The organism is Sphingobacterium sp. LRF_L2 (genome assembly GCF_965644235.1).
In the GTDB taxonomy this organism is placed as follows: Bacteria; Bacteroidota; Bacteroidia; order Sphingobacteriales; family Sphingobacteriaceae; genus Sphingobacterium.
In genome coordinates this window covers 402,746-460,416 of record NZ_CBFFRI010000003.1, presented here as the reverse complement: position 1 = coordinate 460,416, position 57,671 = coordinate 402,746, and the positions used below count along the sequence as shown (strand labels likewise).

Below are 57,671 nucleotides of genomic sequence, written 5' to 3'. Positions count from 1 at the left end.
GTAGGTGGGGCAGTTGTCGAATTGTCTTCGGTGGTTGCGGCAAAGTTTTCTACGCGTATCAACTTGTAGAAATTACCGTAGTCTACGGTTTCTTCTTCCTCCTCCACGATCTCCTCTTCGGTTTCTGTAATCGGATCATCTTTGCTACAAGATGCCATAATCCCGAAGATAAAGATGAGCATCATCAAGAGGTATTTTTGCAAAGTAAGACCTGTGTCTGTTCGTGTCATCGTTTTATTTTATTATTTATCTGTTTTCTCTTTTTACACTTAGTTTGTTTGTAGGTTTCGACTGCCATCTTGCTGTACATAATAGCGGAACGTAAAATAAGGTGCTGGCCAATACAGGTTAGTGACTGTTGGTGGATTTCCTTGGTAGGCATTGACCAACTCCAGTTTAGCGTATTTGCTACTCGCCAGACGAATCACCCATGTGCGGTTTTGGATCGGTACCATGATATGGGTATCCAGGCTGTAAAAGAACCATCCATAGGCGTCGTTGCTTTGCGCCCAACCGATTTTGATGATGTCACTGTTGTCAAACTCCTCATCTGTGGGGGCCCAGGTGACAGCGCTATAGGCGGAGTCGATCATCAGCACGGCGCCCTTTGTCGCCGCACCGCCATAGCCAGGATTGTAAGGGTCATTCGCGTTGTTCACGAAAACTTCGCTGTTATAAGGCCCAGTAAATGCCAAATCCCATTGATCCGTCTGCAACCATTCTGCCGAATCTGCCGCGTCGTACAGCCAGATTTGTTTCTGATCGCTGAAACGGAAAAGAAACGTGTAAAAGCCGACTTTAGTTCTTCCTTCCACAGTACCACTCACAGAGCCATTGGTATCGCCCGCTAAATCCCTTATAACAGTGCTATATCCATCGTCTAGTCCATCAGAAAGGTCATCGTCTTTTTTGCAGGATACGAAGGACAACGTTAGCATGAACAGGAGGATCAAAAACCTGTTGATATCCTGTTTTTTTCTTCTAGTATTACGTTTTATATTCATTTGCTTTTTTATCTATAAAACCGATAACTTAACCCCAAGAGCAACACTCGTCCGGGCTGCCCGAGGATCAGCCTGTCGGTGTAGTCCATTATATTGTCAGCGGTAAGTTGTATGCTCAAACGCTGTTTTATTAATTTCTTCTCTAGAACCGCATTTACAAGGAAATATCCGTGGACAAAGGTGTCATATGGGTCTATAAATTGATTATTATTGGCGTCACCAAAAGCATATTTGCCGCGGTAGTTGACGCGGATATTAGCAGAAATATCCCATGGTGAATAGCGGTAGAAGACCCGGAAATTTGCCATGTGACGGGAGCGGTTTTCCAATCCGAAATAATCGGAAAGGGCAGATGCGCGGTCTTCACCTGTCGCATTGTTGCGTACGAATGCATAGTTTCCCGTACCGTTGCGGATACTATCCATGATGCCCTTGTCCTTGCTCACGAGGTATTGGTACCCGGCACTGATCTCCAGATCTTTGACGGGGCTATAGGCAATGGAGGCATCGATCCCGGTGTTGTAAGATCGGGGCAGATTCTGGTACGTGTAGATGTCGCGTACGTTTGTTCCTATCGCCACACGTATGTTGTTGATCTGATTGTGGATATCGTGGTAGAATGCGTTGGCCTCCACTTTGAGGTTGCTGCTTGCTCTCCAGATAAATCCGCCATTGAAGGATAGCGAGCGCTCGGCCTGCAGATTCTTATCCAGTTGGTTGACAAGATATTCGCGCATCTCACTGATTTCGCCGTCTTCTTTCATCTGTTCGAGGGTCTCGTGGAGGCGTTCGGTGCCGATCACCAAGTAGTTTTGTGTCGGGTTGCGAAATATCTGGAAGCGCTGCCTATAGTCGGGCGTTTTGAATCCGCTGCCCAATGCGGCCTTGAGGGTCAGTGTAGGCAGGATGTGGTACTGCAGCCCGAGGCTTGGATTGGCACGCGCTCCAAAACTGTTGTGATGGTCGTAGCGCAGCCCACCCACGGCTTCCAGCCTGTTGCTGATCTTCCAGTCGGTCTGCAGGTAGGCAAATCCGCTCCATAGCATGCCAGGAACCTCATAGTTGTTGTTGTCCATGGCTTCGGCACTGCCGCCCAGCCCGCCTGTAAGTTTGAGATGGCGGTAAGGCGCATAGGCAAACTGTTGCTCAAAACGGTGCAAGGTCTGTTCGAATTTCTCGAGGCTAAGCAGTACGCCGGTTTCTTTAATGGCTACCTGCATATCCGACAGATAACGGGTGAGGTAGTAGCGGCTCATGCTGCGCAGGCCGTTTGTGAAACTCTTATCGTAGGTGAGGGAAGCATTGATGTCCGTCAGGTCCTGGTTGTCAAGGAGGGTATTCAGGCTACCGCCGGAAGCAAACCCCTGTTGCTGTTCGGATCTGCGCAGTGAATACCGAGCCGAAGCGCCAAGCGTGCCCGTTTCGGTGAGTCGATACCGCGCCCTTCCCTGTAGTGCGTATTCGTCAAAAGGAGGTACAGTAGTCCCACTAGCCATATATGGGTCTACATTGAAGCCATCACTACGGTAATAGTTTGCAGAGAGGTTTGCCGAACCGCGCTGATGGTGAAAAGGGGTTTCTCCTTCCAATGTCGCATCGACGATATTTAATGATCCGTAGCGCAGGGAAGCCAATGCCTGAGGTTGTAATGCACCGTGACGTGTCACGATATTAATGGCTCCGCCCAGTGCCTCACTACCGAATAAGCAGGAGGAAGCACCTTTGATAATTTCGATACGCTCGATATTGCTTACACTGATGCGTGAAAGGTCGAAGTTGCCGTTATTGCGGCCTACCATGGGCTGTCCGTCTATCAGAATCATAACATATTCGCTACTAAATCCTTGCATCTGTATACCTATGGCACGCGAACCCGAGCCAATGTCATTGACCATCGTGATGCCTGTTTGTTCCTTGAGCACCTCGTCGAGCCGACGGCTACCCATTTGTGCAATCATCTCCTTTCCAATGACCGTAACCGGCATTGCCGAACGTTGGATATCAAGAAGATTATCGACAGCTGTTACCTTACCCTGCACCTCAACCTGATCGATCGTATTTTCTTTTTTCTTTAAATGTATGTCGAGTGTGGCTGTTTTATCCGCCTCGATAATGATTATTGTAGTGTCGCTTTGGTAGCTGATCTTGGAGATGTAAGCTGTATATCGGCCAGCAATTATGTTCTTAAGTTGAAAAGAACCAGAGGCATTCGTATTTATACTGTGTAAGTCTGGCTCTAATAAAATGTTTGCACCATTGAGAGGGTGACCGTTATCGTCTAGCACTCTACCGGTCAGATTTCCCCTGAATCCTGTCTGACTTTGGGCTGTACCGGTACTGATTAGTGAGATGGCCATGCTGATAACGAAAGTTAAATATGTAAAATTCAATGTAATATAAGGCTTGTTATTTTTAATCGTTCTAAATAAAGATTGTGTTACAAATATGGACATTACCCTGTTTAAGTGATTTGTTCAATCCGTTTTTTCTTTTGTTCAATCCGTTTTATTTTTTGTTCAATCCGTTTTTTTAAGACCTATATAAAAATCTTTTGATGTTTTTTTTTAGTACTTTATTAGTGTATAATTTGCTTTTTATCAATTGTTTGTGTTGTTTTTTGTTTGTGGGGCAAACTCATTTTGATTTGTTCAATCCGTTTTTTTTAGAAAAACGAACAACTTGTATTTAGATTGATTAAATGCTTTTTTTGTGTCGGTTTAGTTGAAACAAAGTGCGACAACGGCAGCGTTGTTTAAGAAAAATATAGAGATGCTGATCAAAAGAATTTTTATTACCACATTCATTTTTTGTTTACTGTTTAGTATTCGTGTTTATGCAATCCCCAAGCGTATCATCAGCTTGGGGGGAGCGATTTCTGAGACAGTAACAGCCTTGGGATTTGGATCAAATTTGGTAGCTGTTGATGTTACGAGCACGTATCCAGAAGCCGTAAAGCGCTTGCCAAAAGTGAGTAAAAATAGATCTGTTTCTACCGAAGGATTAATCAGCTATCGACCGGATTTGGTAATAGCTCCTCATGGTGATGTTCCGGAAGGGATTGTACAAGCATTGCGCGGTGCAGGAATTCGTTTTGTGACAGTGAAGCAGGAGTATTCTGTGAAGGGGGCGCTCATTTTTATCCGCGAGATTGCAAATATCCTTGGCGTTAAAGCGAAGGGAGAAACTCTCGCTTTAGAGACTGAAAAACGGATCCAACGAGCACAGCAGACGGTGAAAGCCAATATTAAATCTAAACCGAAGGTACTTTTTATCTATGCTCGAGGTACGGGTACGATGACGGTCGCGGGTAAAGGGAGCAATATGGATGCAATTATAACATTGGCGGGTGGTAAGAACGCAATACAGGAGTTTAATCGTTATAAAACCTATAGTACAGAAGCTTTGGTGAATGCGAATCCCGATGTGTTGCTTTTTTTTGATTTCGGAATACAAAGTTTAGGAGGCAACGCAGGGGTGTTAGAGATGCCTGGTGTGGCGTTTACCAATGCAGGAAAGAAGAAACAGGTGGTCTCTGTGGACGGAGGATTAATGGTGAATTTTAGTGTGCGGCTTGATCAGGCAATTCTAGCCTTGCATAAGGAATTGATGGCATCGAAGTAGTAATAAGTGCTGTGGAGAAAAAATGACAAAGAAAAGAATCATATATGTAGGGCTTTCCATAGGCTTGCTCCTTGTTATCGTACTCTCATTGGGAATGGGAGCAATGAAAATTTCGTTGTGGGATGTGATCATTATCCTTGGAAAGCCTTTGGGATTTTTTGATAGGTATGTTGTCAATGAGTTGCACGAGAATGTTTTGTTTTTTGTACGACTTCCTCGTGTTATTTTGGGAGTGCTCGTTGGAGCAGCTCTTGGAATCTCCGGTGCATCTATTCAAGGTATTTTTAGAAATCCTCTTGCTGAACCTGGTTTGATTGGTATTTCTGCTGGTGCATCTTTGTTTGCAGTGTTGCTTATAGGAATGGAAACACTATTAGTTGTTTCTCTAGCGCCTATTTTTGGGCTCTATCTTCTCGCTTTTGGCGCTTTTACCGGGGCGGCACTTGCTGCGGTTTTGGTATATCAGTTTTCGAAAACCGAAGGAAAGCCAAACGTAGCCACCATGCTGTTGGCTGGAATAGCAATAAATGCACTCGCGGGAGCATTGACGGGACTGTTTACTTATCTTGCTGATGAGCAACAGCTGCGGACTATTACTTTTTGGATGTTGGGTAGTTTGGGAGGAGCGAATTGGCCAACGGTGATCGGGGTTTTACCTTTTATCGTAATTCCCTTAGTTGTGCTTCCATTCTACGGGCGGGGACTGAACCTATTCGCAATTGGCGAGAGTCAAGCCGAGCAGATTGGGATGAATCCCAACAGAATTAAGTTGGCTGTTGTCCTCCTGTCAACGCTCGCAGTAGGTGCTTGTGTTGCGGTGACTGGTATTATTGGTTTCGTTGGCTTACTTGTACCGCATATCATTCGACTGCTAGGGGGAGTGGATCATCGCCTTGTGCTTCCCGCTTCAGCTCTCTTGGGAGCACTTGTGCTAACGGTTTCCGACCTATTGGCTCGTATTCTGGTTGCGCCAGTGGAATTGCCTATCGGGGTGATTACTGCGTTACTGGGTACGCCTGTTTTTTTGTATATTTTATATAAAGACAAAAAGAAAATATTGAATTAGTTTTCCTCATTGTGGAAATCTGATAACCTGTTAGCGAATTAATTTATGATAAGAGTTGAGTCGATAAGCTTTGAAATTAACAAAAGGCATTTGCTGAAAGATATTACTTTCAGTATTCGTAAGGGTGAAATGCTAGCGATTCTTGGCGCCAATGGGGCCGGAAAATCGACATTGATGAAGATTTTATGTCGTGAGAAACAGCCATCAGAAGGTCGGATTATGTATAACGGCCGTGATATGCAAGCTTATTCGTTGAAAGAATTGGCCGGTATGCGTGCAACGTTGTATCAACAGAATGGTATCAGCTTGGCTTTTAGCGTGGAGGAGGTCGTATTGATGGGAAGATACGGTAAGTCAGAAAAGCAGAAACAACTTCCTGATGAAACGGTTCTTGCGGAGACGATGAGCATTTGTGGTATAACACATCTGGCAGAACGATCGATGTTAACGTTGTCAGGTGGAGAGCAGCAACGTGTTCATTTTGCGCGGGTTCTCGCGCAAATTTGGGATAGCAAAGATGCGCTATTATTATTAGATGAACCGATTTCTAATTTGGATATGCTCTATCAGCATCAGACATTGGCCATTGCCAATGCACTAACAAAGAAGGGCTTTATGGTAATATGTGTATTGCATGAGATTAATTTAGCCGCGCAATACGCTGATCGTGTGATTATGCTTAAAGGTGGGCGAAAATGGTGGGATGGTACACCAGAGGAGGTGTTCACTTCAAAAAATATATTCTCTGCTTTTGGGGTTGATGCTTCGGTTCGGATGGATCCCCAGACCTTGACAACACAAGTCCTGCCCGTAGCTATTCGTTTGGAAGCAACGGATTTCAACTCAAATATTGCCGCATCTTACCACCGTCTTTCTTTGGAAGATCGATATCGGGCTTATCGGATTCAATATCCAGATCAACCATTGTGGAAATGTGCCAGTGCACTAGGCGTTAAGGAGGCTGAACTCTTGTTGTTGAGGTTGAAGAGCAGCGTGGTGCTGCTACGTCCAGAGATGGAAATGATTTTACAGGCGGTCGAAAATCTCGGCTGGGTGAAAGCAATTACCTATAACCTGAATTGTGAGAACCATCGTGAGGGAGTTTACCGGAATTTTACGCAGGAAGAACATGTTACCTTATTTTTAGGAGAGGATATAGATCTACGCATTTTTACACACCGTTGGGCTATTGCTGTCGCTGTACAGACTTCAGGAGAGGAAAGTCTGCAGTTTTTTGACAGACAGGGCAATGCGGTTCATAAAATTATGCTCACAGAGGGAAGTTATCAAGAGGCATTTTTACAGTTGATTAAGCGTTTTGAATCGGAACAGCAGGTTGGACCGAGCTTTGAAAGGGCAATTCGCAAAGAGAGGCCTGAACGTCGGGATGCCGAAATTGATGTGCAGGACTTTCAACATTCTTGGGATAGTATGCAGGATACGCATGAGTTTTTTGGGTTGTTAAAGCGCTATGGAATGAGTCGTATGCAGGCTTTGCGATTAGCGTCTGGGCGACGGGCGATGCAGGTAACCTTAGAATCTTTCCGTCGAACGCTTGCGCAATGCTCGGTTGAAAAAGTTCCAGTCATGGTATTTACGGCGAATGAGGGCTGTGTGCAAATTAATACCGGTAAGTTGGAACGCATTGATCAACAGGGGGCATGGCTAACCTTGAGAAGTAATGCGCAAGGCCATATCAGCTTAAATGAAGATGCTGTCAATTCTGTTTGGCATGTGGTAAAGCCTACGCAAGACGGAGATGTCAATTCCTTGGAACTATATGATGCGGATGGTGAAATGATTGTACAGTTTTTTGGCGAACGTAAACCAGGCGTTGCAGAATTAGAAAGTTGGCGTGAAGCAATCGGGTTTGGTGTTGTTTAAAGTGGTTGGGTGAATGGAACAAAATTTTAGAATAAAGAGATCGTTTGAAACGATTTTTTATATAACCGATCTATCAGTCTTTTGAAAAAAAATAAACAGATGAAGAAAAATCAGTTAAATTATTTCGAGAAAGCCAATCATTTGGATTGGTTAATACACCAATTGCAGACGTATTGCCTATCTCGGCGGATGAAATATTCGGAGCGCCGTTTAATCATCGCATTTAAACTTGCAGAGATTAACCGAAAAGTAGAGGCAGAAGAGCTTTGGATTTTACTTAAGAAAGATGGGTATACCATTAGTATTGCATCGGTATATCTTAATCTGAGTGTGCTTGTTGATGCAGGAGTTTGCATTTCGGAAAGGCTGACGCAACGTCAAGCATTATATGCTCTTCGAGCTACAGCTTAACCTCACTAGGTGGCATACCGTAGTATCGCTTGAATGCATTGGTGAAACTAGCTTGATGCTTGAAGCCAACCAAATTCCCGATTTCATACATGTTGCCTTTTTTTTCCTCGACAATCAACCGTCTTGCTTCAACCATACGCTTACGGGTGATGTAGTCATAAATTGTGGTGCCAAAGTACCTCTTAAAGCCTGTCCTTAACTTTGATTCATTCAATAAGGCTCTTTTTGCTAACTCTTTTTGCGTCGGTGGATTGACGTAATTTTGCTCTAGTAGCTCCCGAACACGATCCAGTTTTTCAATATCTTCATCCTGCAGTATTTCTTTGTCATCTTGCAAGTATTGGCTGAACTGCTCCAGCTGGTACATTATAAGCTCTAGGATACGTGCATCAGTAAACATACGCTTTAAGTGTCCATCTTGTTTACATTCCTTTATCCCTTCAATCGAACTTCGCATTTCAGGTGTTACATACAGGTCTTCATCAGTAAATGAACTCGATATCCCCTTGGCCATTTCGCGGATAAAATCTTCATGTAATGGAGAGGTGGTATCGACTAAATTTAGATAATAATCTTTGGATAGCACAACCAGAAAATAGATGTACTCCATTTCAGAACGAACTTCATAAGATTCTTTCTGTGTAGGCAGATAGCGTATATTGTGTCTACTTCTTCCGTATCGCGCTTTGCTTTTGTTTCCTGATTTTTTTTCCTTGCTAAAGATGAATTGACTGGCAATGGCGTCTCCCTCTATTTCGGTCTCTATACGTACATTTTCACTAAAGTTCATTTCGGCATAGAGTAGAAAAAGTCCATTTGTAGACAATTGGTAGTTTTTCATGTCAACAGGTGTTTGACGAATGTTTACCTGCCTTTCAGAAAGACGGTGGTCAGAAACGAATTTTTCAGGAAGTTCTTCCATAAAAAGATATTCGTTATGGTTCTCAATCTTCGCTTTGATTAACATGGTAAGTAGATATATAGTAAGTTTAGCATTAGCTATTACAAATATATCATATTATTTATAAAGAATCTAAATAGTGTTAAATTTATTTCAATAGTTTTGGGATTTCCTTTGTGTGTGTAGTTGAAGAGAGAGGAGGAGCGTACTTTTTTCAAAATAGGTTACGGCTTCCAATAGATTGTCAAATGTAGCGTCCTGTAACTGTCGTTGCATATCACGCAAGTAGTCTTTTAAGATAGATATGCTCCAATTGTCGGAGTCTTTTGGTAGTTCAATACGTGGAATATACCGGCCTTTGGTCAATAGCGCTTTTTGAAAAGCTGATCGGATATTTTTAGCCAGTTGTTCCGTTAAGTTTTCTGTTTTCGCTGTTGAAGTAGATTCAGTATTGATTTTGTTACTGTGACTAATACTTAATAGTGTATTTTTTGCTATTTCTAGAAAGGCACTTCTAATGAGGTCGGTGTCTTGTGTTTCCCAAGTAAATATCTCTACGAATTCGTCCACCTTCTGACGTGCTTCTTGTAATTGTATATCTATTGTTTCTGGTAAATGAAGTTTTTTTGTCCGTTGTCTAAGAACATTTGCTTCTTGGGATTTGGCCACAAGTTCCTCACTGGCTCGGAAGTAGTCAGATACATTATTGTCCATTATACGATTTGAATGCAATCAAACATAGCAGGAATTAACATCGACGAATATAGTATTTTTCGTCTTTATTTTTTGTCGTTTTTGGTAATAATGAAATTTCAGGTATATTTTTGGAGCAAGGCCGGCGGCAGAGATGATTGCATAAGGTTAATAATCTCCTGTGTATTTGGAATGAACACAGGAGATCAATTTTTTTAGTTGATCTTGCCTTCTAATAATGCTACGGCACACCATAAGTAAGGCGATTGACCATGATAGTCACCGATATGCCGTGGTCTATCATAGTAATATTGCTTGTCATTCTTTTTATTCGTACCAACACAAACCTCCCTAACGTCTCCATTTTCGTTAATATAAGGAACAAGTGCCATCCATGCCTTCCTTGCAGCAGGGGCATATTCTTTTGCATCAAGCCAGCCGTTCTTTACACCTTTGATAAATGCAAAAGTAAACATTGCAGATCCGGATGTCTCCGCCCAGCAATCTGGATCGTCGATTAGTTGGTTCCACATACCGCTAGGCATTTGATATTCTTTTAAGCTCTTCATCATCTTTTGGAAGCCTGAAATAATACGAGGACGATCCGCATGATCTTTTGGAAGCTCCTGTAGCAATATGGCCATACCAGCCGCCATCCATCCGTTCCCACGACCCCAATAGAATGGTACATCTGGCGCGTGGTAGAACAGTCCATTTTCGCGCTGCAGTGTGTCTAAATACAATACCATCTCCCGAGCTGCACGATCAATATATTTGTGATCTCCAGTTACACGGTACGCTTGGCTTTGCACAACAGTAATCATATACATATCATCAATCCATAAACGTGTTTGCCACGAGTAGTCTTGGTCTGCCCATGCCTTTTCTTTAAGGTTTGCTTGTTGAGGAACCTGCCATTGGGTGTCTGCATAAGGCATTCCCAATTCAAGATAACGCCTTTCCTTTGTAATTTGGTACATGACTAGTGGTAGACTGCCAAACATGTTTAGATCTACATGGTTCATGATTGGTAACAGCTTTGCTTCGCTAGAAAAAAGTGGTTCGAATTTGTGCTGTAATTTTTTGATAAGTTCCTCATTTTTTGTGAGTGCAGCAAATTGAAAGGCTCCAGTCCAGTTAAATGTTTCGGGATAACTAATCCATTTTCCGGCATGAAGCATATGTTTTGCTTGTAAAAAACGATTGGCCAAACGATTGCCGATTTCTTGTGGATTGTATCCTGAAGGAAAGTCGTTCAGCATGTTTTGTTGTGCATAGCAGGTGCAATAGGAGAAAAGTAGGGTTAGAAAAACAATTTTTTTAAACATAAGTAATCTGTTTTTAATGGTTAGTTCTTAATGATTTGATGCTAGTTTTGGCACATTTGTAAAAGAATCTTTGTCTTTTATTGTTTATATAGGTTATGTTTTGTCCCAAATAGTTTAAGATAACTACATTGCGATATGATAACGACTCAAAATTAACAAATAGATGAAGGACGATTTTATACAAACGTCTCAAAAAGTTGCAAAATTGTCTCAATGATAATTGAGATGTTCAAAGGATTTTAAGGGTAATTTTAGGTTGCTCATTTTGTTAATCCATTTGCGATTTACCGGAGATGGAAGTTTGTTCGCTCGAGGGCGCAAAAAATAAAAGCATAGTAAAAAATGTTTTCTTATCCGTTATCTTTGATTGAACACTGTAAAAATGAAAAACGCTAAGGTTTAGTAAGATATCTTCAAGCAACAAAAGAAAAATGAAAAAAAAATTAAACAAAGAGCAGCAAAATGAACTTTTACATATTTTGGAAGAACGATTTGAAAAGTATGGAAGTCGACATGCTGATTTAACCTGGGATGAGGTTGAAAGAAGATTGCTATCTCAAGTGGATAAATTGTGGGCACTAGAGGCTATGGAGGCCACAGGCGGAGAGCCAGATGTGATTGCAAAAGACCCGGTAACGGGGGAATATATTTTTTATGACTGTGCTATAGAAAGTCCAAAAGGACGCCGCAGTATCTGTTACGATCGGCAGGCTTTAGAGGCTAGAAAAGCAAATAAGCCAGAAAATTCAGCGGTGAATATGGCGGAAGAAATGGGGATACAAATTTTAACAGAAGAAGAATATAGACGCTTGCAACAGTTAGGGGAGTTCGATCTTAAAACATCCAGCTGGGTTGCTACACCTGCAGGGATAAGAAAAAGAGGTGGTGCAATATTTTGTGACAGACGTTATGATCAAGTTTTTACCTACCACAATGGTGCGGACTCTTATTATGCTGCTCGTGGGTTTCGCGGATTACTGCGGATATAAAGTAAGGCTATTTTGTTGTTTTTTATTGATTTGGCATAATACTTGAATGCTTTCTAAAAGCAAATAGCGCTACTTGAGGCTTTGATCACAGTAGGCAGTTGGTTTGTTACCGAAAAAGATAAAGTAATACAGCTTAAATAAATGAGAGTGGTGCACGTATGTGCACCTTTTTTTGTTTTTAAACATTGCCTCTGCTCGTATTTTCTTTGCTTTTCGTCGTGACGGATAATTTGTATTTTAGGCCAATGCAAACGATTCTTTTTATTGGATTGGTCTGGCCAGAGCCTCAATCGTCGGCGGCAGGAACCCGAATTTTACAGCTTGTAAACCTTTTTGTGCATCGAGGATACGAGGTCGTGTTTGCTAGTGCTGCCGGTAAGACGCCTTACAGTTTTTCTCTGGAAAAACAGGGTGTTCAGGAGCAGGCAATTAAGCTAAACGATAGTAGCTTCGATGATTTTATTAAACAATTGAAGCCTGATATCGTGGTGTTTGACCGTTTCATGATTGAAGAACAATACGGATGGCGTATTAGGCAAATTGCTCCAGATGCGCTAACAATTCTAGATACTGAAGATTTACATTTTTTGCGCGCGGCACGTCAGGATGCTTTCAAAAAGCAACAATCTGTGGATGTATACAACGACATAACAAAACGAGAATTGGCGGCTATTCTACGTTGTGACTTATCGTTAATAATAGCCGAACGTGAACAAAACATCTTGATCGAGAAATTTAAAATCTCTCCGTCTTTACTGTATTATTTACCTTTTTTAGAGAAAGAGATTACATCAGGTATCGCGCAAGAATGGGCATCTTTCTCGATGCGTAAAAACTTCTTGTTTATTGGTAACTTCCTGCATGAACCCAATTGGCGAACTGTACAGATTCTGAAGACAGATATATGGCCGTTGTTGAGAAAAAAGTTGCCTCTTGCTGAACTCCATATTTACGGGGCATATGTAAGTGAGAAGGTTTCTCAGTTGCATAAACCTAAAGAGGGCTTTTTTATCAAAGATAGGGCGGAAGATGCTCGACAGACAATGGAAAATTATCGTGTGCTCCTTGCGCCAATTCCTTTCGGTGCGGGAGTAAAAGGAAAGTTTATTGATGCCATGCACTCGGGTACACCATGCGTAACAACATCGATAGGCGCTGATTCCATGACTGCCGATTTCAACCAGTGGAACGGTTTTGTGGAGGACAATCAGGACGCCTTTGTAGAGAAAGCAATGGAGCTTTATGAAAGACAACATATCTGGGAAAAGGCGCAGGAAGCGGGTGTTCTTCTACTAAATGAACGCTATAGTGAGGATAAGTTTAGCACCCCTTTTGTTTCGCATCTAATACAATTAAAGGGGAGCCTCAGGGAGCATAGACAACAAAATTTTATAGGACAGATTTTACATACGCAGCAACTTAATAGCACTAAATATATGTCCTTATGGATAGAGGCTAAGAATAGGGGGACTTTCAGGTAAAATAAGGGATTTTTAAAGTGATTCTTGGGGACGGTATCAAAAAAGATACGGTATGCCATGCTTATGAGCTCAATTCTTTTTTCTATATTTAGCTAGCTAAATGGTATTAGTAACGAATACCGACATTTGAACCTTTTTCGTTTAAAATCATAGAGAGAGATGATGACCGATTATCAAATTAAAGAAAATGCAGAAGTTTATGATGCTGTTGTAGTAGGATCTGGTGCGGGAGGAGGCATGGCGGGCTATATCTTGGCGCAGGCAGGTCTCAAAGTGTTAATGTTAGAAGCCGGGCCTTTTTTTGATCCTGCTAAAGATGCTTTACAGCTTCGTTGGCCATGGGAGTCGCCGCGTAGAGGGGCGTCGACAACACGACCATTTGGAGATTTCGACGCCGCATTTGGAGGCTGGCAGTTGGATGGCGAACCTTACACGACGGTGGGAGGAACGGAATTTGAGTGGTTCCGGGCTCGTATGTTAGGGGGAAGGACAAACCATTGGGGGCGCATATCCTTGCGAATGGGACCTGACGATTTTCAACCGACAGACGGGATCACAGATCCGTGGCCTATTACTTATGATGAAGTCAAACCATTTTACGATCGTGTCGATCGAATGATCGGAATTTACGGCACAGTGGAAGGAATTCGCAATGAGCCAGATGGAATTTTTATGAAACCACCTAAACCGAGGCTTAATGAGCTTTATATTGCGAAAGGAGCAAAAAAAGCCGGGGTTCCTGTTATTCCTGGAAGAGGTTCCGTGTTGACGGAAGCCTCTCCTGAAATAAAAGGCCGAGGGACTTGCTTCTATTGTGGGCAATGTGGAAGATCATGTAGAGTATACGGAGATTTTTCATCATCTTCTTGTTTAGTTATGCCTGCCATGAAAACAGGAAATTTAAAAGTGATCGATAATGCGATGGTTCGAGAGGTATTAACCAATGACGAAGGTGTTGCTGTCGCTGTTTCTTATGTAGACACACGGGATCTACAGGAATATGTTGTTAAGGGAAAAACTGTCATCTTAGGAGCGAGTGCTTGTGAAAGCGCGCGAATTATGTTGAATTCTAAATCATCGGCACATCCAGCTGGGGTTGGAAATAGCACGGGCTTGGTGGGGCGTTATTTACATGATTCTACAGGCGCAAGTTTGTCGGGATTTCTTCCACAGCTTATGGATCGCAAACGTTACAACGAAGATGGTGTAGGGAGCGTACATATTTATTCGCCATGGTGGGAAGATAATAGTAAGCTCAGCTTTCCTAGAGGTTATCACATTGAGTATGGAGGAGGTCTTCGTATGCCCTCTTATGGATTTCTAAATTGGGTGCCTAGCGTCAATGGGACCACAAAGGGAAAAGAGGGGGCGGTTAAAAAAACAGGAGGCTACGGCACTTCGCTGAAACAAGATTACCGCAAGTATTATGGTGCTAACGTAGGTATGGCGGGAAGGGGAACGGCGTTGGCAAGGAAGGAAAATTATTGTGAGATTGATCCGAATACGGTGGATAAATTTGGTATTCCTGTATTGCGCTTTCATTACAAATGGGCGAACGAGGAAGTCGCTCAGGCGAAGCATATGCAGGAGACCTTTCAGTCGATTATGCATGAGATGGGTGCTGTTATTACATCAAATATTCCTGGGGCAGATACCCTTTATGGTTTGGAAGCTCCAGGGAAAATCATACACGAGGGCGGAACAACGCGTATGGGAAATGACCCCAAGACTTCGGTTCTGAATAAATGGGGACAAGCGCACGATTGTAAAAATTTATATGTGGTAGATGCGGGGCCTTTTGTACAACAAGGCGATAAAAATCTGACTTGGACAATCTTGGCTCTTTCGATGCGTACAGCAGAGTATATTTTGGAACAAAAGAAAAAATTAAATAGCTAGTATTGTTATGAATAGAAGAGATTCCCTAAAAGCTTTAGGATTGATAGCTGCCGGGTCTGGGGTGATCGCGACGGCATGTAAACAAGACGTAAAGAAAGACTTATCTACAACACCGACAGATCGATTGCCGGGGGTGCAAGATTTCGAACACGAGAGAACACAACAACTATATGTAGAGACATTTTTTACAGCGCATGAAATGGCAACCATTACCGTGTTATGTGATATTATTCTTCCCAAGGATGATATATCGGGGAGCGCCTCTGAGGCTGGAGTGCCTGATTTTATAGAATTTATGGTAAAAGACTTGCCTGTACATAAAATACCTATGCGTGGTGGATTAAAGTGGATGGATGTGCAGTCGCAGAAACGGTTTGGAAACGTTTTTATCAAATGTAATAAAAAGGAACAGCTGGCTTTGGTCGACGATATTGCTTACCCTGAAGATGCAAAACCCGAAATGCAGCAAGGGGTTGCTTTCTTCTCATTAATGCGGAATTTAACATCAACTGGATTTTTTACAAGTGAGTTGGGTGTAAAAGATATTGGTTACGCAGGAAATAGACCTGGTGTTTGGAATGGCGTTCCTGCTGACGTACTAAAGGAACATGGTTTCGATACCGAATCTTTTTTCGGTTAGACATGTACAGTTAACTAAACGCTCGAAGAAAAAGGGCTAATTGAATTTTTGTATCTTTGGAAAAACGATACGCAAAATATATGTTAGGTTTAAAACTGTTGACAGATCCGCGTTGGGCAAATATTGCGGAGTCTAATTTAGACGAGATTTTAACGGATCATGCTTGGTGTGAGCAAAAAGCTGCTTCCAACGCGATAACATTGATCACGCAAAACCCTGAATATGAAGATTTAGTTCATGAACTCACCGCGATAGCGATTGAGGAAATGCAGCACTTCCAAATGGTAATTGATATTATCAAACAGCGAGGTTATACGTTGGGACGGGAGAGAAAAGATGATTATGTGGGTAGACTGTTGAAATTCGCGAAGAAGGATGGCTCTAGAAACCAGGCTTTTATTGATCGTTTGTTGTTTGCTGCAATGATTGAAGCTCGAAGCTGCGAGCGTTTTCGGGTACTTTCCAAAAATATAGAAGATAAGAATCTTGCGCAGTTTTATTATGATCTTATGGTGTCGGAGGCAAATCATTACACCACTTTTTTAAATTTCGCTCGTAAATATAGCGTAGATGTAGATGTAGATAAGCGTTGGGAAGAGTGGTTGGCTTTTGAGGGGGAGCTTATTCAAAGTTATGGAACGAAAGAGTATATTCATGGTTGATATTTCTTGATTTAGATCAATGTACATTCTGATAGAGGGTTTTACTTTTGTAAGAGAAAGGAAAAGCAAAAAATGATCGAATTAGGAATAGGAATGTTTGGGGATGTTCAGGTAGACTCCGCAACAGGAAAAATACAGCCTGCAGCTGAACGTATGCAGCAAATCATCGAAGAAATCAAATTAATGGACCAAGTGGGACTAGATTTCTTCGGAATGGGAGAGCATCATCGGGCAGATTACGCGGTATCTTCTCCAGAAATCATTTTGGCTGCTGCAGCCACAGTTACAAAAAACATTAAGTTAGGAAGTGCTGTTTCTGTGTTAAGTTCGGCAGATCCCGTAAAATTGTTTCAAGATTTTGCATCTGTTGATATTATCTCAAACGGTCGTGCAGAGATTATGGCAGGTAGGGGCTCTTTTATCGAATCTTTCCCCCTATTTGGTTATGATCTAAAGGATTATTCCGAATTGTTTGATGAAAAGTTGGAATTGTTGCTTCGTTTGAACAAGCAGGATACAATTACTTGGTCAGGGAAATTTAGAAAACCGTTGATAAACCAGGAAATATTCCCACGACCTGTAAACAACTCGCTTCCTATATGGGTCGCAGTAGGTGGGACAACCTCCTCCGTCATACGAGCAGGGAGATTAGGATTGCCTGTAATGTTTGCTATTATCGGTGGTGCTCCCGAGAATTTTAAGCCGTTGTTTGAAGTATATCAACAAGCTTGGGTGGATAATGGACATGATCTAAAAAATCTTCAAGTTGGGGTTCATATGCACTCGTTTTTTGGAGACGACAGTAAAGCTATTGCAGATAAATATTACCCAATATATGCAGGACAGATGAATCGAATTGGCGCATCTCGTGGATGGCCTCCATATCAGCGGTCGCAGTATGATTTTGGGCGTTCTATACATGGACATCTGCTGGTTGGAGATGTCAATGAATCGGTTGAAAAGATTCTTCATACCATTGAGATGTTTGGTTTAACCAGATTCTCTGCTCATATGGATGTAGGTAGTCCTGATCACAAAGACATGATGCGATCCATAGAATTATTCGGTTCAGAAATCGCACCAAAGGTTAAAGCTGCCTTGAAGAAAGCGGAATAGACCAAATTTTTTCCATACTGTATGGAATAGAGAGAAATGTAGCATCTTACTAACTAAAGAACAAGTTATGAAAAGACTATATTTTTCTCTATTTCTTTTTATGTCCTTGCTTAGCTGTGGGCGAAAAGAGGAGCAGGTAATCCAACAGGAACCTCAAACGACGGAAATTATGCTGGAAGATGTGTCGAATGGAGCCAGTTCATCAGCACTTGCAGCGACAGCTACACCCTCAGGAGCCTCAATGTCTGCATCTGTAAATAAGAAAATTGTTCGATCAGGTCATATTGCTATTGAATCAAAAGATGTGATAGCAAGTAAGAGATTTGTTGACGGGTGTTTGAAAAAATATCAAGGGTATTATGAACAAGAATCATCTTCGCGCAATCTAGACTATATTAATTATACATTGGTTGCCCGTATTCCAGCGGCAGAATTTGAAAGATTTATTCAATCGGTAGAAAATGGGAAGCATCGGCTTACGGAAAAGTCGATTAAAGCTGATGACATTTCTTTACAATATTTCGATACGGAATCTCGCCTGAAAAGCAAACGCAGCTATTTGGAAAAGTATCAACAAATGGTGACTCGAACGAATACGGTGAAGGAACTTTTAGAGATTCAAGAGCAAATAAGACTTTTACAAGAAGAAATAGATAGTCAGGAGGTATTGATGCGTTCGTTGAAGGATCAGGTTGCCTTTAGCACCTTAACCATTCAGTTATTCGAATACCAAGCAAACCTTCCCATGGGTACAAAGTCTTTTTGGTCTGAAATGCAGACGGCTCTTGCCTCTGGCTGGAAACTGATGGCTTCATTTTTTCTTGCTGTTTTGAATGTTTGGCCGTTCATTGCCTTATTTATCTTGTGTCTTTTAGGTTGGCGGAGATTTCGTCGTTCCAGACGGAGGAAATGCACTTAAACTCTAAAGGATTGTATTGCTGATATTATTACACAAGGACTACGGAAGAGAATTAGGAGCATATGTAATTTTGCGTATCTTTGTATCGTCATGCAGCAAAGTAAATTAATAGATATCAGGAGTTTAAGTTTGTCGGAGTTAAAGGATAAGCTTACAGCAATGGGAGAACAGGGATTTCGGGCTAAGCAAATCTATGAATGGCTTTGGGTAAAGTCTTGCACTGACTTTGAGGATATGAGCAACCTCAGTAAATCGCTTCGGGAATCTTTGAGAAATAATTTTGAGATACGCGCTGTGCAAGTGAAACAATCGCAAATTAGTGCGGATAAAACGATAAAGAGCAGTTTCACGTTGTATGATGGCAATATTATCGAGGGAGTACTTATCCCCACACCTGATCGTATGACTGCCTGTGTTAGTTCTCAGGTTGGCTGTAGCCTCACCTGTAAGTTCTGCGCCACAGGTTATATGGACCGCAAGCGGAATCTACAGTCCGACGAAATCTATGATCAAGTGGTACTAATTGCTAAACAGGCAGAAGAACGTTATCAGCAGCCGCTTACGAATATTGTGTATATGGGTATGGGAGAGCCTTTGTTGAATTATAGTGGTATGATGAAATCCGTAGAACGTATCACCGCTCCGGATGGCTTAAACATGGCTGCTAAACGTATTACAGTGTCTACAGCTGGTATCGCCAAGATGATTAAAAAATTGGGGGATGATGAGGTTCGCTTCAATCTAGCTCTATCGTTGCATGCCGCTAATGATCAAAAAAGGAACGAGATTATGCCAATTAACGAGCAGAACTCGCTAAAAGCACTGGCAGAAGCACTCAAATATTACTACGCCAAAACAAAAAATGCAGTAACATTCGAATATATTGTCTTCCACAATTTTAACGATGGCCTGGAAGATGCGAAAGAACTCGCGAAGTTTTGTCGGAATGTCCCCTGTAAAGTAAATATTATTGAATATAATCCTATTGCACTGGCAGATTTTCTCAATGCCGAAGCGGATAAGATCGAAATGTTTGCGGATTATCTACGTAGTCAAGGCGTGATCACAAACGTGCGCCGTAGCCGAGGAAAAGATATTGATGCTGCCTGTGGACAATTGGCAATAAAAGAAAAAGATACGACTTTGATTGAAAACTAATTAAATAGGATGTACATTTGCTTAAACTACCAGTTATAAGCATATGGAAATTAAACGTTATTGGGATAGCTTCGTGTCTATTCTTTTTCCTCCGTTATGTGCTTCTTGCGAAAATGTTTTGCTACAGCAAGAAGAATTGCTATGTACCTTGTGCCAGTTTCACCTACCGATCAACGATCATTATCTCTTTAAAGACAATCCGGCGGTGAAAAGATTGCAAGGAAAAGTTGCTATAGAGATGGCTGCGGCTTATTTATCATTTGCCCAATCATCGTTGGTGCAGACAATCATCCATAAATTAAAATATGCCAAGGCATACGAAATAGGTATCTACCTTGGACGGCATTTTGGTAATCAGTTATTGGAATCTCCTTTCTTTCAAACGGTGGATCTGATTGTTCCTATACCGCTACATCCGAAAAAAAGACGAATAAGAGGGTATAATCAGTCCGAATATATTGCCCAAGGAATTGCACAATCGTTATTCCTCCCGTTAAACACAACAGATTTTATAAGAGCAATACATACAGATAGCCAGACAAAAAAAGACAGAATAGAACGTTATGAGAACGTGGAGCATGTATTTGCCTGCTTACGTAAGGATGTATTTGAGGACAAGCATATTTTGCTTGTAGACGATGTGTTGACTACAGGAGCAACCGTATCCGCTGCTGCAAAAACTTTTCTGGACGAGGTCAAAAATTGTCGTGTCTCTGTTGCGACGTTGGCGATGGCTTAAAAGTTACTTCTGTTTACCTCCGTAAGCAGAAGGACAATTACATCCCTTTTTAAAAATGGAACAGGATTGGAGGCAACAAAAGGTCAACAACGAGACGATCAGATAATATAAGACTCTTTTTTGCATGAGGCTAGTAAGGTTGTCTGGTCTGATGGAGTAGAAGATAAGCAAGAAGTGCCATTCCTATTCCCATGTAATCTGAAAAAATATCCCACCAATCCGCTTGTCGTCCAAACGATAAGTAATATTGTATCGCTTCCGTCCCAAATGCAAAAATGCTAGAAACCAAGAATGCAATAAAGAAAGTTTTTAATTTCGAAGCTCTTCTTTTTGATTGAAGTATAGAGCCGAAAAGGAGCAATACTGTAAATACAAAGAAGAATCCACAATGTGCTAATTTATCAAACCCATCAAAGTAGTTTGTGTTAGGTAAATCCTGTGCAGGAAGACCCATTAACAGCAACATTACGACTCCCCAAATAATCGCCCAAGCGTAATTAAGTAGAAATCTTAGCATTACGTATAAAAGTCGTGTTAATTGGTCAACTTTCAAAAAAATCCTCGAAAAAAAAACAATTATTACGATTTCTTAATATATAATTCACCGACGATTATTTTTTTTGTGCTGATTATCAATCGTTTGCGATTTGTTTTGTATTTTTATAGTACTATGTATTGCATAGTACAGTATAAAGCATATATCTTTGTATTGTTATGGTAGCGGAAAATACACAGACCCAGATGCGGAAGGGGATACTTGAATATTGTATCCTTTCGATAATTTCCCGAGGGGAGATCTATGCTTCAGATATTATAGGCGAATTAAAAAAAGCGCAGTTGTTGGTGGTTGAAGGAACATTGTATCCTCTTTTGACAAGATTAAAGAATAACGGTTTATTAAGTTATAACTGGCAAGAATCTAGTTCTGGACCACCCCGAAAGTATTATCAAATAACCGAAGAAGGAAGAGAAGTGCTGTTTAAACTTGATGTTACTTGGAAAGAACTGGTTTTCGCTGTGGAGACATCATTGCAAGGAAGAAACTAACTATACTAAAATCTAAATATAATAAAAATACCGTCATGAACAAGACAATCATCATAAACATAAATAGTATCGTTTTTCATATCGAAGAAGACGCCTATGAAGCGTTGCGGTCCTACATGATTGATATCAAGAAACATTTTGGAAATACGGCTGAGAGTAAGGAGATACTAGAAGATATAGAGAATCGTATCGCAGAGATGTTTAACGAACGGATCCAAACAGGCCGTAAAGAGGTAATCAACTTAGAAGATGTACAACAGGTGATCATCCAAATGGGGCGGGTTAGCGATTTTGAAGAAAGTAGTGAAGAAAGCGGCGAAGAAGCATATGCGGAAGGTGCGAAACAGGGTGCAACGGGAGAACATACTGGTCGCAAGTTAATGCGTGATCCAGATGACAAAATATTGGGAGGCGTATGTAGCGGACTAGCGCATTATTTTGGAATGGAACCCCGTTGGCTTAGAGTGCTCTTGATTTTGTTTGTGTTAATTGGGGGATCTGGATTTTTGGTTTATATTATTCTTTGGATTGTAATGCCTACCGCCGAAACACGTGCAGATAAGATGTCTATGCGAGGTGAAGTTCCTAATTTACAGAATTTTAAAAAATCATTTGATGAAGAAGTTAAAAACTTTTCTGAGAATTTCTCTGGTGCTGGAACACATATCAGTAGGGGGGCTCGTGGAGTAGGAAATGTATTGGGAGGATGTTTAGGACTTATAGGAAAGGTGATTGCATGGTTGATGTTGATTTTTACGGGGTTGAACATCTTGGGCTTATTTATTTTCTATGTATTTAATTTGATGAACTTGTTTGGTCTGGAAAATCCAATTGTTTTTCCGCCGCTAGAGGTCCTGCCAGCAGATGACGCTTTTATCGCGCTTACATTTGGTTTTCTGGCAGTTACTATTCCTTTTCTAGCATTGTTCCTTTGGTTAACACGTGTGCTGTTCAAAACAGATCGCCTGAATAATTACTTGTCACTAACGTTGTTTGCCGTATGGATTGTGTCGATCGTAGGCGTGATTTACTATTGTATAAGTGCTGCGCAAGATTTCCGGGAGGAAAGTACAATCAACGTGCAGAAGAATATTCGGGCGCAAAAGGTATATTCTTTTACAGAAAAAGATGTCCGGGTGCTTGATGCCAGTGAGAAGGATTCTTTGCGTTCGAAATTCAATATTCAATTGGATGGAAAAGATTTACGAAACTCTCTACATAGTAATATTGAGTTGTATTTTGAAAGTATAGATTCGTTAGGTCAACCCTATATTCAATACAACTATTCGGCCAAAGGAAAGACCTATCAATTGGCAGCTGAGCGAGCGGGGGATATTGTTTACGGCGCCATACAAGAAGGAAATACAATTTTGTTTCCTAGTCATTTCTTGCTAAAGAAAAATACATTAGATAGAGACCAATATGTGCGTGTAACGGTTTATTTGCCTCGGGGAGCTAAGGTGGTGCTTCATCGTGAGCTGGAGTTTAAACTTCGCGATATCTCTTATTGGGAATGTCTTGAAAATTATGAAGACAAAGACCATCAAAAGTATACGGAATGGACCATGACATCGACAGGCTTAGTTTGTGCACAAGCGAAAAAAGATGATGATGATGAACGGGAAAATGTAGATGAAGAATCTGACGAAAAACAGGTTGTTGAGCGCAGAGATTCTGTCATAACTATCGATGGCTCCAATGTGACGATTGAGGTTAAAGACAATAATGTAAAGATTAAAGGAAAGAAAGAAGATAAAAAGTCGAATTAAACGTTACTTCTTCCTGTCTTGTCGTGTTTGCAAGGCAGGAAAGTATTATTAAAAATATGAAAAAAACATCTACCAATCTCATTTTAAGTTTTTTTGTCTTATTGCTGATGTCATTCGGGGCTCGGGCCCAACAGGGTGAAATTAAAGGAACGGTTCGAAATGAAAAAAATGGACCTTTGACGAATGTGACTATATACTTGCTCACGGCTAAAGCAGAAGCTATAATCAAAACGGGGATATCTGATCAAGAGGGGGAGTATCACATTAAAAATATCCCGAATGGTGCATTTATTATTCAATTATCTTCTGTAGGATATGAGCCGTATAAATCGGATACCTTGAAGATCAATGGCCAGTCCGTCGTTCTAGACGATGTGCATTTGTTGCCCCAGTCGCAAACAATTGGTACTGTGACTGTAGAAGGAAGGGTTCCGCTGGTGCAGCAACGTGATGGTAAATTGATTCTTAATGTAGAAAATTCTACGCTCGCTGCAGGAAATAACGCTTTGGAGGTTCTCCAAAGAGCTCCAGGTGTAAGTGTGGATAAAGATGAGAATTTGCAGCTGATGGGGCAACAAGGTGTCAATGTGACAATCGATGGTCGGCAGACTTTTATGAGTGGTGAACAACTGGCGACATTCTTGAAGGCTATGAATGGCGATCAGATAAAAAGTGTAGAGGTAAGTACTGTACGTAGTGCAAAGGACGATGCTGAAGGTTCTGTGGGTACGATTAATATTGTGCTGAAAAAAAATCGCTTGGAAGGGTTTAATGGAACCTTTATTGCGAGTGCTGCACATGGAGAACATCCTCGTGGAAACTCATCGCTGACTTTAAATTACAAAAAAAATAATACAACTTTATTTGGTTCCTACGGTTTTACACGAAATAAACGTCAGTTTGACCTGGATCTCGAGCGTACCATCCCTTCTGAAAAAGTTGGCGATCGTGTCTTTGATCAGGAAGCAGGCCTAGTCGAAACAAATAATAGCCATAATTACAAAATAGGAATAGAGCAAAAAACGTCTGAAAGGAATACCATGTTATTGCAGTTTTCGGGTGATAACGATGATGAGAGATCATTGAATGTGAGTGAAACGAATATCGGCCCTTCTTTAGGTGTCATCGATTCTATTCTAAAGGCCAATACCTCCAGTAAGACACCGTTCAATAAATATTCTGTGAACTTTAATAACGAATATAGACTGGATACTTTAGGTGGAAAGTTAACGCTGGATTTCGACTGGAGTGCGTTTCGTAATAATTCCGATATTAACTATGCCTTTGAAACTTACCGACCGGATGGAAGTTTGTTTTATCCTATTGAAGAGTGGCGAACGGGCATGCCTGTAGATATTGATATTTATGTTGGGAAAGTCGACTTTATGAAAAATTTAGGTAAAGGGAAATTTGAATCCGGCATAAAATATAGTAGAGTCAAGTCGGATAACAATCTTACTTTTGAAGAGTTGATTAATAGCATATGGCAAGACACTTCCGGGCGGTCGAATCATTTTGTCTATACCGAACAGATAGCTGCGGCATATGTTGATTATAGTAGAATGTTTGGAAAGGCAAGCTTAAAGGTGGGTGTACGTGCAGAACATACAAGCTCTGATGCCAACTCTATAACAGGAAATACAGTGAACAAACGTAATTATCTTGATTTTTTTCCATCATTGAGCAGCTCCTATACGTTTAGTGAAAATCATATTTTATCATTCAGTTATGCGAGGAAGATTTCAAGGCCTAATTATCGGTATCTGAACCCTATGCCCTATTATATTGATAAGTTCACCTATATGTTGGGTAATCCGTACTTGACTCCAGAATATACCAACGGATTTACACTCAATTACACACTATACAAAATGTTTAATGTGAGCTTGGGTACGGATATTACAAATGATGCTATGGTCGAAAGCTTGGGACAGGATACTGTTTCTGGAGCATCCTGGATTAAAAGAGAAAATTTAGCAAAAACAGTAACATCTTATCTGAACCTAAATGCTCCAGCACAAATTGGAAAGTTTTGGACTATGAATAATAATCTAACGGGTATTTATATGCATTTTAAAGGGCCTATTGCTGGCGATTATGCAAACCTGGGATCTGTTTTTTTTCAGGGAAGGAGTACGAATAATTTCAAAATAAATCAACGATTTTCTGCGGAGTTATCCGTCAACTACAACAGTTCTTTTTTATACAATGTATATAAAATTCATGCGCGATGGGGAACTGATCTAGGTGTAAATTATAACTTTAAAAATCAACGGAGTTCCTTAAAATTGGCAGGAACAGATATTTTTAGGACACAGAAAAACAATGTTTCAACGAATTTTGGGAATTTCAACTCTCAATTCCAACAGTATAACGATAACCGGGTGATTCGTTTGACTTACACATATAAGTTTGGAAATTTGAAACAACAAATAAAACGTACAAATATGGATTCCGATGAGAAAAGTCGAGCCATGTAAGTCTAAAGAAGGTATTGAGGATTGTAAAAAAGCCGAAGATGATTTCTTCGGCTTTTCTTTTACAACGATTATCGTGGTGAAAACCAGGTCAAAAAGCGATGATAAAAGTCGTTAATATTAGGCATTCAAGGCACTATTGTTTATACTTGTGTATGAAAATTAAAAGTATTGTTGTTTTTTGCGCATCCAGCTTGGGTAATCTTTCTGTTTATCGTGAGGAGGCGACATTAGTTGGACAAACATTTGCGACGAAAGGGATTCAACTGGTATATGGTGGTGGAAAAGTTGGGCTTATGGGAGCTGTGGCAAATGGCGCATTAGACGCTGGCGGAGACGTTGTGGGTGTGATCCCACACTTTTTGAATTCGAAGGAAAGGGAACATCACGGTGTGACGAAGTTAATCATTGTAGACAATATGCATGACCGGAAACGTATAATGCATGAGTATGCTGAGGGGATTATCGCTTTGCCTGGAGGATTTGGTACGCTAGAAGAACTTTTTGAGATGATAACCTGGGCACAACTGGGGCTACATAGCAAGCCTGTTGGTCTTTTGAATACCAATGGGTTTTATAACCATTTGATCGCATTTGTCGACCATATGGTGAATGAAGGCCTTCTAAAAAAAGAGAATAGAAATATGTTAATTGTTGATGACTGTATAGAATCTCTTTTGGCAAAGATGGAGCAATATGAGGCACCTGTTATTCCTAAATGGATAGATGAAAACGAAATATGAACTTTATGCCAGAATTTGGGTTATTTAACAGCGTGAAGACTGGTAAACACGCCAGCAAATGAGACGACAGAATGTATAATTTAAAGAACTATAAATGATGATGAAGCGACTATTTTCTATAGGATTAGGTTTGAGTTTATCCGTGATGGCCTTTGGTCAGCATCAACTAACGGAGCTTTGGGAGACAAAAGAATTACCAACACCTGAATCCGTTCTTTATTCTGCCAAAAATAACCTATTGTACGTCTCGTTGATTGACGGCGAGGGGTCTACAAAAGATGGTAAGGGGGGCGTAGCGATACTTAACTTAGACGGTAGCGTGAAGGACCAACATTGGGTGACCGAATTGAATGCCCCAAAAGGCTTAGCTCTTTACCAAGACCTTTTGTATGTGGCGGATATTACAGCTGTTGTTGTGGTTGATGTTGTAACAGGGAATGTTGTGAATCAAATTGAATTCCCGGATGCGGTATTTTTGAACGATGTGGCTATTGACGATAATGGTGTTGTTTACGTTTCCGATACGAGAAAGGGACGGGTTTATCAAATGCGAAACAATAAAGCTAGTGTGTATTTAGAAAATACACCGTCCGTCAATGGGTTGAAATTTTTGAACGGCCATCTGTATGCTTTGGTGGGGCCTGAACTATGGAAAATCGATAGTAATAAAAAAATCACGACTGTAGCTAAAGGTTTTGAGCTGGGAGGCGATGGATTAGAGCCTGTAGGGAACGGTAATTTTCTTGTAACTTGTTGGGGTGGCTTGGTTTATTATGTGAAGGGCGATGGTAGCTTTGAAAAGTTACTGGATGTCCGGGGAGAAATGAATACAGCTGACCTCGGTTTTCATCCGCAAACGAATACTGTTTACATACCGACATTTAATAATAATAGTGTGAAAGCGTTTAAACTTAACTAATTTTCATGATTATGAGTTTGAAGAAGGTGTTTAAGAAACGGAAGTTTTTAAACACCTTCTTTTTGTGATCTTATGAAGAAGAAACCAAAATTTTAAGAAGAGGTTTGATTACCTTTGTTTAAAATGCATAATATGACGATAGAAAAGTTGTATCAATACTACAAGGAAAGTACGTCAGTTTCTACAGATACACGAAATATTGCCTTAGGATCGATTTTCTTTGCGTTGAAGGGCGAAAAGTTCAACGCTAACGAGTTTGCTGCGAAAGCTTTGGAAGCAGGAGCCAAGTACGCGGTCGTTGATGAGGCCCAATACGCGGTTGATGGGCGCTATCTGTTGGTTGATAACGCGCTAGAAGCGTTGCAGGAATTAGCTAAAATGCATCGTAGGCATCTCTCTATACCTGTTATTGGTATTACAGGTACAAATGGAAAAACAACAACGAAAGAGTTGTTGTATTCCGTGTTGTCCCAAAAGTTTAACGTGTATGCAACAAAGGGAAATCTGAATAATCATATTGGTGTTCCGTTGACATTGCTAGCAATAGATGACACAATAGAAATTGCTGTTATTGAGATGGGGGCTAATCACCAACTAGAAATTGCATTCCTTTGTGGGATCGCTGATCCAGCCTATGGTTTGATTACAAACGTGGGTAAAGCGCATTTGGAAGGGTTTGGCTCGTTCGAAGGTGTGAAAAAAACGAAAGGAGAGCTTTATGATTATCTCAAGCTAAAAGATGGAGTACTTTTCTTACAGGGAGATAACCCGCATTTGGTTGAAATGGAAGAGTCTCGTCATATTCATAAGGTCGTACGTTATGGCTTTTCTTCAGGAAATAACATCGTAGGGAAATTGAATGTTGCTAATCCATTTTTAACTATTTCTTGGTCCTTGGGAGACACGGGGGCAGTACACACGGTCTCTACAAAGCTGACGGGATCTTATAATACGGAAAATATTTTGGCAGCAGCAGCAGTAGGAAACTTTTTTGGTTTAACAGATGTACAGATTAACGAAGGTATAGCACTGTATACACCAACAAATAATAGATCACAGTTAACAAAAACTGACAGGAATTTAATTATTGCAGATTATTATAACGCGAATGCAAGCAGTATGGCCGCGGCATTAGATAATATTGCAGTGATTCATGCAGATCAAAAAGCTATCGTGTTAGGCGATATGTTTGAGATGGGGGAGGAGTCTTGGGAGGAGCATCGTAAAGTAGTTGAGGCTGCTTTAGCGATTCCTGCACATCGTATCATTTTCGTAGGAGAGGCTTTTTATCAGCATGGGAATGATAAAGCTGAGTTCTATCGATCGACGGAAGAAGCAAAAAAAGCACTGGAGTTTAAACCTGTTGATGCAAGTACAGTTTTATTGAAGGCTTCTCGAGGGATGGCGTTTGAGCGTTTGATTGACGTCTTGTAAAAAAAACGAGCTTCTGAAAAGAAGCTCGTTTTTTTATTCCGGTTGTATGTCTATATCAAAAGACAATTGTTTTTCTTTATTGATGAGCTGCGCAATACTGGTATCATTTAAAATTTGTAGCATCGCATTTCTGACTTCAACGAATGTGTCTCGAATGCCGCAAGCATGCTCTTCTACACATTCTTCGCAAGAACGGTAAAAATTTAAGCTCACACAAGGCAATAAAGCAATGGGGCCATCGATCAACCGCATAACCTGAGATAAAAAAATGTCTTCAGGAGCTTTATTTAAACTATATCCTCCACCAGCTCCTTTCTTGGAGTATAAAATACCAGCATTACGCATTTCCAAAAGAATTTGTTCTAGAAACTTCTTTGGGATACGTTCCTCTTCTGCAATTTTAATAATTTGCATCGGCTCTTTTCCATAGTTTCGCCCTAGAACCATTAGCGCCTTAATCGCGTATTTTGTTTTCTTAGAAAGCATACGTTTTCTTTTATCGAATTATATTCTGTATTTACAAAGGTACAGAAATTTTTCGCTCTTCCACCTATTGACCGAGCACCTCTACAATGGGTTTGCCGATATTTCCATTTGGCTCCATAACATGCAGTAAGGAGGAAAGGGTTGGAGCAATGTCTACAATATGTACCTCTCTGTTACTCACACCATGTTTGATTCCCCAACCCATAAATACAAGAGGAATGTGGGAATCGTAAGCCGTCCATACACCGTGGGTAGTTCCTGTTGAACGAGGAGAGCCTGAATACCATTGTGGTTCTGCAATAATTTGTATTGCACCACTATTTTTTCGATTATATCCATTGATGATCTTCTCCCGGATAGGAGCAGGAATAAACATGTTTTCACCATCTTCCATATCTATCACATAGGCTATTCCTTCCTCTTTTTTCAAAGTTTTGATAATGACTTCCTTAACATCTTTTTCTTGGAGCTGCAAGGAGTCGATAAGTGGATAGTTTAAATGTACTTGGTAATTCATTAAGCTACGGACAAGTTTATCACTGCCGAATCTGCTGGCTAACGCATCGTTTAGGTTTCTCTTAATTTGACGGTCAAAGAGGTAACCCCCATTCCCTTTTTGATCGGTATAATACATGGGATTATAGGAAGCTGCATGATCTGCAGTCAGAAATATTGTATAGTTTCCTTTACCGATGTTCTTGTCTAGATAGGATAGGAAATCTGCAATATCACGGTCCAGACGGAGATAGGTGTCTTCTATTTCTACTGCCGATAGCGAATAGCGATGCCCTACATAATCCGTGGCAGAAAGACTCACGCAAAGAAAATCGGTATTGTTACTCGGATTTCTTCCTAATTTTTCATTTTCTATAGCTGATTTTGCAAAATCTAATGTGAAAGTATTTCCCTGAGGTGTAGTTTTAATCAATTCGTAACCTGCATCTTTCATTAACAACGATGTTTTTCGAGGAAATGTTGGTGTTGACTCCCCGGCCCATTTTCCTTCATATGGGTTGTCGTCAGCGATGCTATTGTTTGTGTAGGTATCGATAGGATATAAAGTATTCCAATCTTGTTTTAGGTATTTCTCAGCGAGCTTTTTTTTGTTAAAAGAGGTTACCCAATCCGGCAGGTTCTTCATATAAAATGAACTGGAAATCCAGTCGCCGGATTTACTCTCAAACCAATAGGCCGCATCTGCAAAGTGTCCTGCAGGAAGAATTCCTCCACGGTCTTTGATTGCAACACCAACGACTTTGGATTTAAAGTTTGTTGCTAGCTTGAGCTGATCCGTTACGGTAGAGGCCAGTAGATTTCGGGGCGATTGTTGCCCTTCTTTTTCCGTTGTTCCTACGCCTTGCACATTATCGTCTTGTGTGCAATACATCGATTGTCCAGTAGATTGAACGATCCAGTCATTTCCCGCTATCCCATGAATAGAGGGCACGGATCCTGTGTATACGGAGCTGTGTCCAATCGCGGTGTAAGTCGGAATATAATTGATAATTGTGTTTTCGCAAGAGAAGCCTTCATTTAGAAGACGTTTGAAGCCGTCATTTCCATAACGGTCTGAGAATCGATATAGATAGTCCCATCGCATTTGATCAACCATTAAACCGATCACCAGTTTTGGCCTGGCCGGCTGAGCAAAGGTTGGTAAGGCAAGCGCAACACTCAGTACGCTTGTAAAGAATGATTTCCACATAATAAATTAATATTTAAGAACGAGTGGTTAAATGTAGGTGATTTTTTAAAAACTTTCCTGTATAAGATTCGTTACATGCTGCTAATGCTTCTGGTGTTCCTTCAAAAACAAGATCTCCACCTTTATTCCCTCCTTCTGGACCGATGTCAATAACCCAGTCTGCTGTTTTAATCATTTCCATGTTGTGCTCGATGACAAGAATACTATTGCCTAATGCAATGAGGGCATCAAAAGCCTTAATAAGCTTTTGTATATCATGGAAATGAAGACCTGTCGTAGGCTCATCAAAGATGAACAAGGTTTTCTTGCTGTTGTTTCCTTTGATAAGAAACGATGCTAATTTGATACGTTGTGCTTCACCACCAGACAATGTACTTGAAGGTTGACCAAGTTTGACATACCCTAGACCTACGTCCTGTAGCGGTTTTATCTTCCCAATGATTTTGGGTTGGTCTTCAAAGAATTGAATAGCCTCGTCTACGCTTAATTCAAGAACGTCTGCTACAGACTTTCCTTTATACTCGACATCTAGAACATGTTGTTTAAAACGTTTACCACCGCAGGCTTCGCAAGGTAAGACGATGTCGGCCATAAATTGCATTTCGATTTTTACCTCGCCGTCGCCTTGGCAAATGTCGCAACGGCCGCCCTCTACATTGAAAGAGAATGCTGCAGGTTTGAGACCACCTGCTTTTGCCGTAGGAAGCGCTGAATATACTGCGCGAACCTCGTCCCATCCTTTGACATAGGTGACGGGGTTTGATCTGGATGAACGACCGATCGGATGCTGGTCAATCATCTCTATTTGCTCAACTAATGATACGTCTCCTTCCAAAGTATCAAATATGCCCGTTTGTTCGCCAGAATAGTTCCCTATCGCTTTTTGTAATGCGGGGTATAGTACACGTTTGACTAACGATGTCTTTCCTGATCCTGATACGCCGGTCACGACCGTAAATACGTGCAGCGGAAATGCTACATTAATTCCGTTCAAGTTATTCTCACGGGCTCCTTTAATGAGGATGGAATCTGTCCATTTACGTCTGTTTTTAGGCGTTGGAATGCTCATCGTACCATTGAGATACTGTCCTGTAAGGCTTTTTTTGTCCTTAATAATTTCGTCGTATGTGCCCGCAAAAACAAGTTTACCGCCATTGATGCCAGCTTCAGGGCCAATATCTACAAGAAAGTCTGCTGCTTCCATCATTTCTTGTTCATGTTCGACGACAATAACGGTGTTTCCTACATCACGGAGGGATTTTAAAACACCAATCAAACGTTGGGTATCGCGAGGGTGTAATCCAATGCTTGGTTCATCCAATACATAAATGGATCCAACAAGAGAACTTCCTAAGGATGTGGCTAAGTTTATACGTTGTGATTCTCCTCCCGACAATGTATTGCTCAGTCTGTTCAGCGTAAGATAACTTAATCCTACATCACATAAAAACTGGATTCTATTCAAAATCTCTGCAAGAAGTCGTTTTGCAATAATTTGCTCGTGATCTGTCAGTGCTATCGTGCTAAAGAAATGAAGAGCCTCGTCTAAAGGCAATAACACAATATCGGTGATCGATTTGCCACCGACTTTGACATAAGAAGCGTCTTTCCGTAGACGGGAGCCTTTACATTCGGGGCAATCTGTCTTCCCTCGATAGCGGGAGAGCATAACGCGATATTGTATTTTGTAAGTCTGTTGTTCGAGTTCCTCAAAAAATTCATTTAAACCGGTAAAATATTTATTCCCCGTCCATAAAAGTTGTTGTTGTTCCTTGCTGAGATCGCTGTACGATCGGTGAATTGGAAAATCAAACTTCAAGGCTTGTTTTACTAACCTATCCAGCCACTCGCCCATTTTTTCACCACGCCATGGCGCAATTGCACCATCATACACCGATTTACTTTTATCTGGAATGACCAAGTCCGGATCGATGCCGATGACTTTGCCGTAGCCTTCACACCGTTTGCAAGCACCATATGGATTATTGAAACTGAAAAAATTGGGGGTAGGCTCTTCAAAGACGATGCCGTCTAGTTCAAATTTATCGGAATACTGTTTTTTCTTCCCGTCAATGTCGATAAAACATTCGCCTTTTCCTTCAAAGAAGGCCGTTTGGACAGAGTCGGCAATGCGACTGAAGGTGTCTTCTTGTTTGTCTAAGCGAATCCGATCGATTACAATCTGGACGTCGTCGGTGGCGAAGTCTTTGTTTTTGATCGATTTATCATCTATAATCGTTTCAATCTTTTGTATGCTATTCTCAAAAAATACGCGGACAAAACCTTTCTGCAAAAGAAGTGATAACTCCTCTTTCAGCTTGCGCTTGTTTACTGGAATAAGCGTAGCAAAAATCGTTATTGTCGTGTCTTCGGGGTATGTCATCAGTTCATCGATAATAGAAGACACGGTATCCTTTGTTACTTCCGTACCAGAAACAGGAGATATTGTTTTTCCAATTCGGGCATAAAGTAATTTTAGATAATCGTAGATCTCTGTGGATGTTCCAACCGTAGAGCGTGGATTAGAAGTAATGACTTTTTGTTCAATAGCAATAGCCGGTGCTATTCCTTTAATATAGTCTACTTCTGGCTTGTTCATTCGCCCCATAAATTGTCGGGCATACGACGACAAACTCTCTACGTAACGTCGTTGTCCTTCTGCATAAAGGGTGTCAAATGCCAAAGATGATTTGCCCGAACCGGACATTCCTGTAATAACGATAAGCTTGTTTTTGGGAATATTGACATCTATGTTTTTTAGATTATTGACGCGCGCACCTTTAATTTGGATATAAGATTTAGCGTTTTGTTCCGATTTTTTTGACATAACTAACAAAGGTAACGATTTTATCAGATTTAGTTCTATTCACTCTTCAGCTCACGCCATCCCAAAGTGAATTTGTGGCGAAAGAGTGATAAAAAGGGATTACAGAGATAAGAGTTATTCCTCTTCGCTCTTTGACTGCTCTTGGTGCAGCTTTGTCAATAGTCTATCTACCTCAGCTTCTGACGATACGAGCTTCGCTTTGCAAATTGCAATAAGTTCCGATGCACGTTTAATTTTCTCCGTAAGGTCGTCCACATTAATTTGACCAGATTCAATCGCAGAAACGATCGACTGTAGCTCATCGTAAGCTTCTTCGTAAGTGTAAGGTTTGCTCATCGTACTTTATTTTAGAATGTGACTTCGGACTACTCCATTGAAAAATGTTGTTTCTATCTCGTCTCCGGATTTAAGATTTGAGCCGTCGATAATAGCTTCTCCATTGGCTCTTGTGATGCTAAACCCGCGACTTAACAATGCTTTAGGATCGGCTAACTTTATTAAACGTTGTACGTTTTCCAAATTTAACGATTGATCTTTTAACAGTTGTTTACTGAAAAGTGTGAGGTGGTTCTGCATCGTGTTTAAATGATGATTTTGGTTGGCTAATATCGCTCTGCTAAACCAGCTGATCGTTTGGGAAAACTGGTTAAGTTGTCGTTCTTCTCGCTCAAACCGAACTTTCGTAGCATCGACAATGCGTCGCAGAGCTTCATCAATAGGGATGGCAAATTCGTGAAAGCGTTGAATCAAGAAATCCGCAAGCTCACTTGGCGTTATGGCATTTTTGTAGGCAACCATTTCACTGACTGTTTCATTGGTGGAATGGCCAATTCCCGTCAGAACAGGAATTGGAAAAATTGCAATGGCTTTTGCTAACTGATAATTGTTGTAGGAGGAAAGTCCTACTTCTCCACCTCCGCCCCTAATGATGGCTACAGCGTCAAACATTGCCGTCTTTTCTGCAATATTAGCCAACTGGCGGATTATGGAAGGAATCGATTTATCTCCTTGCAGAAGTGCCGGAAAAAGACTGTATTCAAAACGGTAATGCCATGGATTATTGTTAATGATTTTAAAGAAATCCGATAATCCCTTGCTAGTCTCTACAGAGATAATTGCAAGCCGTTTTGGAACTCTTGGAAATGGACGTGTTTTATTCGCGTAAAACAACCCCTCTTTTTGCAGTGTTTTGATACTTTCCTGTTTTTCCTTTTCAAGTTCCCCCAAAACAAAAGTAGGGTCTATATCCACAATTTTTAAACTAAACCCGTACATCGGATCGTATGATATACCGGCTTGGAACAACATGGTTATTCCCTCTCGTAGCGGTTCATTTAGCAGTTCGATAAATTGTTTGTTGATCCGTTGATAGTCCATCTTCCAAAGAATGGAACGCATTTCGGCAACGATTTTGCCATCTTTCTTCTCCACAAGCTCAGGATAGCAATGTCCCGAATGAGAATAATGGTTTAGCTTGTTCATTTCAGCTTTAATCCAATACAAGCTTTTGTAACGATCCGAAATGGTTTTTTGGATGCTACGGGAAACTTCTAAAAGCGAGAAAATGGTCTTACTATTTACAACCTCAGGCATAGTCAAACATAGATAAATTTAGTTTTATAAACAACAAACTATACAGACTATGTTTCGCGTTTAATGGATCATTTTTGCTCTTATTATTTTTTGTACAAGTAAAAAAATCAGTGCTTATTGTTGCTCTTTATTTGTAAGTTTACGTATAAAGCAGATGTGCTTCTAAAATTTATGATGAACTTATGAAATGGATTTATCGTTGTATTGGTTTGATTATATTGTTGTTAGCTTTTGATGCTGTTGGGCAGGTACAATACAAACAGACCTTGGTTAATCACACAAAGTTGCTTCAAGATGCAGCTCATTTCATTCCTTTAACGAATTTAGATAGGCAAAGCGTCGTTGTAGTTTCTCCTTTTCCGACACGCTATCAACCATTCGTCGAGATGCTCCGTAACTATGTAGATCTAAATGTGTCGGATTTCAATCAATATGATGAGAATGTTAAGGGGTATAACACCGTTGTTGTTGTTGGGACAAACACAGAGTTGAGAGGTGATTTGTTGGTAAAAATACGCCAATCGATGGCTGAAGGTAAACAGGTTATTCTTGTGCAGTTTGGAGATCTTGCAGAAAAATTCCCTTGGATAAAAACAGATCTACCCTTGGAGCTTGTCGTTTTGCACAGCAGGTACCTTGATATACAAGCGCAACAAAATGCGGCAATGTCTCTGTTGGGAGGGCTTGCTATTACCGAAGGGAAATTGAAAACCTCACAGACGAGATTGCAGTATACAAATGGAGTGGGGGCGGGTCTTAACATAACATTAATGACCAAAAAAATAGATGAAATAGCAGAGGAAGCTATCAAGGGAAAGGCTACTCCAGGCATGGTTGTTATGGCGGTAAAAAACGGTCAGGTGATATTTAATAAAGCATATGGATCACATACCTATGGGGGAAAGAGGCTGACCTCTGTGAATGATATTTTTGACCTTGCTTCTGTCAGCAAAATAGTTGGCACCACACCTGTTATTATGCATCTAACAGAAATGGGCCTGATTCGCTTGGATAGTACTATTGGAACTTATTTACCGGAAGCTCGTGGAACAAATAAGGACCGGATTCCCCTTCGAAGCGTACTGCTTCATGAGGCTGGTTTTACGCCATTTATTCCCTTCTATAGGGCATTGAAAGAAGGGGATTTGTTACGTTTTTCCGATAAGGAGCATCAAGTGGTTGTGGCCGATAGTGCTTACTTACGAAATAACTATTACCGTAATGTGATGTGGCCGGAAATGTTGCACTCTGCAGTGAAACCGGTTGGAACATACTTGTATAGTGATCTTAGCATGTATGTTATGAAGGAAATTGCAGAGCATGAGACGCAGGAATCGCTGGATAAATATGTACAACATCTTCTATTTAAACCAATCGGAATGAAGACGGCAGGTTACAATCCGAGACAGGTCTATCCCAAAGAAAGAATGGTGCCTACAGAACGTGATACCTCTTTTCGAAAAGTATTATTGCAAGGGTATGTACACGATCAGGGTGCGGCGATGGCTGGCGGGGTTGCTGGACATGCTGGGTTGTTTGCAACAGCGAACGATTTGGCTATTTATGGGCAGTTGCTTTTAAATCGTGGCACATATGGTGGTATACGTTATTTTAAACCTGAGACAGTCGATCTTTTTACGTCCAAACAATCTACTTCTAGTCGACGAGGTTTAGGATTTGATCGAGCAGATCCTGACCCTAAAAAAGCATATCCATCAAAGCTGGCGAATGAATCTGTTTTTGGACATACAGGGTATACAGGCACCTGTATATGGATAGATCCTAAAAACCAATTGGTTTACATCTTTCTTTCTAATCGTGTGCACCCGCAGGTAACGACAAGACTATTGGATATGAATATTCGTGGGCGTATTCAAGATGCTATTTATGAAACGATCCATGCCGAAAGATGAAGTGAAATACCTCTATCGAAATAGGGCGAGGAGAATTTTACAATACTTACAAAAGAGACATGTATTAAATCTATGAAGAGAATAGAACTCATTTTTACTGTTTTTCTGTCGTTGACAGTATTTACAATGGTCTTAGGACAGGATAATGGCGCGTTTCATCGTAGTTTACTCGTGGTTGATGGTCACAATGATGTTATTTATGAATCTTTGTTGAAAGGGAGGGACATTGGAAAGCGCATAGACGTTGGGCATACGGATATTCCTCGTTTGCAGGAAGGGGGTGTTGATGTACAGGTTTTTGCGGTTTGGTCTGATGATAAAAAATTTGGTACGGGCAAGGCCTTTAGACATGCAAATAAGCAAATTGATGCATTAGAATACATGGTTCTAAAGAATAAATCAAGCATTGCCATTGCAAAACGATATGCCGATATCGATAAGATCATAGCGGAGGGGAAAATCGCTGCAATCATCGGTGTTGAAGGAGGAAATATGATTGAAAATTCGCTTGATAATCTGGATAGCTTATACCATCGAGGCGCTCGATATCTGACATTGACCTGGAATTATAATCTATCGTGGGCTTCTGCGGCGGCCGTGGAATCTAAGTCTGAAGGAAGTCGGGGAAAAGGATTGACATCTTTAGGAGAGCGTATTATTCGGCGGATGAACGAATTGGGTATGATGGTGGATCTATCGCATGTGGGGGAAAAAACATTTTATGATGTTCTTGCAATAACGACGAAGCCTGTTCTGGTCTCTCATAGTAACGCTTATAGTTTGATGCCACACTACAGGAATTTAAAAGATGCGCAACTAGACGCGCTCCGAAAGAATGGAGGGGTGGTTGGGGTGAATTTTTATTCGGGATTTCTAGATCCAGATTTTACTACGCGTGCTAAGCAGCTTTATAGACAACATTTTAAAGAAAAAGGTAACTACAACCTTTCAGCAGTTCGGCAATACGAGCAATTGCCTTTAGCCTTAAGAAGAAAGGCTGATGCGCCACTTGCTACTCTCCTTGATCATATTGACTATCTCGTGGGAAAATTAGGGGTAGATCACGTTGCTGTGGGTTCTGATTTTGATGGTATCGAATCATCTCCCCAAGGACTAGAGGATGTTTCCAAATTTCCTGTGCTTACAGATGCTTTGTTAAAGCGCGGATACAGTAAAACAGATGTTGCCAAGATCATGGGCGGAAACTTTTTGCGATTAATGAGAGAAAATGAAAATTAATTTCGAGGGCCTTCTTCTATTCGTATAAGTTCCTCGTAATTATTGTCTAATTTCTTTACTAAACGTTTGTATAGTAGTTTGTAATATACGCGTACTAAAAGTAGGAATAACCAACAAAATATGGAGACAAGGAAAATCATAAATAGAACGAAAGGAATAACATCTTTTATTGATTGGCCTTTGAGCTCTGCTACCAACATTTCGACAGATGTTAAGATAAAGGCAAATATAATGCAGTATATATTAAATTGAATGTATCTGTTGACGTGTTTCCTTGTTTCTAATATAGTTTCTAGTAACACTTTTGTATTTGTGGTATTCTTGATATGCCAATAGCTCGTGAAAAATCGGTAAATGAAATATAAGATAACAGCATAAAATATAATGTCATAGCTCGTGTAGGCGATCTTATAAAATAAGGGGTGACTGTTGTTGTCGGGGAGGACAAATAACCCTAAAATAATTCCTATGGTTAGCTCGATTAGGCTGATGATAAAGATCCATTTTACGATCGAAGACGAACTTTTATGTGTCATCCTTCTGATTTCTTCCCGTTCGATCTTTGGAAAATTACGATCCTCATTCCAATGTTGTTTCAGTAAATCCAATCCGTCCATTATATACCTCCTTGCTGAGTTAACATGTTTTTTAATTTTGTTTTTATGCGATTCATTTTTACTCGGGCATTCACTTCACTGATCCCCAGCGTTTCCGCTATTTCGCCATAATCTTTGTCTTCTAAATACATATACACTAATGCTTTTTCAATATCATTGAGTTGTCGAACAGCGGCATAAAGAAAGCGGAGTTTTTCTTCTTGTTCATCATTGTATTCCTCATACCGGATATTTTGTAAGGAATTATCCCATTCAATCGTGGATACACGACGTTTTTTTGCTCGGTAAAGGGATATGGCAGTATTTAGTGATACGCGATAGGCCCAGGTAGAAAACTTAGATTCTCCTTTAAATTTGGGATAAGAATGCCATAATTGTATAACCATTTCCTGAAATAGATCTTTATGTGCCTCCAAGTCCTCTGCATATAGTTTACAGATTTTGTGAAGAATGTTTTGGTTTTCTTCCAAGAGGTTGATAAAGTCTATTTCCAGCGTTTTGCTCATATAGGGTTATATGTCGAAGGTAATGAGAAGATGTTACAGCTGCTACAAATTATTTGAAAAATATGTGCTTCAATTTGTTAATTTCGTAAATGGCAAAAGCGAAAGCATCTTATTTCTGTCAGCATTGTGGTTATGAATCCCCTAAGTGGTTGGGACAATGCCCTTCTTGTAAGCAGTGGAATAGTTTTGTAGAAGAGTTGGTGGAAAAGACAGGCTCTAAGGTTCCGGAATGGAGAAGTATGTCTGCTCCTGCTTCGTCGACGCGTCGGGCGAATAAAGCGGCAGTTATCAACGAAATTGTCTATCAGGACGAGCAGCGATTGGCGACTCCAGACCGAGAATTCAACCGCGTATTGGGAGGGGGGATTGTTCCTGGTTCATTGGTGTTGATTGGGGGGGAGCCTGGCATCGGTAAGTCTACGCTAATGCTACAATTGGCATTAAGTATTCCTCAGGTTAAGACCCTATATATTTCAGGAGAAGAAAGTGAGCAACAAATTAAGATGAGGGCAGAGCGGCTCGTGCAGAATTCGAAAGCCAATTGCTATATCCTAACCGAGACATCCACACAAAATATTTTTAAACAAATTGAGGTAGTACAACCTAATATTGTCGTTATTGACTCCATACAGACGCTCCATTCTTCGCAGATGGAGTCTGCACCGGGATCGGTTTCACAGGTTCGGGAGTGTACGGCCGAACTATTACGTTTTGCCAAGGAGACCAGTACGCCTGTGTTTATCGTAGGGCATATAACAAAAGATGGTTCCATTGCAGGTCCTAAGGTCTTGGAACATATGGTGGATACTGTCTTGCAGTTTGAAGGGGACAGGCATCATGTCTACCGTATCTTGCGGGCAGTGAAGAACAGATTTGGATCTTCGGCTGAATTAGGTATTTATGAAATGCAAGGATCTGGATTACGGGAAGTGTCTAATCCTTCAGAGATCATGCTTTCCCAGCGAGAAGAACCTGTAAGTGGAGTGGCAATTGCCGCGATGCTCGAGGGGATGAGGCCGTTGATGATTGAAGTGCAAGCTTTGGTCAGCAATTCTGCTTTTGGAACGCCTCAACGGACGTCCACAGGTTTTGATACGAAACGACTGAGCATGTTGCTTGCGGTTTTGGAAAAACGATTTGGATTCCGATTGAGTGCACAAGATGTTTTTTTGAATATTGCCGGTGGATTACGCGTGGAGGATCCTGCTATTGATTTGGCTGTGATCGCTGCATTGATTTCTTCGCAACAGGATATTCCGTTGTCTTCTCAACTCACTTTTGCGGGCGAAGTCGGGCTTTCTGGAGAGATTCGGGCTGTAAATCGCGTCGAACAACGTATCGCTGAAGCAGAAAAATTAGGCTTTGAGGGTATTTTTATCTCTAAGTATAATACCAAAGGATTGGATGCAAAGAAATTTAATATCGCTATTCGGCCCTTGGCGAATTTGGAAGATTTGTTTCGCGCGCTGTTTGGATAATGTTCATTCTTGATCACTTTTAATTAAAAACAGCTTCTATGTTTCATAGAAGCTGTTTTTAATTAAAAAGGTAGAAAATTCGGAACTACTTTAGTAGTTCCCGTAATTTCACATTGAGGTCTTCCCCATGCAGGTTTCTCGCTATAATAATACCTTGAGGATCGACTAAAATATTTTGAGGTATAGCCCGAACACCGTATAAGGTACCTGCAGCATTTTGCCAAGATTGTAAGTCGGATATGTGTTTCCAGGTTAGGTTATCGTTTTTTATTGCCTTTACCCAGTCTTCTAATTTTCTGTCGAAAGAAACGCCTAAAATTTCGAAATTTTTGTCTTTGAATTCAGCATACGTCTTTACTAGATTGGGATTTTCACGTCGACAATCGGGACACCATGCTGCCCAAAAATCTATTAATACATATTTACCGCGTAGGTCAGACAGCGAATACGGCTCTCCCTCTGGTGTAAATTGTGTGATCGCTGGTGCTTTCTTCCCTACGGAAGAAGCTTCTAAACGTTTTAAGTAATTGTCGAATACTTTACCATCTCTGGATTTGCGAACAGATTTATCCAAACCCTTATAAAGCTCCCGAAGCTCTTTGTATTCAGGATAGTATCCCCCAACTTTTTGTATCGTCTTGAGGCTTTCTACATTTTTTGGATTTGCCTTAATTTCTGCTATAAGCTCTTCTTTTTTCTGTGCAAAGGTTAAGACCGGGATTGCAAACAGAAATGCCCATAATATTTTCTTCATAATATCTTCCACATATTTCTTTATAAACCTATGTCAAATATAAATAATCTATTACTTTAGTAGTGTAATTCTTTATTAAAAATGACAAAAGCCTTTCAAAACGATTTCCTAAAATCTAAGTTGCCTAGCACGAGTGTGAGTATATTTTCGCAGATGTCAACACTAGCCGAAAAGCATCAGGCCCTGAATTTGTCTCAGGGTTTTCCCAATTATCCTACATCGGAGCAGCTTATCGGTTTGGTGGATCATTATTTACGGAAGGGCTACAATCAATATGCACCGATGCCGGGTGTTTTGGCATTGCGAGAACGTATATCGGAGAAAGTGGAACGACTTTATAATTGTCAAGCGGATCCTGAGCGGGAGGTTACAATAACCTCTGGCGGCACGCAGGCTTTATTTACTGTTATTGCTACCTTGGTGAATTTTGGGGATGAGGTTATTGTTTTCGAGCCCGCATACGATTCTTATGCGCCAGCTGTAGAAATCTTCGGAGGAAAGGTTGTGCCAATTAGGCTCGTTGCACCTAATTTTGATATAGATTGGGAGGAAGTGCGGGCAGTAATAAACGATAATACGAAGTTAATTATTATAAACAATCCGAACAATCCGTCGACAAAAACCTTGAAAAAAGAGGATTTAGAGGCTTTGGAAGCTATTATTCAGGGGAGTAATGCTTTTATTCTAAGTGACGAAGTTTATGAACATATTATTTTTGACGGAAGGAAGCATCTTTCCATGTTGGCATATCCTAAATTACTTGAACGGAGTTTTATTGTGGCTTCATTCGGCAAGTTGCTTCATACTACAGGTTGGAAATTGGGCTACGCGATTGCTCCAGCAGCACTAATGGCAGAGTTTAGGAAGGTGCATCAGTTTAATGTGTTCAGTGCAAATACACCGATACAATGGGCTATCGCCGATTATTTGAAGAACGCGGATCATTACCTTGGTCTTCCTGATTTTTTTCAGGAAAAACGGGATCTCCTAGTTACAGGCTTGGCGGCCTCTCGATTAGAGGTCTTGCCGAGCGAGGGAACGTATTTTCTGTTAGTTAATTATAAGCAGATTAGCGATTCAAGTGAATTCGATTTTGCACGGCAGTTAACGATAGAAAATGGTTTAGCGACCATTCCAGTTTCGGCATTTTACAGTGCTCCAAAGGAACAGCATTTACTTCGTTTATGTTTTGCAAAAGATAAAGATACGTTGGATAAGGCGATCGAATTATTGCAAAAATTATAAGCTAAAATGAATAAAAAAGGTGGTCTTGCATTTTTTTGCATGATTTCGCGTGATTTATTCGGTTTGAAAAGGTTTTATTTTTTAAATTTGTTACTCAGGTTGTTAACAATATAATACTCCTTATTAATGGCAAGATTAAATTTATTAGAGGAAACACGTTTTGAGCGGGTGCCCGTTAAAGTGTACCCTACGCAAGGCGAAGCCTCCGTGGATGTTGCTAACCGAATTGCTGCTATCATCAAAGAAAAACAAACAAAGGGCGAAACAGCTGTTTTAGGTTTGGCAACAGGAGCTACTCCAGTCAAAGTGTACAAGGAACTGGTCCGTCTTCATCAGGAAGAAGGGCTTAGTTTTAAGAATGTCGTAACATTCAACTTGGATGAATACTATCCGATGAAAGCTGGTGCAGATCAGAGTTACGTAACATTTATGAACAAGAATCTTTTTGACCACATTGACATTCCGAAAGAGAATATTAACATTCCTGATGGAACGCTAACAGAAGAGTCTATTCATACTTTCTGCGAAGCTTATGAACAAAAGATTACAGATCTCGGGGGGATTGATGTACAACTTTTGGGTATTGGCCGTACAGGCCATATTGGATTTAACGAGCCTGGGTCTGCGCCTAATTCCGGTACACGCTTAGTGATCTTAGATGATTTGACACGCCGTGATGCATCCAGAGATTTTGGAGGAAAAGAAAATGTTCCTACAAAGGCTATCACGATGGGCGTTGGGACGATATTCAAAGCCAAGGAGATTATTTTAATGGCTTGGAACGAGAAGAAAGCAGAGATTGTGAAAAAAGCTGTTGAAGGCGATATCTCTTCTGAAATCCCGGCAACCTATCTACAATTGTCTGATCAAGTTGAATTTGTTCTTGATGAGGATGCTGCTTCTCTTTTAACGCGGTTTGATTTACCTTGGTTAGCACATGATGTAATCTGGACAGATGCGTTGGCGAAGAAAGCTGTCGTTTGGTTATCCCTTAAATTAAATAAAGCTATTTTAAAGCTAACGGATGATGATTACAATAATAATGGGATGGCTCAATTGGTTACGGAAAAAGGGCCAGCATATAACATCAATATCAAGATCTTCAATGAGCTGCAGCGTACAATAACTGGTTGGCCAGGGGGTAAGCCGGGGGTGGACGATACGAATAGACCGGAGCGTGCAGAACCTGCTCGCAAAAATGTAATCTTGTTTTCGCCGCACCCTGATGATGATGTGATATCAATGGGAGGGACATTTATCCGACTTGCCGATCAGGGGCATAATGTGCATGTTGCTTATCAAACTTCGGGAAATACAGCTGTTTGGGACGATGACGTGTTACGATACCTTGAATTTGTGCAAGATTTTGCAAAAGCTATCGATGATGATCAAGGCATAACAACAAAGATTTATCAAGACGCACGTGCTTTTTTTGAAACAAAGCAACCAAATCAGGTAGATCCGGAGGTTATTAGAACTATTAAGGCCTTAATTCGTAAAGGGGAGGCTATTGCAGGAGCTCGATTCGTTGGATTACCGGATGAAAATATACATTTCCAAGATTTGCCATTTTATGATCGAGGTAAATTCTCAAAGGAGGTGTCGTTTGAAGATGATATTCAACAGACGATTGAGCTGTTACGTGCTGTGAAACCTCATCAGGTCTTTGCTGCAGGAGATTTTGCGGATCCACATGGTACCCATAGAGTATGTTTTGATATTCTTTTTGAGGCATTGAGACGCTTGGCGCAGACCGATGAGTGGACTAAAGATTGTTGGTTATGGCTGTACCGTGGTGCTTGGCACGAATATCCAATCGATGAGATTGAGATGGCTGTTCCGCTCTCTCCGCAAGAGGTGAAACGTAAGCGTCTAGCTATATTTAAACATCAGTCACAGAAAGATGTACCTGTATTCCCTGGAGATGATCCTAGAGAGTTTTGGGTGCGTGCAGAGGATCGTACTAGCGAGACGGCCGCTCTCTATCGTAAATTGGGATTGGCGGATTACGAAGCAATTGAAGCTTTCGTCCGTTGGAAATTCGATTAAATATAATATTTTAGAGAAAGCGTCTTTCACAGGCGCTTTCTCTTTTTAGTGTATAATGACACTCCCTTCGTTTTAATTTGGCCAACTTCTTATAAATACTTCATATTCAACCTTGTTTTCAAATAAATGAAGGGGTTTTGCCGGTTCGAGCATCCTTTATTGAATAGAAATGCCTATAAGAATGTTTTTATGTGTAACTTGGCGTGCTAAATTTGATTCAAGGTACCATAAGAAATTATGTGGGGGAATAATTCGAATAAAATAACGAGATATATTTTTTTATTTTTTTTACAATTTTTTCTTGCGGGAGGTCTATTCGATTGTCAATCGAAGGATGTTTCTGACCAAGATAGGTTTGTGCAGTTATTTCGGGACTATCACCAGAGGTTTGAAAAAGAAAACGAACAGCAGGAAACATGGGAGCTTACAAGTACGGAGATGCAAGATGCTTTGACATCAATTGCTTATCAAATAAACTTAGCGAAGTTCTATGCAGAAAGAATAGGTAAAGAGAACGAAAAGAGTCGCAAGTTGTTTGATGATGTCGTTGAAAAAGCAAAGTTGTTACCTGGTAAAGAAGTATTGACTTTTGCATTGGCGCAAAGGGGTTATTATTATTATCGGATGCGCAAGATTTCTCTCGCTATGCCAGATATTATAGAAGCTGTGTTTCTTTTGGAGCGTAACCCCAAAATGGAACCCCCTTTTTCCAGTGAAGTATATAAACAGATTGGTTTTTTCTTAGGTACAATAGGAGACTATGAGGCGGCAAATCACTTTTTACGAGAATCATTGAGAAACGTTGGTTCTGCAGATGCTAAAGATAGAGCAAGTCTATTGGATAACATCGGGTATTACACTTTGAAATTGAAAGACACTATTGGAGCACAGCGCTACTTTGAAGAGGCGTTGAAGGTTGCGGTAGAAAAGAACGATGATATCCGTCATGCAAAGGTACTGGGTAATCTGGCGTTGATCGCTTGGGGAAAAGGTGATAAAGAACTTGCTGTCGATTATTTTTTGAACGATGTGAACTTATCTGTCGCAAAAGGCGATGAATTGAATGCGTTATATGCTACGAACTTATTAGCCAAATTACTGTTAGAGGAGGGGCGTGTAAAAGAGGCGAAAAGCTATCTTAAAAAAGTTGCTTCTTTTGCTGAAAGTCACGAGAACTTGATTGTACACCGTCATACCGTACATCAATTGCTGCTAGAGATTGCTATAAAAGAGGGGGATGAGAAAAATGAGGTCGAAGAACGCCGCCGATTATATATCATGCAGGATAGCTTAAGTATGTTTGACGGGGAAAATGTTACGAAGCAGACGGCTTGGCTAACAGAACGTAAAATGATTACAGAACGTTTAAAGGAAACGAATGCAAGTTATTTTATAGAAAGAAAAAAAAGTCGCTGGCTCATTGGTATAGGCGGATTTGTGATTGTGGTTAGTACTGCTTTTTATGTATTTATCATGCGCCGAAATAAGCGAAGACAGGCTGAAGATCAATTCCGTATGCGGAATCTAGTGCGCGAAACCACTGTGCTGGATGAGGAATTACATCGTGCGACGTTGTCTTTGGTAGAAGTCAACAGCTCCCTTGAAGAGAAAGAATTTCTCATACAAAATTTGGAAAATAAACTTAGACTTTTAGAGCAACACCGAGATAAAAGTGTGTCGATCGATGAGAATCTTGTCGAATTATTAGCTTCTCATTTACGAACCGAGGATAACTGGAACCAATTTAGAAAGGCCTTTGTGTCGGTTTATCTTGAATTTTACCAAGATCTTATAGCTACTTTTCCAGAGCTTTCAGAGAGTAATCTTCGGGTAATTTTTTTATGGAAATTAAATCTAACAACACAAGAGATTAGCAGTTTGCTCGGCGTTACTCCAGAGGCGGTTAAAAAATCGAAGCAAAGACTCCGTAAAAAGTTGGGCGATGAACGATACCAACATTTTTTGTCGTTGTTACATACGGGAGTCAGTTCCTAGTCCGAAGCCAAGTGTTGGCTACTTGCGATCGCTTGCTACACGGCCTATGATCATCTCAATGATCGCAACAACGATCGCAAATAAAGCTGCGGTCCAAAATCCATCTACATCAAACTTGTTTCCCAGAATATTGTCGCTGAGCATAATCATTAAAACAGTTATGATGAAAGAAACCAAACCAAAGGTTAGCCAGTTTAATGGAAAGGTGAAAATTCGAAGTATTCCGCCTACGACAGCATTGACTAGTCCAATAACTAATCCCGTGACTATCGCCCATCCAAATCCAGCTACATGAGCTCCAGGAACGATGAAGGCTGCTAAAGCGATAATTAGTCCGGTGAAAAAAATGCTGATTAGAAATCTCATAGGTTTTTGAATTTATATGTTTGATAATATGAATTCTAGCGGTCAAAAAAAATGCCAAAAAATAAATTTTTTTCCTGTTTTCTGCTATCGTACAACCATTAGGAAAATATTGTTATGCCTGCATAAGAAATATGTGTATATTTAAATGGAGATTATAAACTATTGGAGTGGGTTTGGTTCACGGATTATGCTGTTGTTGGATGAAGCTTGCTCGGATTTTTCAATTACATCTAATGTATAAACAAAATGAAAAAAATTGTAAGCACATGTTTAATGGTTTTATTTAGCGTATTTCTATTTGGACAGACTAGTGATCCTATTGTTGGCAAATGGCAAAATCCAAGTGGTGAAGGACGGATAGAAATATATAAAAAAGGGAACAAGTTCTTTGGAAAACTCTACTGGATCAAGGATGCCAATAAAAAGGACGAAAAGAACCCGGATTCAAATTTACGAAGTAGGAAGATACAGGGGTTGGAGATCCTGACAAACTTTAGTAAAGAAGGCGATACGTATATTGACGGACAGATCTATGATCCTAAGTCGGGGAAAACATATAGCTGTAAAATGACTTTAAAAGGTAAAGATAAGCTTGACATAAGAGGCTATATGGGGGTCTCTCTATTGGGACGGACCGAAACATGGAAACGGATTGAGTAACGGCGGCTATTTTCGCAAGCTTTTCTTTTTACTTTTCATTTTTTACCGTAATTTGGTAGAAACTACATGCCATGTCGGTTAACATGTCTTATCGTGAGAATATAAAGCTTGCGTTACAGTCAATTGTGAGTAACAGGTTGAGGACGTTCCTTACCGCCTTAATTATTGCTATAGGTATTATGGCTTTGATTGGTGTTCTCACTTCGATTGATGCAATTCAAAGCTCGTTAACGAACTCGTTCTCATCTATGGGTTCCAATTCTTTTAACATTCGAAATAGAGGCGTCAATGTGCGTATTGGCGATTCGGGTAGTCAAGCGAAAATATTTCCATCCATCACGTACCAAGATGCACTGGACTTTAAGCGAAATTTTGATTTCAATGCAGTGGTATCGTTAAGTGCCAATGTAACATGGGGAGCAACAGCAAAATATCAAACAACGAAAACGAACCCAAATATTGGGGTTGTGGGTGCTGATGAGAACTATATACAGACATCCGGATATAAGCTTGCGGATGGGAGAAACTTGACCGCACAAGATGTTGAGAATGCGACTGGTGTTGTCATTATTGGTCAGGAGGTGAAGAACAAGCTGTTTAAATATAATAAAAATCCTATTGGTGAGTTTATTTCATTGGGTGGGGAGCGTTTTACGGTTGTTGGATTACTAGAAAGTAAAGGTTCGAGTGCTGGATTTGGTGCTGATAAAGCCTGCTTTATTCCCTTATCTCGTGGACGGGCTATGATGACGCGTGCCGACCCTTCTTATGTCATTACCGTAATGACTACCGATCCCTTCAAGATGGATGCTGCGGAAGGAGAAGCTATAGCGACTTTCCGAAAGATAAGAACGCTCAACGCAAAACAGTCTAATGATTTTGAAATTATAAAATCCGATGCCGTCGCCCAGATCTTGATGCAGAATTTGACTTATATTACCGCTGGCGCCATAGTTATTGCTTTTATTACCTTGCTGGGGGCTTCTATTGGTCTTATGAATATCATGTTGGTTTCGGTTACCGAACGCACAAGGGAAATTGGTGTGAGAAAGGCTATTGGGGCTACTCCGACGGTTATTCGGAAACAATTCTTGATGGAGGCCGTAGTTATATGTGTACTAGGAGGTGTCGCGGGAGTTGTTTTGGGAATGCTGATCGGTAATTTGTTGGCACTAGCATTGGGCGCAGATTTCATCGTTCCATGGAAATGGATGTTGCTGGGAATTTCCGTTTGTGTGGGTGTCGGGATGCTATCAGGCTATTACCCTGCTTCGAAGGCCTCCCGGCTCGATCCTGTGGAAGCATTACGTTATGAGTAAGATGTGAAAGAAGGCTGTGGATAGTCGCGTTTTTAAAATATAGCCTTATCTTCGTGTAAAAATCGAACAGCTTATTTTTGAACGATTTTTACTTCTTAATTTTTAAATTTTTAGCTATAACAGCATGTTCAATACGTTAAAACCTGCATTAGAGAAAGAACTCGCCGCTATTAAGGAGGCTGGTTTATATAAGGAAGAGCGGATCATCACGACGCCTCAGGGCGCAGATATAAAAGTTGATACTGGCCAAGAGGTTATCAATTTCTGTGCAAATAATTATTTAGGATTATCATCCCATCCCAAAGTTGTAGATGCGGCAAAGAAGGCCATTGATTCTCATGGTTATGGGATGTCTTCTGTTCGGTTTATATGTGGTACGCAGGATTTACACAAAGAGCTAGAGAAGAAGATTTCCGCTTTTTTGGGTACGGAGGATACGATTCTTTATGCTGCAGCTTTCGATGCAAATGGAGGTGTATTTGAACCATTGTTGGGAGCGGAAGATGCTATTATTTCGGATGAACTTAACCATGCTTCTATTATCGACGGTGTCCGTTTGTGCAAAGCACAGAGATTTCGCTATAAAAATTGCGATATGGACGATTTGGAGACACAATTGAAAGCAGCTACTCACGCCCGACATCGTATTATTGTTACCGACGGCGCATTTTCTATGGACGGTTCTGTGGCTCCCTTAGACAAAATCTGTGACCTTGCAGATCGATACAATGCGCTAGTTATGATTGACGAGTCCCATTGTTCTGGATTTATTGGAAAGACAGGGCGTGGTACCCATGAATTGTTCAATGTTATCGACCGTATAGATATTATCACGGGTACCTTGGGTAAAGCGTTAGGCGGTGCTTCTGGTGGCTTTACCTCCGGCCGTAAGGAAATTATTGATATGTTGCGACAACGTTCGCGGCCTTACTTGTTCTCTAATACGCTTGCTCCCGCTATTGCCGGAGCTTCTGTTGCGGTGCTCGATATGCTAAGCGAGACTACCGCGTTGAGGGATAAATTGGAAGAAAATACCAAATATTTCCGCGAGCAAATGACTGCAGCAGGTTTTGATATAAAGCCTGGCTTTCATCCGATAGTGCCTGTCATGTTGTATGACGCGAAGTTGGCGCAAGAATTTGCTGCACGCATGTTGGAAGAAGGTATTTATGTGATTGGATTTTATTATCCTGTTGTCCCTCAAGATAAAGCGCGTATACGGGTTCAAATATCCGCAGGACATGACATTCGTCACCTCGATAAAGCGATCGAAGCATTCGCAAAAGTTGGAAAAGAATTAAACGTAATAAAATAATAATATAAAAAATAAAAATTTGAGGTGCAAAATAATTATCTTTGCACCTCGAATTTTTTATAATACATTATCGCTCAATGCAAAACATCAGAAATATCGCGATTATCGCACACGTTGACCACGGTAAAACGACCCTAGTTGATAAAATTTTGTATTTCACCAATCAGTTCCGTGAAAACGAGAATGCTGGTGAACTTATTCTAGATAATAATGATTTGGAGCGTGAGCGAGGTATCACTATCGTCTCAAAAAACGTGTCTGTAAAATACAAAGACACCAAAATTAATATTATTGATACACCTGGTCACGCCGATTTCGGAGGTGAAGTAGAACGAGTTCTAAAAATGGCTGATGGTGTGGTTCTTTTGGTAGATGCCTTTGAAGGACCAATGCCGCAGACTCGTTTTGTTACAGGAAAAGCATTGGCTTTAGGTATTAAGCCTATCGTTGTTGTAAATAAGGTCGATAAAGAAAATTGTCGTCCAGATGAGGTTTACGAAAATGTATTCGACTTGTTCTTTAATCTTGGTGCAACGGAAGATCAGTTGGATTTCCCTGTATTATACGGTTCTTCTAAACAAGGTTGGATGTCTACAGATTGGAAAAAACCTACAACAGATTTTACCGATCTTCTTGATGCAATTCTTGCGCATATTCCTGCACCAAAAGTTTCTGAAGGAACGTTGCAAATGCAAGTAACTTCATTAGACTATTCTACATTTGTTGGACGTATCGCTATTGGTCGTGTTGCTCGCGGTACGATAAAAGAAAATCAACCTGTTTCTTTGGTTAAACGGGACGGTAAGATTGTTAAGTCTCGTGTGAAGGAGCTTCAAGTATTTGAAGGTTTGGGACGTATTAAAGTACCTGAAGTAAGTGCAGGTGATATTTGTGCTGTTGTTGGTATCGATGGATTTGATATTGGAGATACTATTGCCGATTTCGAAAATCCAGAGCAATTGGAAGTTATGCACATCGATGAGCCTACGATGAATATGTTGTTTACAATTAACAACTCTCCTTTCTTTGGTAAGGAAGGTAAATTCGTAACGTCTCGCCATATCTACGATCGTTTGCAAAAAGAATTAGAGAAGAATCTTGCTCTTCGCGTAGTGCCAACAGAGTCTCCTGATGCTTGGTTAGTGTATGGTCGTGGTATTCTTCACTTGTCGGTTTTGATCGAGACTATGCGTCGTGAAGGCTATGAATTGCAAGTTGGACAACCGCAAGTTATTGTAAAAGAAATCGACGGCGTTAAGTGTGAGCCTATTGAAGAATTAGTTGTTGATGTACCGGGAGATGTTGCGGGTAAGGTAATTGAATTGGTTACACAACGTAAGGGAGAACTGTTGATTATGGAATCGAAAGGTGAAATGCAACATCTAGAATTCTCTATTCCTTCTCGTGGTATCATCGGTTTACGTAACAACGTGTTGACTGCTACGGCTGGTGAGGCGGTAATGGCGCACCGTTTGAAGGGCTATGAACCATGGAAAGGAACTATTCCTGGTCGTCTTGCAGGGGTGTTGATTTCATTAGATACAGGATCTACTACAGCTTATTCTATTGATAAATTGCAAGATCGCGGACGTTTCTTCGTGGATCCAGGTGTGGACATTTACGAAGGACAAGTATTAGGAGAGCACATCCGCGACAATGATTTAACGATTAACGTTACAAAAGGAAAACAATTAACAAATATGCGTGCTTCTGGTTCTGATGATAACGTACGTATTGCTCCTGCGATTAAGTTTTCTTTGGAAGAATGCATGGAATACATTCAAGCGGATGAATACATTGAGGTTACGCCGCAGTCTGTTCGTTTACGTAAGATTTACTTGACTGAAAATGAACGTAAGATCAACGCAAAGAAATTTCAATAATTGAATTGACAGTATAATAAAGAAGAGCTTGCGATCGTCGCAAGCTCTTTTTATTTTTATAGGGACTAAAGAAAATGATTGACAAGAATCTGTAGAAGATGAACGGATCTAGATAATGATGATGTAAAAAATATGGGAGCGTTAGCATGGTTTTTAATAAGTATTCCTGAGAAAGAGGGAGTCCCACTTCGACTTCGAGTTGGAAATACGACCATTGCTATTATTCTCAGAGAGGGTAAGCTCCATGCTTATTCTGTCCGTTGTCCACATGCTGGTGCAGATCTCACGAAAGGTTGGTGTGATGAAGAAGGAATGCTTGTCTGCCCCTATCATAGACATCGATTCGATCTCGAAACAGGAAAAGGTGCGCCAGGACAAGGGAACTATATCGCTATTTATCCTTTAAAAGAAAAGGATGGTAAGTGGTACGTGGGTCTGCGAAAATCGTTCTGGAAAAGGATATTTTCCTCCTAAGATCCTCCACACGAACGGCTATTGGAGAATGCTTCTTGGCAAATCCCCATATGTTGACGTTAGTTAAGTGTTGAAGATCACAACTCGCGTAGCTTTTGAATATCTATTTCCCTTACCAAGGCTCGAGCTAGAATACGATTGGGGTCAATAATAGGCAAACCCGCACTTTCTTTCTCAGAAATCGCCAGTGGAAATTCGGCGCCCCCGAGAATTATCGCTTGAGCACCGGCTTTTTTAAGCTCTGCAATCGACGTAATAAGTTCCTGTCTTGCACGATTACTAACGGGCGAAGAAACAGCCTTTATACCATATGTTTTGTCATATATTGCAGCGTGAACGCTTTCTTGAAGCTGTTCATCGGGTTCTATGGCCTTGAGATCATAGTGGGCAAGTACTCCGGGATATAAGCCTGTGTTTTTAGTTCCTGTCGTTGCCAACACTCCGACGTCTATTTTTCCGTAATGAAGTTGTATATAGGCCGCAGTTTCTTCCACCATATGCAAAAGTCTGATCCGACTTTTTGCTTCGATAAGCTCTTCTTTTACGACATCAAAAATCCGCGAGGCATGTGCTGTATGGCAAGGGATAGCTGCCACAGTCGCTCCTGTTTTTTCGAGCTCTAAAATAATTTGAACTATGGCATAAGCGGGATTTTCCGCGGTTTTTCCAAGAAGGTAGGCGGTCCTGTCCGAAATCTTATTCGGTTGGGATGACAACAGTACAGGAAGATGCTCCTGATCCGTACTTGCGATGGTTTCTTCGATTATTTTCTTGACGATGTCTAGTCCAGCAAGTGGACCGACACCTCCTACTATTCCAATCATATCGTTTAGTTTTAATTACTGTCCCTATTGCCAACGCAGGAGGAACATGATGTCCTTTTCAAAAATAAAGCCAATTAATACTTATCTTTGGTGAAAAATTTAAATGAAAGTAATGCATAAAAAGAAATTATTACCTTTTTGTCTGGTTATTGCGGCTGTCGTTGTCGGCTGTCAAGATCAGGATAAGACACAAAATTCAGACAATCCATTACTCGCGGTCTATGATAGTCCGTTTCAGGTGCCTCCTTTCGATAAAATCAAAAGTGAACATTTTCGGCCAGCATTCAAAGTTGCTTTGGAGCAGCACAATCTGGAGATTGATTCTATCGTGAATAATACGGAGGAACCTACTTTTCAAAATACGATTGTAGCGTTGGAGAATGCGGGGACTTTGTTGAATAATATAGAAACGATTTTTAGCAATTTAAATAGTGCTAATACAAACGATTCTATTCAGGCCATAGATACAGATCTTGCACCAGTATTATCCGCACATACGGATGAAATTGCGTTAAATGAAAAGCTTTTTGCTCGTGTTAAATCTGTTTACGACAGTAGAAATACCTTAAGTCTAGATGCGGAGGATACGAAACTGTTGGAAGAAACGTATAAAGGATTTGTTCGTTCGGGAGCGAATCTATCGGCAGATAAGAAAGAGCAACTGAAAAAAATTAATGCGGAATTATCGGTTTTAACTACAACATTTGGACAAAACCTATTAGCGGAGACGAATGCTTTTGAACTTGTTATTGATAATGAAGGAGATTTAGCGGGATTGCCGGAAGGATTGAGATCCGCGGCTGCAGATGCGGCAAAAGCAAAAGGTAAGGAAGGAAAGTGGGTGTTCACATTGCAAAATCCTTCGGTTATGCCTTTTTTACAATATGCAGACAACCGATCCTTACGGAAAAAAATATGGGATGCTTACCAGAAAAAAGGAAACAATGATAACGACTATGATAATAAGAAAAATGTCGTAAAAATTGCTAATCTGCGACTAGAAAAAGCGAAGTTATTGGGATATCCTTCCCATGCGGCCTATGTTTTGGAAGAGTCTATGGCGCAAAATCCTGCAAATGTTTATGCGTTATTAAATAAGATATGGACTCCCGCCTTGGAAAAAGCGAAAGCGGAAGCTGCAGATATACAGAAAGAGATCGTTGCTGCAAAAGATACGTTCGAAGTTGCACCTTATGATTGGCGTTATTACCAAGAGAAGATCAGAAAATCTCGTTTTGCATTGAATGAAGAAGAAATCAAACCGTACTTTAGTTTGGCTTCGGTAAGGGAAGGGGCATTTGCGACAGCAAATAAATTATATGGATTGACATTTATTGCATTAAATAATGTTCCAGTCTACCATCCAGAAGTCGAAGTGTATGAAGTGAAAGATAAAGACGGTTCACATTTGGGGGTTTTGTACGCCGATTTCTTTCCTAGGGAATCTAAACGCGGTGGAGCTTGGATGACATCATACCGTAATCAAGCGACAAAGAGTGGAAAGCGTGTTGCTCCAGTAATATCTATCGTTTGTAACTTTACAAAGCCTATCGGCGATGAGCCGGCGTTGCTTACCTTTGATGAGGCAACGACTTTATTTCACGAGTTTGGCCATGCCCTTCATGGTTTACTTTCTAATGTCAAATACAGAAGTCTTGCGGGTACGTCCGTGTCGAGAGATTTTGTGGAATTGCCTTCACAAATCATGGAAAATTGGGCAGGGGATCCTGAGGTGTTGAAAACCTATGCGCGACACTACAAAACAAAAGAGGCTATTCCAGATTCTCTAATTGCGAAGATGGAGAAAGCAGGTACGTTTGACCAAGGCTTTGCAACTGTAGAATATGTTGCTGCATCTTTGCTGGATTTAGATTACCATGCGGCAACGACACCGATACCAGCGGATGTAAACGCTTTTGAATCTGCTGCTATGAAGAAAATCGGTTTGATCGACGCTATCATACCTCGCTACAGAAGCACCTATTTTCAGCATATATTTTCTGGCGGATATTCGGCAGGATACTATGCCTATATTTGGTCTGAGGTTTTAGATTCAGATGCTTTTGCTGCTTTCAAAGAAAAGTCATTGTATGACGCTCCTACAGCAGCATCTTTCCGAAAGAATATTTTAGAACGTGGAGGCACGGGTAACCCTGCAGAAATGTATAGACTTTTCAGAGGGACTGACCCTAATCCGGTTTATCTGATGAAAAAGCGCGGCTTAAATTAACCGTTTCGCTCTTATAGAAAAGCTGTATAGAAATATACAGCTTTTTTTATTGAAAAATCTTTTGCTTTTTGCTTTTTCTTATTTAAATTTGGTCTAAATAAATAAAGTAAATGTGTCAATCAATCATATTGAGTTCAAATGGTGCGACGACAGTAAGTTATTGCCAACAATGTAGAAACTGTTATATATGGCATCAGACTTTTCTATTAACATTTGATGCAACGCAATATCGGAGTTTTTGGGATGTAATTAAAGAAAAAATGGGAGTGGAAGAATATTTTCGTTTTCCAGATGGCGTGGCACGGATTGTACTAAATACACCCGTACGAGAGATTGTATTTACATTCACCCACGAAGAATGGATCGATTTTACGAAGTCAATGAATGAGGGATTCTACATGAGACAGATTCACGAGCTCATTCATCCCAACTAAGATATTAAGTCCTAGTAACCAATCTTAAATACGCCAAGGAATAGGGTTATCTAGGCACAATTTCTCACCGTGCTATAACATTCTGGATCATCCAGAATGTTATAGCACGAAATATTATATCCCTATAGAGTTGAATTGTAGATCATAGAGTTTCTTATAATAACCATCGATTCCCAACAATTCACTATGCGTGCCAATCTCTTTGATTTCGCCTTTGTCAAATACAATAATTTTATCGGCTTTCTGTATTGTTGATAGGCGGTGTGCAATAACAATTGCCGTGCGGTCTACCATCATATTGTCAATGGCATGTTGAATAAGCAATTCTGTTTCAGTATCGATTGAAGAGGTTGCCTCGTCTAAGATTAATATGGTTGGATTGTGCACGAGTGCACGTATAAAAGAGATTAGCTGAGCTTGTCCGGATGATAGTGTTGATCCTCGTTCTTGTACTTGGTAGTTAAACCCACCTGGTAAGCGCATAATAAAATCATAGGCGCCAACTTTCTTAGCGGCTTCAGTTACCTCCTCAATGCTGATTTGTGGGTTATGTAAGGTTATGTTATTATAGATGCTGTCTGCAAATAAGAATACATCCTGTAAAACAGTCGCAATATGATTTCTGAGATAGCTTAATTCATAGTCACGAATATCTACGCCATCAAGTAATATTGCGCCCCGTTGAATTTCATAAAGACGACTTAGAATGTTAATTGTGGATGATTTTCCCGCGCCCGTAGCCCCCACAAGGGCAAGCGTCTCACCAGGTTGAACATGAAAGCTGACGTCTCTCAGTACCCATTTTTCATCATTATATGCAAACCAAACCTGCTGGAACTCGATTTCTCCAAATACATGG

The 57,671-nt window shown here is 40.6% G+C and carries 50 protein-coding genes (2 of these 50 running past the window's edge); 32 read left to right on the top strand and 18 right to left on the bottom strand.

Going from position 1 to position 57,671, the window contains the following annotated elements:
* The 3 genes in view from ACSZOX_RS07990 to ACSZOX_RS07980 are tightly spaced (at most 39 nt apart) and all read right to left on the bottom strand, a layout consistent with a single transcriptional unit that may run on beyond the window.
* On the bottom strand, positions 1-230 hold the 5' portion of the coding sequence (locus ACSZOX_RS07990; protein ID WP_437919341.1) for an HmuY family protein. It extends 568 nt beyond the left edge of the window; 230 of the gene's 798 nt are visible here — the first part of the coding sequence; it begins with the start codon at positions 228-230; the stop codon falls past the left edge of the window.
* Positions 231-269: 39 nt separating this feature from the next.
* Positions 270-1,004: an HmuY family protein gene (locus ACSZOX_RS07985; protein WP_437919340.1), complete on the bottom strand. Its 735-nt coding sequence runs from the start codon at positions 1,002-1,004 to the stop codon at positions 270-272.
* 8 nt (positions 1,005-1,012) lie between these two features.
* Positions 1,013-3,457, bottom strand: a complete 2,445-nt coding sequence (locus tag ACSZOX_RS07980; RefSeq protein ID WP_437919339.1) for a TonB-dependent receptor — start codon at positions 3,455-3,457, stop codon at positions 1,013-1,015.
* A 316-nt stretch (positions 3,458-3,773) separates the two neighbouring features.
* Between ACSZOX_RS07980 and ACSZOX_RS07975 the strand changes: the two genes are divergently transcribed.
* From ACSZOX_RS07975 to ACSZOX_RS07960, 4 genes are all read left to right on the top strand, one after another.
* Positions 3,774-4,625 (top strand): heme/hemin ABC transporter substrate-binding protein, encoded by an 852-nt coding sequence (locus ACSZOX_RS07975; protein ID WP_437919338.1) that lies wholly within the window; start codon positions 3,774-3,776, stop codon positions 4,623-4,625.
* A gap of 22 nt (positions 4,626-4,647) precedes the next feature.
* Positions 4,648-5,691, top strand: coding sequence for a FecCD family ABC transporter permease (locus ACSZOX_RS07970; protein WP_437919337.1), 1,044 nt, complete (start codon positions 4,648-4,650; stop codon positions 5,689-5,691).
* 45 nt (positions 5,692-5,736) lie between these two features.
* Positions 5,737-7,575: a heme ABC transporter ATP-binding protein gene (locus ACSZOX_RS07965; protein ID WP_437919336.1), complete on the top strand. Its 1,839-nt coding sequence runs from the start codon at positions 5,737-5,739 to the stop codon at positions 7,573-7,575.
* Between the two features lie 99 nt (positions 7,576-7,674).
* The gene (locus ACSZOX_RS07960) at positions 7,675-7,986 is read left to right on the top strand and encodes a transcriptional repressor (protein ID WP_437919335.1); all 312 of its coding nucleotides are present in this window, start codon (positions 7,675-7,677) and stop codon (positions 7,984-7,986) included.
* Here the strand turns inward: ACSZOX_RS07960 and ACSZOX_RS07955 are convergent.
* The 3 genes from ACSZOX_RS07955 to ACSZOX_RS07945 form a co-directional block, all read right to left on the bottom strand.
* The gene (locus ACSZOX_RS07955; protein WP_437919334.1) at positions 7,976-8,953 is read right to left on the bottom strand and encodes a helix-turn-helix transcriptional regulator; all 978 of its coding nucleotides are present in this window, start codon (positions 8,951-8,953) and stop codon (positions 7,976-7,978) included. The two genes, ACSZOX_RS07960 and ACSZOX_RS07955, sit on opposite strands and share 11 nt — an antisense overlap.
* An 87-nt stretch (positions 8,954-9,040) precedes the next feature.
* Positions 9,041-9,601 (bottom strand): hypothetical protein, encoded by a 561-nt coding sequence (locus ACSZOX_RS07950; protein WP_437919333.1) that lies wholly within the window; start codon positions 9,599-9,601, stop codon positions 9,041-9,043.
* A gap of 194 nt (positions 9,602-9,795) precedes the next feature.
* Complete coding sequence (locus ACSZOX_RS07945) at positions 9,796-10,908, bottom strand: glycoside hydrolase family 88/105 protein (protein ID WP_437919332.1); 1,113 nt, start codon at positions 10,906-10,908, stop codon at positions 9,796-9,798.
* 431 nt (positions 10,909-11,339) lie between these two features.
* On the opposite strand from ACSZOX_RS07945, the gene ACSZOX_RS07940 reads away from it, so the two are divergent.
* The 9 genes from ACSZOX_RS07940 to ACSZOX_RS07900 all read left to right on the top strand — a co-directional run bounded on the left by ACSZOX_RS07940 (position 11,340) and on the right by ACSZOX_RS07900 (position 20,511).
* Positions 11,340-11,897 (top strand): DUF4256 domain-containing protein, encoded by a 558-nt coding sequence (locus ACSZOX_RS07940; protein ID WP_437919331.1) that lies wholly within the window; start codon positions 11,340-11,342, stop codon positions 11,895-11,897.
* 245 nt (positions 11,898-12,142) lie between these two features.
* A complete protein-coding gene (locus ACSZOX_RS07935; protein WP_437919330.1) occupies positions 12,143-13,378 on the top strand; it encodes a glycosyltransferase in 1,236 nt (411 codons plus the stop codon).
* A 159-nt stretch (positions 13,379-13,537) separates the two neighbouring features.
* Entirely contained in the window at positions 13,538-15,277 is a 1,740-nt protein-coding gene (locus ACSZOX_RS07930; protein WP_437919329.1) for a GMC oxidoreductase, read from the top strand.
* Between the two features lie 7 nt (positions 15,278-15,284).
* Positions 15,285-15,917: a gluconate 2-dehydrogenase subunit 3 family protein gene (locus ACSZOX_RS07925; RefSeq protein ID WP_437919328.1), complete on the top strand. Its 633-nt coding sequence runs from the start codon at positions 15,285-15,287 to the stop codon at positions 15,915-15,917.
* 80 nt (positions 15,918-15,997) lie between these two features.
* Positions 15,998-16,579 (top strand): tRNA-(ms[2]io[6]A)-hydroxylase, encoded by a 582-nt coding sequence (locus ACSZOX_RS07920; protein ID WP_437919327.1) that lies wholly within the window; start codon positions 15,998-16,000, stop codon positions 16,577-16,579.
* A gap of 72 nt (positions 16,580-16,651) precedes the next feature.
* Positions 16,652-17,695 carry an LLM class flavin-dependent oxidoreductase gene (locus tag ACSZOX_RS07915; RefSeq protein WP_437919326.1) on the top strand — a complete coding sequence of 348 codons (1,044 nt, stop codon included), beginning with the start codon at positions 16,652-16,654 and terminating at the stop codon, positions 17,693-17,695.
* Positions 17,696-17,762: 67 nt separating this feature from the next.
* Positions 17,763-18,614: a DUF4349 domain-containing protein gene (locus ACSZOX_RS07910; protein WP_437919325.1), complete on the top strand. Its 852-nt coding sequence runs from the start codon at positions 17,763-17,765 to the stop codon at positions 18,612-18,614.
* 90 nt (positions 18,615-18,704) lie between these two features.
* On the top strand, positions 18,705-19,772 hold the full coding sequence (gene rlmN / locus ACSZOX_RS07905) for a 23S rRNA (adenine(2503)-C(2))-methyltransferase RlmN (protein WP_437919324.1): 1,068 nt from the start codon (positions 18,705-18,707) through the stop codon (positions 19,770-19,772).
* Between the two features lie 43 nt (positions 19,773-19,815).
* Positions 19,816-20,511 (top strand): ComF family protein, encoded by a 696-nt coding sequence (locus ACSZOX_RS07900; protein ID WP_437919323.1) that lies wholly within the window; start codon positions 19,816-19,818, stop codon positions 20,509-20,511.
* A gap of 130 nt (positions 20,512-20,641) precedes the next feature.
* Here ACSZOX_RS07900 and ACSZOX_RS07895 read toward each other — a convergent pair whose 3' ends face one another.
* A complete protein-coding gene (locus ACSZOX_RS07895) occupies positions 20,642-21,028 on the bottom strand; it encodes a VanZ family protein (RefSeq protein WP_437919322.1) in 387 nt (128 codons plus the stop codon).
* Positions 21,029-21,225: 197 nt separating this feature from the next.
* Here ACSZOX_RS07895 and ACSZOX_RS07890 point away from each other — a divergent pair, with 197 nt between their 5' ends.
* The 6 genes from ACSZOX_RS07890 (at position 21,226) to ACSZOX_RS07865 (ending at position 28,900) form a co-directional block, all read left to right on the top strand.
* Complete coding sequence (locus tag ACSZOX_RS07890) at positions 21,226-21,558, top strand: PadR family transcriptional regulator (protein WP_437919321.1); 333 nt, start codon at positions 21,226-21,228, stop codon at positions 21,556-21,558.
* A gap of 35 nt (positions 21,559-21,593) precedes the next feature.
* Positions 21,594-23,327, top strand: a complete 1,734-nt coding sequence (locus tag ACSZOX_RS07885) for a PspC domain-containing protein (protein ID WP_437919320.1) — start codon at positions 21,594-21,596, stop codon at positions 23,325-23,327.
* A gap of 56 nt (positions 23,328-23,383) precedes the next feature.
* Entirely contained in the window at positions 23,384-25,807 is a 2,424-nt protein-coding gene (locus tag ACSZOX_RS07880) for a TonB-dependent receptor domain-containing protein (RefSeq protein WP_437919319.1), read from the top strand.
* A 152-nt stretch (positions 25,808-25,959) separates the two neighbouring features.
* On the top strand, positions 25,960-26,547 hold the full coding sequence (locus tag ACSZOX_RS07875) for a TIGR00730 family Rossman fold protein (protein WP_437919318.1): 588 nt from the start codon (positions 25,960-25,962) through the stop codon (positions 26,545-26,547).
* 97 nt (positions 26,548-26,644) lie between these two features.
* Positions 26,645-27,466 (top strand): ATP-binding protein, encoded by an 822-nt coding sequence (locus ACSZOX_RS07870; protein WP_437919317.1) that lies wholly within the window; start codon positions 26,645-26,647, stop codon positions 27,464-27,466.
* A 132-nt stretch (positions 27,467-27,598) separates the two neighbouring features.
* Positions 27,599-28,900: a UDP-N-acetylmuramoyl-tripeptide--D-alanyl-D-alanine ligase gene (locus tag ACSZOX_RS07865; protein WP_437919316.1), complete on the top strand. Its 1,302-nt coding sequence runs from the start codon at positions 27,599-27,601 to the stop codon at positions 28,898-28,900.
* A 33-nt stretch (positions 28,901-28,933) separates the two neighbouring features.
* Here ACSZOX_RS07865 and ACSZOX_RS07860 read toward each other — a convergent pair whose 3' ends face one another.
* From ACSZOX_RS07860 to xseA, 5 genes are all read right to left on the bottom strand, one after another.
* Positions 28,934-29,386, bottom strand: coding sequence for an RrF2 family transcriptional regulator (locus tag ACSZOX_RS07860; protein ID WP_437919315.1), 453 nt, complete (start codon positions 29,384-29,386; stop codon positions 28,934-28,936).
* Positions 29,387-29,450: 64 nt separating this feature from the next.
* On the bottom strand, positions 29,451-31,091 hold the full coding sequence (gene pafA / locus ACSZOX_RS07855) for an alkaline phosphatase PafA (protein WP_437919314.1): 1,641 nt from the start codon (positions 31,089-31,091) through the stop codon (positions 29,451-29,453).
* 13 nt (positions 31,092-31,104) lie between these two features.
* Positions 31,105-33,918 (bottom strand): excinuclease ABC subunit UvrA, encoded by a 2,814-nt coding sequence (uvrA, locus tag ACSZOX_RS07850; protein WP_437919313.1) that lies wholly within the window; start codon positions 33,916-33,918, stop codon positions 31,105-31,107.
* Positions 33,919-34,032: 114 nt separating this feature from the next.
* A complete protein-coding gene (gene xseB, locus ACSZOX_RS07845) occupies positions 34,033-34,254 on the bottom strand; it encodes an exodeoxyribonuclease VII small subunit (protein ID WP_437919311.1) in 222 nt (73 codons plus the stop codon).
* A 6-nt stretch (positions 34,255-34,260) separates the two neighbouring features.
* Complete coding sequence (gene xseA, locus ACSZOX_RS07840; protein ID WP_437919310.1) at positions 34,261-35,511, bottom strand: exodeoxyribonuclease VII large subunit; 1,251 nt, start codon at positions 35,509-35,511, stop codon at positions 34,261-34,263.
* A gap of 182 nt (positions 35,512-35,693) precedes the next feature.
* Here xseA and ACSZOX_RS07835 point away from each other — a divergent pair, with 182 nt between their 5' ends.
* Together ACSZOX_RS07835 and ACSZOX_RS07830 are read left to right on the top strand one after the other, a co-directional pair.
* Positions 35,694-37,424, top strand: coding sequence for a serine hydrolase domain-containing protein (locus tag ACSZOX_RS07835; protein WP_437919309.1), 1,731 nt, complete (start codon positions 35,694-35,696; stop codon positions 37,422-37,424).
* 72 nt (positions 37,425-37,496) lie between these two features.
* Complete coding sequence (locus ACSZOX_RS07830; RefSeq protein WP_437919308.1) at positions 37,497-38,663, top strand: dipeptidase; 1,167 nt, start codon at positions 37,497-37,499, stop codon at positions 38,661-38,663.
* Here the strand turns inward: ACSZOX_RS07830 and ACSZOX_RS07825 are convergent.
* Both ACSZOX_RS07825 and ACSZOX_RS07820 read right to left on the bottom strand, forming a co-directional pair.
* Positions 38,660-39,280, bottom strand: a complete 621-nt coding sequence (locus tag ACSZOX_RS07825) for a hypothetical protein (protein WP_437919307.1) — start codon at positions 39,278-39,280, stop codon at positions 38,660-38,662. The genes ACSZOX_RS07830 and ACSZOX_RS07825 overlap by 4 nt on opposite strands.
* A complete protein-coding gene (locus tag ACSZOX_RS07820) occupies positions 39,280-39,786 on the bottom strand; it encodes an RNA polymerase sigma factor (RefSeq protein ID WP_437919306.1) in 507 nt (168 codons plus the stop codon). Before ACSZOX_RS07820 ends, ACSZOX_RS07825 begins: the two co-directional genes overlap by 1 nt.
* 89 nt (positions 39,787-39,875) lie before the next feature.
* Here ACSZOX_RS07820 and radA point away from each other — a divergent pair, with 89 nt between their 5' ends.
* The gene (gene radA, locus ACSZOX_RS07815; RefSeq protein WP_437919305.1) at positions 39,876-41,264 is read left to right on the top strand and encodes a DNA repair protein RadA; all 1,389 of its coding nucleotides are present in this window, start codon (positions 39,876-39,878) and stop codon (positions 41,262-41,264) included.
* Positions 41,265-41,349: 85 nt separating this feature from the next.
* On the opposite strand, the gene ACSZOX_RS07810 is transcribed toward radA, so the two are convergent.
* Positions 41,350-42,018: a peroxiredoxin family protein gene (locus ACSZOX_RS07810; protein ID WP_437919304.1), complete on the bottom strand. Its 669-nt coding sequence runs from the start codon at positions 42,016-42,018 to the stop codon at positions 41,350-41,352.
* Between the two features lie 81 nt (positions 42,019-42,099).
* On the opposite strand from ACSZOX_RS07810, the gene ACSZOX_RS07805 reads away from it, so the two are divergent.
* The 3 genes from ACSZOX_RS07805 to ACSZOX_RS07795 all read left to right on the top strand — a co-directional run bounded on the left by ACSZOX_RS07805 (position 42,100) and on the right by ACSZOX_RS07795 (position 47,307).
* Positions 42,100-43,263 carry a methionine aminotransferase gene (locus tag ACSZOX_RS07805; RefSeq protein WP_437919303.1) on the top strand — a complete coding sequence of 388 codons (1,164 nt, stop codon included), beginning with the start codon at positions 42,100-42,102 and terminating at the stop codon, positions 43,261-43,263.
* Positions 43,264-43,389: 126 nt separating this feature from the next.
* Positions 43,390-45,312, top strand: coding sequence for a glucosamine-6-phosphate deaminase (gene nagB, locus ACSZOX_RS07800; RefSeq protein WP_437919302.1), 1,923 nt, complete (start codon positions 43,390-43,392; stop codon positions 45,310-45,312).
* A gap of 237 nt (positions 45,313-45,549) precedes the next feature.
* Positions 45,550-47,307, top strand: a complete 1,758-nt coding sequence (locus tag ACSZOX_RS07795) for a tetratricopeptide repeat protein (RefSeq protein WP_437919301.1) — start codon at positions 45,550-45,552, stop codon at positions 47,305-47,307.
* A gap of 18 nt (positions 47,308-47,325) precedes the next feature.
* On the opposite strand, the gene ACSZOX_RS07790 is transcribed toward ACSZOX_RS07795, so the two are convergent.
* A complete protein-coding gene (locus tag ACSZOX_RS07790; RefSeq protein ID WP_437919300.1) occupies positions 47,326-47,673 on the bottom strand; it encodes a phage holin family protein in 348 nt (115 codons plus the stop codon).
* A 246-nt stretch (positions 47,674-47,919) separates the two neighbouring features.
* Here ACSZOX_RS07790 and ACSZOX_RS07785 point away from each other — a divergent pair, with 246 nt between their 5' ends.
* The 5 genes from ACSZOX_RS07785 to ACSZOX_RS07765 all read left to right on the top strand — a co-directional run bounded on the left by ACSZOX_RS07785 (position 47,920) and on the right by ACSZOX_RS07765 (position 53,324).
* On the top strand, positions 47,920-48,333 hold the full coding sequence (locus ACSZOX_RS07785) for a DUF2147 domain-containing protein (protein WP_437919299.1): 414 nt from the start codon (positions 47,920-47,922) through the stop codon (positions 48,331-48,333).
* A 71-nt stretch (positions 48,334-48,404) separates the two neighbouring features.
* Complete coding sequence (locus ACSZOX_RS07780; protein WP_437919298.1) at positions 48,405-49,652, top strand: ABC transporter permease; 1,248 nt, start codon at positions 48,405-48,407, stop codon at positions 49,650-49,652.
* A gap of 124 nt (positions 49,653-49,776) precedes the next feature.
* Positions 49,777-50,967 carry a glycine C-acetyltransferase gene (kbl, locus tag ACSZOX_RS07775; protein ID WP_437919297.1) on the top strand — a complete coding sequence of 397 codons (1,191 nt, stop codon included), beginning with the start codon at positions 49,777-49,779 and terminating at the stop codon, positions 50,965-50,967.
* A 77-nt stretch (positions 50,968-51,044) separates the two neighbouring features.
* Complete coding sequence (gene typA, locus ACSZOX_RS07770; RefSeq protein ID WP_437919296.1) at positions 51,045-52,850, top strand: translational GTPase TypA; 1,806 nt, start codon at positions 51,045-51,047, stop codon at positions 52,848-52,850.
* 132 nt (positions 52,851-52,982) lie between these two features.
* Positions 52,983-53,324 (top strand): Rieske (2Fe-2S) protein, encoded by a 342-nt coding sequence (locus ACSZOX_RS07765; RefSeq protein WP_437919295.1) that lies wholly within the window; start codon positions 52,983-52,985, stop codon positions 53,322-53,324.
* 77 nt (positions 53,325-53,401) lie between these two features.
* Here ACSZOX_RS07765 and ACSZOX_RS07760 read toward each other — a convergent pair whose 3' ends face one another.
* Positions 53,402-54,148, bottom strand: coding sequence for an aspartate/glutamate racemase family protein (locus ACSZOX_RS07760; protein WP_437919294.1), 747 nt, complete (start codon positions 54,146-54,148; stop codon positions 53,402-53,404).
* A gap of 112 nt (positions 54,149-54,260) precedes the next feature.
* Here ACSZOX_RS07760 and ACSZOX_RS07755 point away from each other — a divergent pair, with 112 nt between their 5' ends.
* Both ACSZOX_RS07755 and ACSZOX_RS07750 read left to right on the top strand, forming a co-directional pair.
* Positions 54,261-56,378: a M3 family metallopeptidase gene (locus tag ACSZOX_RS07755; protein WP_437919293.1), complete on the top strand. Its 2,118-nt coding sequence runs from the start codon at positions 54,261-54,263 to the stop codon at positions 56,376-56,378.
* A gap of 110 nt (positions 56,379-56,488) precedes the next feature.
* On the top strand, positions 56,489-56,812 hold the full coding sequence (locus ACSZOX_RS07750; protein ID WP_437919292.1) for a hypothetical protein: 324 nt from the start codon (positions 56,489-56,491) through the stop codon (positions 56,810-56,812).
* Between the two features lie 114 nt (positions 56,813-56,926).
* On the opposite strand, the gene ACSZOX_RS07745 is transcribed toward ACSZOX_RS07750, so the two are convergent.
* Positions 56,927-57,671, bottom strand: the end of a protein-coding gene (locus ACSZOX_RS07745) for an ABC transporter ATP-binding protein (RefSeq protein WP_437919291.1). 1,019 nt of this gene lie beyond the right edge of the window; 745 of the gene's 1,764 nt are visible here — the last part of the coding sequence; the start codon falls outside the window, past its right edge — the gene reads right to left on this strand; its stop codon occupies positions 56,927-56,929.

Excerpts from the sequence above, each read along its gene's own strand:
- ACSZOX_RS07785 (WP_437919299.1), top strand. The coding sequence starts at position 47,920 with ATGAAAAAAATTGTAAGCACATGTTTAATGGTTTTATTTAGCGTATTT.
- radA (WP_437919305.1), top strand. The coding sequence starts at position 39,876 with ATGGCAAAAGCGAAAGCATCTTATTTCTGTCAGCATTGTGGTTATGAA.
- xseB (WP_437919311.1), bottom strand. The coding sequence starts at position 34,254 with ATGAGCAAACCTTACACTTACGAAGAAGCTTACGATGAGCTACAGTCG.
- ACSZOX_RS07970 (WP_437919337.1), top strand. The coding sequence starts at position 4,648 with ATGACAAAGAAAAGAATCATATATGTAGGGCTTTCCATAGGCTTGCTC.
- ACSZOX_RS07765 (WP_437919295.1), top strand. The coding sequence starts at position 52,983 with ATGGGAGCGTTAGCATGGTTTTTAATAAGTATTCCTGAGAAAGAGGGA.
- ACSZOX_RS07925 (WP_437919328.1), top strand. The coding sequence starts at position 15,285 with ATGAATAGAAGAGATTCCCTAAAAGCTTTAGGATTGATAGCTGCCGGG.
- ACSZOX_RS07920 (WP_437919327.1), top strand. The coding sequence starts at position 15,998 with ATGTTAGGTTTAAAACTGTTGACAGATCCGCGTTGGGCAAATATTGCG.
- ACSZOX_RS07985 (WP_437919340.1), bottom strand. The coding sequence starts at position 1,004 with ATGAATATAAAACGTAATACTAGAAGAAAAAAACAGGATATCAACAGG.
- ACSZOX_RS07975 (WP_437919338.1), top strand. The coding sequence starts at position 3,774 with ATGCTGATCAAAAGAATTTTTATTACCACATTCATTTTTTGTTTACTG.
- ACSZOX_RS07810 (WP_437919304.1), bottom strand. The coding sequence starts at position 42,018 with ATGAAGAAAATATTATGGGCATTTCTGTTTGCAATCCCGGTCTTAACC.
- typA (WP_437919296.1), top strand. The coding sequence starts at position 51,045 with ATGCAAAACATCAGAAATATCGCGATTATCGCACACGTTGACCACGGT.
- ACSZOX_RS07910 (WP_437919325.1), top strand. The coding sequence starts at position 17,763 with ATGAAAAGACTATATTTTTCTCTATTTCTTTTTATGTCCTTGCTTAGC.
- ACSZOX_RS07860 (WP_437919315.1), bottom strand. The coding sequence starts at position 29,386 with ATGCTTTCTAAGAAAACAAAATACGCGATTAAGGCGCTAATGGTTCTA.
- ACSZOX_RS07885 (WP_437919320.1), top strand. The coding sequence starts at position 21,594 with ATGAACAAGACAATCATCATAAACATAAATAGTATCGTTTTTCATATC.
- nagB (WP_437919302.1), top strand. The coding sequence starts at position 43,390 with ATGGCAAGATTAAATTTATTAGAGGAAACACGTTTTGAGCGGGTGCCC.
- ACSZOX_RS07965 (WP_437919336.1), top strand. The coding sequence starts at position 5,737 with ATGATAAGAGTTGAGTCGATAAGCTTTGAAATTAACAAAAGGCATTTG.
- rlmN (WP_437919324.1), top strand. The coding sequence starts at position 18,705 with ATGCAGCAAAGTAAATTAATAGATATCAGGAGTTTAAGTTTGTCGGAG.
- ACSZOX_RS07940 (WP_437919331.1), top strand. The coding sequence starts at position 11,340 with ATGAAAAAAAAATTAAACAAAGAGCAGCAAAATGAACTTTTACATATT.
- ACSZOX_RS07870 (WP_437919317.1), top strand. The coding sequence starts at position 26,645 with ATGATGAAGCGACTATTTTCTATAGGATTAGGTTTGAGTTTATCCGTG.
- ACSZOX_RS07875 (WP_437919318.1), top strand. The coding sequence starts at position 25,960 with ATGAAAATTAAAAGTATTGTTGTTTTTTGCGCATCCAGCTTGGGTAAT.
- ACSZOX_RS07790 (WP_437919300.1), bottom strand. The coding sequence starts at position 47,673 with ATGAGATTTCTAATCAGCATTTTTTTCACCGGACTAATTATCGCTTTA.
- ACSZOX_RS07930 (WP_437919329.1), top strand. The coding sequence starts at position 13,538 with ATGATGACCGATTATCAAATTAAAGAAAATGCAGAAGTTTATGATGCT.
- ACSZOX_RS07900 (WP_437919323.1), top strand. The coding sequence starts at position 19,816 with ATGGAAATTAAACGTTATTGGGATAGCTTCGTGTCTATTCTTTTTCCT.
- xseA (WP_437919310.1), bottom strand. The coding sequence starts at position 35,511 with ATGCCTGAGGTTGTAAATAGTAAGACCATTTTCTCGCTTTTAGAAGTT.
- ACSZOX_RS07780 (WP_437919298.1), top strand. The coding sequence starts at position 48,405 with ATGTCGGTTAACATGTCTTATCGTGAGAATATAAAGCTTGCGTTACAG.
- ACSZOX_RS07825 (WP_437919307.1), bottom strand. The coding sequence starts at position 39,280 with ATGGACGGATTGGATTTACTGAAACAACATTGGAATGAGGATCGTAAT.
- ACSZOX_RS07950 (WP_437919333.1), bottom strand. The coding sequence starts at position 9,601 with ATGGACAATAATGTATCTGACTACTTCCGAGCCAGTGAGGAACTTGTG.
- ACSZOX_RS07960 (WP_437919335.1), top strand. The coding sequence starts at position 7,675 with ATGAAGAAAAATCAGTTAAATTATTTCGAGAAAGCCAATCATTTGGAT.
- ACSZOX_RS07915 (WP_437919326.1), top strand. The coding sequence starts at position 16,652 with ATGATCGAATTAGGAATAGGAATGTTTGGGGATGTTCAGGTAGACTCC.
- ACSZOX_RS07945 (WP_437919332.1), bottom strand. The coding sequence starts at position 10,908 with ATGTTTAAAAAAATTGTTTTTCTAACCCTACTTTTCTCCTATTGCACC.
- ACSZOX_RS07820 (WP_437919306.1), bottom strand. The coding sequence starts at position 39,786 with ATGAGCAAAACGCTGGAAATAGACTTTATCAACCTCTTGGAAGAAAAC.
- ACSZOX_RS07955 (WP_437919334.1), bottom strand. The coding sequence starts at position 8,953 with ATGTTAATCAAAGCGAAGATTGAGAACCATAACGAATATCTTTTTATG.
- ACSZOX_RS07880 (WP_437919319.1), top strand. The coding sequence starts at position 23,384 with ATGAAAAAAACATCTACCAATCTCATTTTAAGTTTTTTTGTCTTATTG.
- kbl (WP_437919297.1), top strand. The coding sequence starts at position 49,777 with ATGTTCAATACGTTAAAACCTGCATTAGAGAAAGAACTCGCCGCTATT.
- uvrA (WP_437919313.1), bottom strand. The coding sequence starts at position 33,918 with ATGTCAAAAAAATCGGAACAAAACGCTAAATCTTATATCCAAATTAAA.
- ACSZOX_RS07755 (WP_437919293.1), top strand. The coding sequence starts at position 54,261 with ATGCATAAAAAGAAATTATTACCTTTTTGTCTGGTTATTGCGGCTGTC.
- pafA (WP_437919314.1), bottom strand. The coding sequence starts at position 31,091 with ATGTGGAAATCATTCTTTACAAGCGTACTGAGTGTTGCGCTTGCCTTA.
- ACSZOX_RS07890 (WP_437919321.1), top strand. The coding sequence starts at position 21,226 with ATGGTAGCGGAAAATACACAGACCCAGATGCGGAAGGGGATACTTGAA.
- ACSZOX_RS07835 (WP_437919309.1), top strand. The coding sequence starts at position 35,694 with ATGAAATGGATTTATCGTTGTATTGGTTTGATTATATTGTTGTTAGCT.
- ACSZOX_RS07805 (WP_437919303.1), top strand. The coding sequence starts at position 42,100 with ATGACAAAAGCCTTTCAAAACGATTTCCTAAAATCTAAGTTGCCTAGC.
- ACSZOX_RS07830 (WP_437919308.1), top strand. The coding sequence starts at position 37,497 with ATGAAGAGAATAGAACTCATTTTTACTGTTTTTCTGTCGTTGACAGTA.
- ACSZOX_RS07795 (WP_437919301.1), top strand. The coding sequence starts at position 45,550 with ATGTGGGGGAATAATTCGAATAAAATAACGAGATATATTTTTTTATTT.
- ACSZOX_RS07760 (WP_437919294.1), bottom strand. The coding sequence starts at position 54,148 with ATGATTGGAATAGTAGGAGGTGTCGGTCCACTTGCTGGACTAGACATC.
- ACSZOX_RS07980 (WP_437919339.1), bottom strand. The coding sequence starts at position 3,457 with ATGTCCATATTTGTAACACAATCTTTATTTAGAACGATTAAAAATAAC.
- ACSZOX_RS07895 (WP_437919322.1), bottom strand. The coding sequence starts at position 21,028 with ATGCTAAGATTTCTACTTAATTACGCTTGGGCGATTATTTGGGGAGTC.
- ACSZOX_RS07935 (WP_437919330.1), top strand. The coding sequence starts at position 12,143 with ATGCAAACGATTCTTTTTATTGGATTGGTCTGGCCAGAGCCTCAATCG.
- ACSZOX_RS07750 (WP_437919292.1), top strand. The coding sequence starts at position 56,489 with ATGTGTCAATCAATCATATTGAGTTCAAATGGTGCGACGACAGTAAGT.
- ACSZOX_RS07865 (WP_437919316.1), top strand. The coding sequence starts at position 27,599 with ATGACGATAGAAAAGTTGTATCAATACTACAAGGAAAGTACGTCAGTT.